The organism is Streptomyces sp. NBC_00726, from assembly GCF_045161735.1.
GTDB lineage: Bacteria > Actinomycetota > Actinomycetes > Streptomycetales > Streptomycetaceae > Streptomyces.
The window spans coordinates 1-57,671 of sequence record NZ_CP108983.1; the positions used below are offsets into that span (position 1 = coordinate 1).

At 72.2% G+C, this 57,671-nt stretch carries 46 protein-coding genes and 2 pseudogenes (1 of these 48 running past the window's edge); 21 read left to right on the forward strand and 27 right to left on the reverse strand.

The window, feature by feature from the left end; translation table 11 throughout:
- Positions 1 to 368: 368 nt before the first annotated feature.
- Entirely contained in the window at positions 369 to 701 is a 333-nt protein-coding gene (locus OG338_RS00005) for a DUF3732 domain-containing protein (protein WP_405940272.1), read from the forward strand.
- Between the two features lie 242 nt (positions 702 to 943).
- On the opposite strand, the gene OG338_RS00010 is transcribed toward OG338_RS00005, so the two are convergent.
- The 4 genes from OG338_RS00010 to OG338_RS00025 are packed head-to-tail and all read right to left on the reverse strand — an operon-like array spanning position 944 to position 6,331.
- A complete protein-coding gene (locus tag OG338_RS00010) occupies positions 944 to 2,206 on the reverse strand; it encodes an MFS transporter (RefSeq protein WP_405935309.1) in 1,263 nt (420 codons plus the stop codon).
- Entirely contained in the window at positions 2,203 to 3,972 is a 1,770-nt protein-coding gene (locus tag OG338_RS00015; RefSeq protein ID WP_405935310.1) for a condensation domain-containing protein, read from the reverse strand. Before OG338_RS00015 ends, OG338_RS00010 begins: the two co-directional genes overlap by 4 nt.
- Positions 3,969 to 5,279: a DUF6271 family protein gene (locus OG338_RS00020; protein ID WP_405935311.1), complete on the reverse strand. Its 1,311-nt coding sequence runs from the start codon at positions 5,277 to 5,279 to the stop codon at positions 3,969 to 3,971. Before OG338_RS00020 ends, OG338_RS00015 begins: the two co-directional genes overlap by 4 nt.
- Complete coding sequence (locus tag OG338_RS00025) at positions 5,261 to 6,331, reverse strand: phytanoyl-CoA dioxygenase family protein (protein WP_405935312.1); 1,071 nt, start codon at positions 6,329 to 6,331, stop codon at positions 5,261 to 5,263. The genes OG338_RS00020 and OG338_RS00025 overlap by 19 nt, the downstream gene beginning before the upstream one ends.
- Positions 6,332 to 6,697: 366 nt before the next feature.
- On the opposite strand from OG338_RS00025, the gene OG338_RS00030 reads away from it, so the two are divergent.
- The 3 genes from OG338_RS00030 to OG338_RS00040 all read left to right on the forward strand — a co-directional run bounded on the left by OG338_RS00030 (position 6,698) and on the right by OG338_RS00040 (position 8,547).
- Complete coding sequence (locus tag OG338_RS00030; protein ID WP_405935313.1) at positions 6,698 to 7,537, forward strand: hypothetical protein; 840 nt, start codon at positions 6,698 to 6,700, stop codon at positions 7,535 to 7,537.
- Positions 7,538 to 7,645: 108 nt separating this feature from the next.
- On the forward strand, positions 7,646 to 7,888 hold the full coding sequence (locus OG338_RS00035) for an acyl carrier protein (protein WP_405935314.1): 243 nt from the start codon (positions 7,646 to 7,648) through the stop codon (positions 7,886 to 7,888).
- Positions 7,885 to 8,547: a 4'-phosphopantetheinyl transferase family protein gene (locus tag OG338_RS00040; protein ID WP_405935315.1), complete on the forward strand. Its 663-nt coding sequence runs from the start codon at positions 7,885 to 7,887 to the stop codon at positions 8,545 to 8,547. Before OG338_RS00035 ends, OG338_RS00040 begins: the two co-directional genes overlap by 4 nt.
- Before the next feature lie 141 nt (positions 8,548 to 8,688).
- Here OG338_RS00040 and OG338_RS00045 read toward each other — a convergent pair whose 3' ends face one another.
- The 10 genes and pseudogenes from OG338_RS00045 to OG338_RS00090 all read right to left on the reverse strand — a co-directional run bounded on the left by OG338_RS00045 (position 8,689) and on the right by OG338_RS00090 (position 27,289).
- On the reverse strand, positions 8,689 to 10,521 hold the full coding sequence (locus tag OG338_RS00045) for a N,N-dimethylformamidase beta subunit family domain-containing protein (RefSeq protein ID WP_405940273.1): 1,833 nt from the start codon (positions 10,519 to 10,521) through the stop codon (positions 8,689 to 8,691).
- Positions 10,522 to 10,586: 65 nt separating this feature from the next.
- On the reverse strand, positions 10,587 to 12,014 hold the full coding sequence (locus OG338_RS00050) for a condensation domain-containing protein (protein ID WP_405935316.1): 1,428 nt from the start codon (positions 12,012 to 12,014) through the stop codon (positions 10,587 to 10,589).
- On the reverse strand, positions 12,011 to 12,277 hold the full coding sequence (locus OG338_RS00055; protein ID WP_405935317.1) for an acyl carrier protein: 267 nt from the start codon (positions 12,275 to 12,277) through the stop codon (positions 12,011 to 12,013). The genes OG338_RS00050 and OG338_RS00055 overlap by 4 nt, the downstream gene beginning before the upstream one ends.
- Positions 12,274 to 12,480, reverse strand: a complete 207-nt coding sequence (locus OG338_RS00060) for an MbtH family NRPS accessory protein (protein WP_018520704.1) — start codon at positions 12,478 to 12,480, stop codon at positions 12,274 to 12,276. Before OG338_RS00060 ends, OG338_RS00055 begins: the two co-directional genes overlap by 4 nt.
- A gap of 4 nt (positions 12,481 to 12,484) precedes the next feature.
- Complete coding sequence (locus tag OG338_RS00065; protein ID WP_405935318.1) at positions 12,485 to 15,502, reverse strand: non-ribosomal peptide synthetase; 3,018 nt, start codon at positions 15,500 to 15,502, stop codon at positions 12,485 to 12,487.
- Positions 15,499 to 17,001 (reverse strand): class I adenylate-forming enzyme family protein, encoded by a 1,503-nt coding sequence (locus OG338_RS00070; protein WP_405935319.1) that lies wholly within the window; start codon positions 16,999 to 17,001, stop codon positions 15,499 to 15,501. The genes OG338_RS00065 and OG338_RS00070 overlap by 4 nt, the downstream gene beginning before the upstream one ends.
- The gene (locus tag OG338_RS00075; protein WP_405935320.1) at positions 16,998 to 22,535 is read right to left on the reverse strand and encodes an amino acid adenylation domain-containing protein; all 5,538 of its coding nucleotides are present in this window, start codon (positions 22,533 to 22,535) and stop codon (positions 16,998 to 17,000) included. The genes OG338_RS00070 and OG338_RS00075 overlap by 4 nt, the downstream gene beginning before the upstream one ends.
- Entirely contained in the window at positions 22,532 to 25,810 is a 3,279-nt protein-coding gene (locus OG338_RS00080) for an amino acid adenylation domain-containing protein (RefSeq protein WP_405935321.1), read from the reverse strand. Before OG338_RS00080 ends, OG338_RS00075 begins: the two co-directional genes overlap by 4 nt.
- Before the next feature lie 263 nt (positions 25,811 to 26,073).
- Positions 26,074 to 26,552, reverse strand: a pseudogene (locus OG338_RS00085) (alpha-glucosidase); the annotation flags it as partial.
- Positions 26,553 to 26,692: 140 nt separating this feature from the next.
- Positions 26,693 to 27,289 (reverse strand): TetR/AcrR family transcriptional regulator, encoded by a 597-nt coding sequence (locus OG338_RS00090; RefSeq protein ID WP_405935322.1) that lies wholly within the window; start codon positions 27,287 to 27,289, stop codon positions 26,693 to 26,695.
- 63 nt (positions 27,290 to 27,352) lie between these two features.
- On the opposite strand from OG338_RS00090, the gene OG338_RS00095 reads away from it, so the two are divergent.
- Positions 27,353 to 28,228 carry an SDR family oxidoreductase gene (locus OG338_RS00095; RefSeq protein ID WP_405935323.1) on the forward strand — a complete coding sequence of 292 codons (876 nt, stop codon included), beginning with the start codon at positions 27,353 to 27,355 and terminating at the stop codon, positions 28,226 to 28,228.
- Between the two features lie 9 nt (positions 28,229 to 28,237).
- Here the strand turns inward: OG338_RS00095 and OG338_RS00100 are convergent, their stop codons facing one another.
- Together OG338_RS00100 and OG338_RS00105 are read right to left on the reverse strand one after the other, a co-directional pair.
- A complete protein-coding gene (locus OG338_RS00100) occupies positions 28,238 to 28,534 on the reverse strand; it encodes a hypothetical protein (RefSeq protein ID WP_405935324.1) in 297 nt (98 codons plus the stop codon).
- Positions 28,535 to 28,773: 239 nt separating this feature from the next.
- Positions 28,774 to 29,616, reverse strand: a complete 843-nt coding sequence (locus tag OG338_RS00105) for an endonuclease/exonuclease/phosphatase family protein (RefSeq protein WP_405935325.1) — start codon at positions 29,614 to 29,616, stop codon at positions 28,774 to 28,776.
- A 185-nt stretch (positions 29,617 to 29,801) separates the two neighbouring features.
- Here OG338_RS00105 and OG338_RS00110 point away from each other — a divergent pair, with 185 nt between their 5' ends.
- The 3 genes from OG338_RS00110 (at position 29,802) to OG338_RS00120 (ending at position 32,853) form a co-directional block, all read left to right on the forward strand.
- Positions 29,802 to 30,557, forward strand: a complete 756-nt coding sequence (locus tag OG338_RS00110; RefSeq protein WP_405935326.1) for an SDR family NAD(P)-dependent oxidoreductase — start codon at positions 29,802 to 29,804, stop codon at positions 30,555 to 30,557.
- An 83-nt stretch (positions 30,558 to 30,640) separates the two neighbouring features.
- Complete coding sequence (locus tag OG338_RS00115) at positions 30,641 to 31,486, forward strand: helix-turn-helix transcriptional regulator (protein WP_405935327.1); 846 nt, start codon at positions 30,641 to 30,643, stop codon at positions 31,484 to 31,486.
- A gap of 113 nt (positions 31,487 to 31,599) precedes the next feature.
- The gene (locus OG338_RS00120) at positions 31,600 to 32,853 is read left to right on the forward strand and encodes a haloacid dehalogenase-like hydrolase (RefSeq protein ID WP_405935328.1); all 1,254 of its coding nucleotides are present in this window, start codon (positions 31,600 to 31,602) and stop codon (positions 32,851 to 32,853) included.
- 63 nt (positions 32,854 to 32,916) lie between these two features.
- On the opposite strand, the gene OG338_RS00125 is transcribed toward OG338_RS00120, so the two are convergent.
- The 4 genes and pseudogenes from OG338_RS00125 to OG338_RS00140 all read right to left on the reverse strand — a co-directional run bounded on the left by OG338_RS00125 (position 32,917) and on the right by OG338_RS00140 (position 35,798).
- A complete protein-coding gene (locus OG338_RS00125; RefSeq protein WP_405935329.1) occupies positions 32,917 to 33,522 on the reverse strand; it encodes a lytic polysaccharide monooxygenase in 606 nt (201 codons plus the stop codon).
- 248 nt (positions 33,523 to 33,770) lie between these two features.
- Entirely contained in the window at positions 33,771 to 34,421 is a 651-nt protein-coding gene (locus OG338_RS00130; RefSeq protein WP_405935330.1) for a hypothetical protein, read from the reverse strand.
- Positions 34,422 to 34,499: 78 nt separating this feature from the next.
- Complete coding sequence (locus OG338_RS00135) at positions 34,500 to 35,144, reverse strand: hypothetical protein (RefSeq protein ID WP_405935331.1); 645 nt, start codon at positions 35,142 to 35,144, stop codon at positions 34,500 to 34,502.
- A gap of 248 nt (positions 35,145 to 35,392) precedes the next feature.
- Positions 35,393 to 35,798: pseudogene (locus OG338_RS00140) on the reverse strand (hypothetical protein).
- A gap of 380 nt (positions 35,799 to 36,178) precedes the next feature.
- On the opposite strand from OG338_RS00140, the gene OG338_RS00145 reads away from it, so the two are divergent.
- The 3 genes from OG338_RS00145 to OG338_RS00155 are packed head-to-tail and all read left to right on the forward strand — an operon-like array spanning position 36,179 to position 40,085.
- A complete protein-coding gene (locus OG338_RS00145) occupies positions 36,179 to 38,041 on the forward strand; it encodes an ABC transporter ATP-binding protein (protein WP_405935332.1) in 1,863 nt (620 codons plus the stop codon).
- A gap of 47 nt (positions 38,042 to 38,088) precedes the next feature.
- Positions 38,089 to 39,531: an NUDIX domain-containing protein gene (locus OG338_RS00150; protein ID WP_405935333.1), complete on the forward strand. Its 1,443-nt coding sequence runs from the start codon at positions 38,089 to 38,091 to the stop codon at positions 39,529 to 39,531.
- Complete coding sequence (locus OG338_RS00155) at positions 39,519 to 40,085, forward strand: NUDIX domain-containing protein (RefSeq protein ID WP_405935334.1); 567 nt, start codon at positions 39,519 to 39,521, stop codon at positions 40,083 to 40,085. Before OG338_RS00150 ends, OG338_RS00155 begins: the two co-directional genes overlap by 13 nt.
- Positions 40,086 to 40,276: 191 nt before the next feature.
- Here OG338_RS00155 and OG338_RS00160 read toward each other — a convergent pair whose 3' ends face one another.
- Complete coding sequence (locus tag OG338_RS00160; protein ID WP_405935335.1) at positions 40,277 to 40,828, reverse strand: hypothetical protein; 552 nt, start codon at positions 40,826 to 40,828, stop codon at positions 40,277 to 40,279.
- Between the two features lie 291 nt (positions 40,829 to 41,119).
- Here OG338_RS00160 and OG338_RS00165 point away from each other — a divergent pair, with 291 nt between their 5' ends.
- Positions 41,120 to 41,485, forward strand: coding sequence for a hypothetical protein (locus OG338_RS00165; protein WP_405935336.1), 366 nt, complete (start codon positions 41,120 to 41,122; stop codon positions 41,483 to 41,485).
- Here OG338_RS00165 and OG338_RS00170 read toward each other — a convergent pair.
- The 3 genes from OG338_RS00170 to OG338_RS00180 form a co-directional block, all read right to left on the reverse strand.
- Entirely contained in the window at positions 41,461 to 41,646 is a 186-nt protein-coding gene (locus OG338_RS00170) for a hypothetical protein (RefSeq protein WP_405935337.1), read from the reverse strand. The genes OG338_RS00165 and OG338_RS00170 overlap by 25 nt on opposite strands.
- Positions 41,647 to 41,760: 114 nt before the next feature.
- Positions 41,761 to 43,341 (reverse strand): amidase family protein, encoded by a 1,581-nt coding sequence (locus OG338_RS00175; protein ID WP_405935338.1) that lies wholly within the window; start codon positions 43,339 to 43,341, stop codon positions 41,761 to 41,763.
- A gap of 104 nt (positions 43,342 to 43,445) precedes the next feature.
- Complete coding sequence (locus OG338_RS00180) at positions 43,446 to 44,576, reverse strand: NADAR family protein (protein WP_405935339.1); 1,131 nt, start codon at positions 44,574 to 44,576, stop codon at positions 43,446 to 43,448.
- 260 nt (positions 44,577 to 44,836) lie between these two features.
- On the opposite strand from OG338_RS00180, the gene OG338_RS00185 reads away from it, so the two are divergent.
- A complete protein-coding gene (locus OG338_RS00185) occupies positions 44,837 to 46,006 on the forward strand; it encodes a Rieske 2Fe-2S domain-containing protein (protein ID WP_405935340.1) in 1,170 nt (389 codons plus the stop codon).
- A gap of 21 nt (positions 46,007 to 46,027) precedes the next feature.
- Here OG338_RS00185 and OG338_RS00190 read toward each other — a convergent pair whose 3' ends face one another.
- Positions 46,028 to 46,696, reverse strand: a complete 669-nt coding sequence (locus tag OG338_RS00190) for a TetR/AcrR family transcriptional regulator (RefSeq protein ID WP_405935341.1) — start codon at positions 46,694 to 46,696, stop codon at positions 46,028 to 46,030.
- Positions 46,697 to 46,754: 58 nt separating this feature from the next.
- Here OG338_RS00190 and OG338_RS00195 point away from each other — a divergent pair, with 58 nt between their 5' ends.
- Both OG338_RS00195 and OG338_RS00200 read left to right on the forward strand, forming a co-directional pair.
- Positions 46,755 to 48,245, forward strand: coding sequence for an MFS transporter (locus OG338_RS00195; RefSeq protein WP_405935342.1), 1,491 nt, complete (start codon positions 46,755 to 46,757; stop codon positions 48,243 to 48,245).
- 80 nt (positions 48,246 to 48,325) lie between these two features.
- Positions 48,326 to 48,643, forward strand: coding sequence for a hypothetical protein (locus OG338_RS00200; RefSeq protein WP_405935343.1), 318 nt, complete (start codon positions 48,326 to 48,328; stop codon positions 48,641 to 48,643).
- Positions 48,644 to 48,700: 57 nt separating this feature from the next.
- Here the strand turns inward: OG338_RS00200 and OG338_RS00205 are convergent, their stop codons facing one another.
- Together OG338_RS00205 and OG338_RS00210 are read right to left on the reverse strand one after the other, a co-directional pair.
- Positions 48,701 to 49,957 carry a hypothetical protein gene (locus OG338_RS00205; RefSeq protein ID WP_405935344.1) on the reverse strand — a complete coding sequence of 419 codons (1,257 nt, stop codon included), beginning with the start codon at positions 49,955 to 49,957 and terminating at the stop codon, positions 48,701 to 48,703.
- A gap of 249 nt (positions 49,958 to 50,206) precedes the next feature.
- Entirely contained in the window at positions 50,207 to 51,313 is a 1,107-nt protein-coding gene (locus OG338_RS00210) for an SMI1/KNR4 family protein (RefSeq protein WP_405935345.1), read from the reverse strand.
- Between the two features lie 190 nt (positions 51,314 to 51,503).
- On the opposite strand from OG338_RS00210, the gene OG338_RS00215 reads away from it, so the two are divergent.
- The 6 genes from OG338_RS00215 to OG338_RS00240 form a co-directional block, all read left to right on the forward strand.
- The gene (locus tag OG338_RS00215; RefSeq protein ID WP_405935346.1) at positions 51,504 to 51,857 is read left to right on the forward strand and encodes a hypothetical protein; all 354 of its coding nucleotides are present in this window, start codon (positions 51,504 to 51,506) and stop codon (positions 51,855 to 51,857) included.
- Between the two features lie 108 nt (positions 51,858 to 51,965).
- Entirely contained in the window at positions 51,966 to 53,078 is a 1,113-nt protein-coding gene (locus OG338_RS00220; RefSeq protein WP_405935347.1) for a PP2C family protein-serine/threonine phosphatase, read from the forward strand.
- A gap of 97 nt (positions 53,079 to 53,175) precedes the next feature.
- Complete coding sequence (locus OG338_RS00225) at positions 53,176 to 54,192, forward strand: right-handed parallel beta-helix repeat-containing protein (protein WP_405935348.1); 1,017 nt, start codon at positions 53,176 to 53,178, stop codon at positions 54,190 to 54,192.
- 248 nt (positions 54,193 to 54,440) lie between these two features.
- Complete coding sequence (gene crtI / locus OG338_RS00230) at positions 54,441 to 55,994, forward strand: phytoene desaturase family protein (protein WP_405935349.1); 1,554 nt, start codon at positions 54,441 to 54,443, stop codon at positions 55,992 to 55,994.
- Positions 55,981 to 56,967 (forward strand): phytoene/squalene synthase family protein, encoded by a 987-nt coding sequence (locus tag OG338_RS00235; RefSeq protein WP_405935350.1) that lies wholly within the window; start codon positions 55,981 to 55,983, stop codon positions 56,965 to 56,967. Before crtI ends, OG338_RS00235 begins: the two co-directional genes overlap by 14 nt.
- A protein-coding gene (locus tag OG338_RS00240) for a DUF5914 domain-containing protein (protein WP_405935351.1) crosses the window boundary here: on the forward strand, positions 56,964 to 57,671 show its 5' portion. It continues 300 nt past the right edge of the window; 708 of the gene's 1,008 nt are visible here — the first part of the coding sequence; the start codon lies at positions 56,964 to 56,966; its stop codon lies off the right edge, out of view. The genes OG338_RS00235 and OG338_RS00240 overlap by 4 nt, the downstream gene beginning before the upstream one ends.

The window sequence follows — 57,671 nt, forward strand, 5'->3', positions numbered from 1 at the left end:
GGTCCTCATCGCTACGCGATGAGCAAGCGAAGCGCCGCGCTCCGCTTGGCGCACCCCTTCCGCTTCGCTCCAGGGGCTAGGGACACCGGCTCGCTTCGCTCCCCGGCCCGCGCGAAGCGCGGGCGTTCCCTCCGCTTCGCTCCGTGAACGCAGTGAACGGACCTCGCTCCGCGCCGCCTGACAGACGGCCGCTTTATGGCAGTGTGTCAGGGGTTCCGCTTCGCTCCACCCCGGCCCGTCCGCTTCGCTCCCGGGCAAGAACCCGCTACGCGGGCGGCCGGCTGTGCTGTACGGAGTGAGCAGGTTCGAATCCTGCCGGCTTCGAGTCCCAGCCAAGGCTATGCTTCATTTCTTGGTATGGATCCGAACTGGACCAACGGTATTCCCCCGCTGTAGCCCAGTTCAACAGGCAGGTTCGTCAGCCAGCAAAGCTGCCCGGTTACCCCATGCTCGACCAGTCGACCAAACCCTACTACCCCTCCAACATGGCAAAAGCACGAGGCTGGCCCAAAAACCTTACCCAGGACGAAGACCGCGAGACAGTCAGCCGCCTCCTCCAGTTGATGCACCAAGTCGTCACCGAACCCGCCCCCGGCTTCCAGGTCATCGTCAGCAACCACGCCGACCTGCCCCACACCCGGTACCAGGCATCCCTCCGCCACAACTGGCACAACGACGAAAAACCCATCCCCACCACCTGACCCGACACCAACCCCACCCCGTAACCACCGCCATATACCAGGGATCACGGAACCTGCACAGTACTCAACCAACCCGCACAAACGCACCCCAAGCTACAAACACCCCAAGTCACACAGCTGCCGCACCCAGAAACTGCGCAAATTCAGCGAACCACCCAACCAAAAACCTGCTCACCCAGGGTCCGGCCAGCTCCCTCGCGCTAACGGAAATTGGCAAGGTGCAGCGCTACCCGTGCGTGTTGTCAGACAGAGGCCGTCGTCGCCTCCACGATCTCGGGCTCAGGACCCAACCGTCGTACCGCGGGCACGCACAGCATCGCTCCGAGGCATACAAGCGCCATAACGGAGGAGAAGACCAGGACTCTGTTTGCGCCGAAGGCTTCGGCTGCAGGGCCGGCCAGCGCACGGCCCAGGGGAATGACCATGATGGAGCCTGCGACGTCGTAGGCGGAGACCCTGCTGAGTACGGCGAGTGGAATATGAGTCTGGATGCTGGTCGCCCACATGACTCCCCAGAAGGCGAAGCCGACGCCACCCAGGACGTGTGCTGCCGCTGTGGCGGTGAAAGACCATTCGAGCGCGGGGGCCAGTGGGTTGAGGGCGAAGCACAGCATGGCGAGTGCTCCGGCAACGATGGGCCGTCCGGGGCGTACGCGCATGCCGATGAGGCCGCCGATGACTGTCCCCGCGCCATCGGCGGAAGCGATCCAGCCGAAGCCGTTGGCGCCATGTTGCTCGGTGATGAGGGAAGCGCCCAAGGGGAGCGCCGGACCGAAGACGAACAGGCCGAACAGCGCCCAGATGCCGATGACGCTCCACAACCAGTTCCGTGAGCGGAACTCCTGCCAGCCAGCGGCGAGACGTTGCAGTATCGGGGCGTCGCCCTCGGTGCGGCGGGTGGCGAGCCTGCGCAGGGGCAGCAGCCCGAGGGCGCTGAGCGCATACGCGGCGGCAATCACCGTATAGGACCCGGCCACGTCCCAGTATGCGACCAGCAGGCCGGCGAGGCCGGGACCGAGCAGGGCGCTCAGGGCCTCGGAGACACGCAGCAACGCGTTGGCCCGCTGGATGTCCTGGGCCACCTGCGGAATGATGCTGGCCAGGCCCGGCTGGAAGAGAGCGGTGGCGGCGCCGCTGAGCGCCATGAGCACCATGATCTGCCACAACCGGGTGTCGGCGAAAGCAAGCAGCGCCCCCATGGCGACCATGGCGACCATCCGCACCAGGTCCGCGGCGACCATCATGACCTGTGGACTGAACCGGTCGGCCAGCACGCCGCCGAAAAGGACGAGAAGCACGATCGGAGTCATCCACGCGGCGAGCGCGTAACCAACCCCTGAGGCCCCGTACCCCGTGCCGAGGACTGCGGAGGTCAACGAGACCATGAGCATGCCGTCTGCGAGGAGAGAGGCGCTGCGCGCGGTGAAGAACAGGCGGAAGGGCGCCGACCGCCACGGACTCGGTGGGGCCGAGGGGAGGGCTTCAGGCATCTCGTCGGTGGTCATGTGGCATCGGCCGTGTTCCGGCCGTTCCCTTCAATGAGGACCGGCAGGCGACGCCAGGCGTCAGTGTCACCGGGAGTGGACGGCGGAGTTGGGACGATGACGTACCAGTGGGGAGCGAGGACTTCCGGACGGGCGGGCCGGGCATCCATCAGCGCGGCGTGGACGCGTTCGGGCGTGAGCATGGGGTCGCCCCCCGAGGCGACAAAGGCGATGATCTCGCCCTTCGAACCGGGGACGCCCTCCGGCCCCGCAGGTTCCACGGCCACGTGCACTGTGTCCGCGACGGCCCGAAGCACTGCGGCAATTGCCTCCGGCGAGACCCAGCACCCGTCGATGTGAAGCCAGTTCGCGTCGCGCGGTACGGGCCGTACTCCGGTGACGTCGGTCAAGGATTTCAGCGGTACGTCATCGACCGCCACAGCCTCCAGCAACAGGACGAGCCCCACGAGGAACTCCTCCGCCTCATGACGCTCAAACAAGTGCGGGTCGGCCCACAGGGCCAGTCGCAGCGCCGGCTCCATGGCATGGACGAAGGTCAGCATGCGAGTGGGAAGTTTCTGTTCCGGCCCCCAGACCAGTTCCATGTCGGGTTCCTCCGCGTGCGTCGGCGGGTCGTCCAGCCGGGTGCCGAGGACGCTGCTGACGTCGTTGAACACCACGTCACGGCTGAAGTGGCTGCCGCGGTCGCGCGTGGTGCGTTCGATCATGTCCCACAGCCGCACCGAGTCGAACCTGCTGTGCCGGTATGCGTCGAGGGCTGCCCCCCAGGCCCTGCGGAGCACCGTGTCGAACGTCGGCCCCGAGACGTCGAGCCGGAGCAGCGCGTCCTGGGAGAGGGCGGTCACCGCGCGGGCGAGGGCCGGGCGGTGCCGGTTGGAGGTCGGGGCCGCGATGACGCAGGTGCTCTGCCCCGCCCGGTGACCGACGAGGGTGCACCAGGCGGCCAGCAGTACGGTCGGCGCCGGGCTGCCGGTGCGCGAGGCAGCTGCGGCGAGCGCTCTGCCGGCCTGTCGCGAGCGGAGGGTGAGCTGCGCCTGAGGGTGGTCGCCGGGTCTGACGCGGGGTTCCGCGAACATGGCCTGCGGCCCGGTGCGGATGACCTGCTCCCAGTACCGCAGCGACGCAACGGACTTGCGCCGACCCGCGGGCGACAGCTCGTCGAGCGCGAGATCGAGCGGCGCCAGGGCCTTCACGACGGGCAGGTCGCCACCGCTGACCAGTGTGAGCCACTCCTCGCGCAGAATGGTCAGCGCACCACCGTCCGCGGCCGCATGGTTCGCGACCAGGCAGACGTACGCGGGGACACCCCGTACGGTGAGCAGTGTGATACGCAGGGGAAAGTCCCGGTCGAGGTGGAACCGGTCGACACGTGCATCGCGGGCAACCGCCTCCGCATATGCGGAGGGCTGAGGCGGCAAAATGTCGTGGTCACGGACTATGAGGACGAACTCCCCTTCGGCGGCCACCGCTTGACAACCGAGGTCCGTCAGCGAGTCGGCGCCGGGAAACGTGGTGCGAAGGGACTCGTGGCGTTCCACGAGCACCCGCAGCGCATCGATCGCGCTGTCCACCGTCACGCCCGCCGGGACCGGCCAGACGTCGTGGATGTTGATCTGGACCGGCTCGTCGCGAAGAACGCACCGCACCATGTTCGCCTGGCCCATCGCCAACGGGCCCAGGCGCTCAGTGCCTCCGCCGAAGCGAACGGTCAGAGTGCGTTCGGTGGTAGGCGGGTTGTCGCCCACGAGGGTCGAGTGGGGGGTCATCGGCTGATCACCGGTCCTTGTTCCCTGCTGGATCTGGTCAGCGCGGGCCAGGCTTCGAGGAGCTGTACGAACTCCTCCATGTCGGCCCGCGCCTCCGCGAGGAGGCCGGCCCGGCGCTCTGCGAGGAAGTCCGCAGCCTCGGTCCACCGGCTCTTGAGCGATCGGAAAGCTGCGTCGAGGGTGTCCAGCCGGCGGATGTCCGCCGCGCGATCCCCGTGCGCGTTCGCCCGTACGAGCTCCGTGACAGCCTCGGTGCGGGGTGCGCCTGTGCTGTCGAGCAGGGCCGGGCCCGCGGCGGCCATGGCCGCGTAGACACGGTGCAGGCGGGGGACGGCCAAGAAGAACTTGGCCAGCCGCACCTGGTAGGCGAGGAAGCCGGCGTCGGTGCGGCGCTCCGGAGTGTGGTGGTTCACGATGTGCCGGTTGTGGAGTACGCCCGGGAGCCGGGCGCCGTACACCGCGTGCAGCAGGAAGTAGTCACTGCCGATGGTGTCACGGGCGGGCGGAAGCGGCAGCCGCTCATATACCTCACGGCTGAGAGCAACGTTGCACATGTCGACATGCGCGGGAGACACACGCCCGAGAGTCGTGCGGTCGCCGGCGAAGGGTGTGTTCCCCCCGCCGCGGAACGCGTTTGCCACCAACTGCGGTCGCCACAGCGGAGGCGCGTCGTCCGGTACGGACAGCGTGACGATCTTCTCGTACACGGCGGGATCAACGGAACGTATCTCATCGAGGTCCACCGACATCGGTCCGATGAAGGATCCGCCCACCAGGGCCACCGGACGGTCCGCCTGGGCCGGATCGAGCCTGCTGGTCAAGACGCGGTTGCGTACGACGCCCGCCCGCTCACCGAGATGCGCGAGTTCGTGCGCCAGGGGGTGGACCGGTGTGCCGTCGTACTGCTGGTAGCTGCTGTCGGAGTCCCTGCGGTGGACCGAAACGCAGCCCAGTGACTCGGCGATGAGGAACGCGCGGTTGGTGCAGGCACCGTAGGAGATGCCCTCCGGCAGCAGGAGAGCGACCAGGCGGTCCGTATCGTCGGCTCCCGAGTGCGCGACGGTCTTCGCCAGAAACGTGTGCTGCGCCGCCTCGTCCAGGTGGTGGATGACGACACCCGGGCTCTCCGGCAGTGCCGCGAGAGTCTCGCGATGGGTCTCGCGGGCCGAGGGGTCGGCGGAGTCCAGGACGAGCAGATGCACCTCGGCTCCGAACTCCCTTGCCCCGTGGGCAGCTTCTGCTGCCACCGCCCTCAGGGTGCCCGAGCACGGGCGGTGGGTGGGCAGGCTCAGGCAGACGCGGCGCACGCGGACTCCTCGGACGAGGACCGGTCATGCCAGGAGGAAAGTCCGAGAAGACGGCGGCCGAGGCCGTTGAGCTCCGCTGTGGGGTACCGCTTGGCCTCTGCCAGGACCGGATCGCCGACCAGGGTGCGGTTCCAGCGCGGGGTGCGCAACTGCTCCCATGACCGGACACGAGACGTCCGTAGCCGCTCGTGCTCCTCCAGGGCGGGCATCATCGACAGGTACTGCACCGCGCGCACACCGCTCTCGGAAACGTTGCGGGCGACGCCGTGGGCGAGAAGTCCGTTCCAGATCAGCAGATCGCCGGGGTGCAGGTCGGGCCGCACCACAGGGAACTCGGCGCGGTCCATCTCGGGGCGCAGCGGATCGCGGTCCTCGGGCTGGAGGGGGCGCCAGGCGTCGAAGCGCCGGAAGAGCTGCGGGCAGCACTGGAAGCCGCCGGTCTCGGGACAGGTGTCGTTGAGCGCGATGATGCCCTGGACGCGCTGGGGGGGAACACCGAGCGTGGTGTCGATGTCCCAGTGCAGCTCGATGTCGAAGCCGCGGTCGGTGGGGTCGATGAGGGCTCGGTCGCGGTTACCGCGGTTGGGCGGGTTGAGGTTGAGCCGGTCCAGGGTGACCCACAGTTCTTCGGCGTCCCACACGTCCACGAACGCGTCGTAGACCCGGTTGTTCTGGCGGTTGTCCCACAACAGCTGGTGGTGGTATGCCTCGACAAATCCGTAGATATGCAGCTGTTGGTCGAGCTGAGAGCGCCAGGGGCGGTCCTGGAACCAGGTGTCGGGACGCGCCGGGTCCAGCCCCTGGAAGTCCCAGGTGAAGTCCAGCAAACGACGTGCGTCGTCAGCGGATACGGCTTCGCGGACGACGACGTAGCCGTACGTCTGCCAGTGGGCGAAGTCCTCGTCGGACAGGACACGCAGGGGGCGCGACTTCTTGAGCTCGCGCAGCGTGGTCCGGGCGAGGTAGGACTCCCCGTCGTCGCTGAAGTAGGGCCGGTCGGTGGCGGCCCGGTGGAGTCGGGGTGTCCGGGAGCGCGGTGTGGCGGTGCGCATGCTGCTCCTTTGGCCGTGCGGAACCGCGGCCGCGGGGAGTGCCGGGCCTTGGGTGTCGTCTCGTCGGATGCTCGCGGGACGACGGGGCGGGGTGGAGAGAAGAGGCTGAGCCCGCACGATGGTCTAGACCTCAGAATCTGTCAAGTAGGCTGCATTAACCTGAACCTGACGGAGCGACACACGGGTTTCTCTGGTCTAGACAATATGCGGCGTGCCGTTCTAGTGTCGCCAGTCCTGGGCCGGGCGGCGGCGGGCGGTGCGCTCACCGCGGCCGATGCCTGCGGGGTGCTCGCAGACGGCAAGCTCGTAGGTGTGCGGGCTGGTAGACGGCCTGGAGCCCGCCAGATCCTTCAGGGAGCGAACCACATGACCATTACCCCGTCAGCAGCCTTGCTCAGCAGCCTGGGACCGGGGCTTGCCGTTCTCGACCCCACGCACACGGCGCTGTTCCGCGGACTCGACCGCCTGCTGTCGGGCCTAGCCGAGCGACTTGCCGCGCAAGAGGTGCTCGGCCCGCCCCTGCTCCCCGCCGAAGGGCTCGCGCGCCTCGACTACTTCCGTAACTTTCCGCATCTCGGCGTACCCGTCGGCCGGCTGTCGACCGATGCGTACGAGGCGCTGGCGAACGGAGGCACCCCCGACGGGCTGCCCTTGAACACGACGGGCTACTTCCTGCCCTCAGCCACCTGCTACAGCCTTCTGCTCGCACTGACGGGCCGGGACGTCGGTGACAGTGGACTCCGGCTGTCCGGCACCGGGCGCTGCTTCCGCAACGAGACCCATTACGACGGCCTGCGCCGCCTGTGGGGCTTTCACATGCGTGAGGTGATTTACCTGGGCACCAAGGACGGTGCGATCGAACACCTCGAGCGAGGCGGGGAGTTCGTGGAACAACTGGCCGGCCGTCTCGGTCTTGTCCTCACCCGCGCGACAGCCGACGACCCGTTCTACGACCGCGGTGCGTCGCGGGCGAAGCTCATGGCACTTGACCCCGTCAAGCACGAGTACAGCGCCCCCGACGGAACGGCCATCGCCTCGGTCAACCGGCACCGCAACTTCTTCGGTGAACGCCTCGGCATCCGAGCCGGTACCTCCGGCCCTGCCCACAGCTCGTGCGTCGCGTTCGGCGTCGAGCGCTGGGTGCATGCCATGGTGCTCACCCATGGAAGCGCGGACGCGGCCCTCGCGGTTCTGGCCGACGTCTGAGAAGTCCCGCTGCGGAAACCGCCCACCACAAGAGGCCGGCCCGGACCGGCCGGCTCCCCGACTCCCGGGGCAACCCCACCCTGCTCATCCCGTAAGGACACGTCAAGCATGGACCTGGTCACCGAGTGGATCCACGAGAAGAACCCCGACATCGAGGGGGTTGTGGACCCCGACGAGGACCTCATAGAAGCCCGGCTCATCGATTCCATGGACTTCCTGGAGTTCATCGACCTGCTGGAGTCGATCACGGGCGAAGACATCGACCTCCAGAGTGCCACCATCGACGACTTCCGTACCCTCAACCGGATTCAGGAACGGTTCCTCCGCGCCGCGGACGCCTCCTCGGCGTGAGCGCGGTCGCTCCAGGACCGGCGACGGGGCCGTCCCGTCTTCCCGCGCGCCAGGTCCGGGCAGCACTCGCCCGCACCACCGAAGTCCTGGCCCAGCAGGGCCTGACCGAGGAGCTCCTGAAGCCTTGGGAGCGAGAGCGCCTGAACCGCATCCGCATTCCGGCCCGCCGCGACGACGTCATGGCGGCCCGCCTGCTGGTGCGCCACCTGACGGCGCGATACGTCGGCTGTTCGCGCCGGGAGGTCGAGATCCGGCAGTGGTGCCCCGACTGCGGCGGGACCGGCCACGGACGCCCCTTCCTTCCGGCCCACCCGGAAACAGGGATCAGCCTCAGCCATGCCGACGGGCTGGTGGCGGCCGTCGTGGGCCCGGGCCCGCTGGGAATCGACGTCGAACAGGCGCACCGCAGGCCCCCTCCGCCTGCACGCATCGCGCGACGGTTCCCCGAACAGGACAGCGCCTTGAGGGCGGCGGCAGCAGCCGACGACCCGGACACGGCAGTGCTGCGCCTGTGGGTGCAGGCGGAGGCCCGGTTCAAGGCGGGAGGCGGCCGACTGAGCGTCGAGACGTGGACCGATCGCGGGGCGGTGGCAGCGGTGGCGACGACGGGAGCGGCCGTCGTGCGGCATGTCGGGTGGGGCGCCGAGGACTGCCGTTGAGCCCGAGCCTGCGAGCTCTGCGACCGGGGTTCCGTCACGCGGATCCGAAACCAGGTCGTCCTCGCCTGGTGGCGGTGGACCTCGGCCTCACACCGGACCAGCGGGCGAAACTGGGCGCCGCGCATTAGACCCTGTCCGGCGTCATGAGCGGAGCGAAGGTCCGTGGCTGACGAGGAGGCCGTCCCGCGTCGCTGCCAGCAGTCGTCCCGCGTACGAGGCGAGCGCCCTGCTGGCCGGGAAGGGGCCCGCCGGTTCGAAGGGGGTTTTGGTGACGGCCGGCGGGCGGGTCAGCAGCCCGTCCGGGCCGGTGGCGTAGAGGCGCGCGTCGAGCACGGTCAGCGAGACCGCCCCGCCCGCGGGGCCCAGCACCGTCCACGGCGCGTCCGGGTGCGGCGCGGGCCGCCCGTACAGGGTGTCGTCGTGCGGGGTCACCGCGAACAGCGTGTTGTCGCACATCGCCAGCGCCGTCGTGCCGGCGGGGACCTCGCCCACCGGGGTCCAGGGCGCCGGCCCGGACACCGGGTCGCGTACGAGCAGCCGGTCGTCGGTGTCCACAGCCAGGAGGGCCAGCGGCATGGGGTGGCATGCTTCGCGCGGGGCGGCCAGGCACCGGATCCGCGGTGCGGGCCCCGGGGCCGGAGGGCAGGCGGCCCACGGCAGGTTCTGGTCGGACGGCTCACGGTGGAGCAGGGTCTCGCCGTCCTCGGCGACGGCGAAGAGCCGCCCTTCGCAGGCGGCGAGCGCCCGCAGCCCCGGTGCGTGCCCCACGGCGTGCCAGGCGGGCTGCGGAGCCGTACCGCCGAGACGGTCCAGCACGTTGCGGGTGATCCGGTCCACCACCGGATCGGCCAGCGCCCGGCCCCAGTTGATGGTGGCGGCGTTGAAGACCGTACCGGCGCCCAGCCGGAAGACGCCCATGGTGGCCCAGCCGCCCTGCCCGTACGTACGCCAGTGCCGCAGGTCGGCGGTGGCGAGCACGGCGAACGAGCGCGGGGTGCCGTCCCGGCCCGTGGCGCGGGGCACCCCGGCCGACCAGTCGAGTTCGGCGGCGTCCGTCTCGTACCCGAGGGCGCCCCGGGCGAAGGTGTCCCCGTCGCGGAGGCCGGTTCCTTCGAAGACCCAGTGGCCGGCGAACCGGACCGTGTAGGACTCGCGGCCGATGAGGCCCATGCCCGCGCCCCAGGAGCCGGCGCCGTTGCGGAAGCTGACGCCGGTCATCACGTTCTCGGGACGGTCGACGGGCGAGCTGGACCACTCGACGGTCGTGAGGCGGGGGTCGGGGACGGGGTCGGACGCGGCGTCGCGATGGCAGACCATCGTGCGGCCGCCGTCCTCCAGGCGCATCTGCCACCAAGCCGTGTTGCCGGCGAAGAAGGCCAGGTTGCCGCCCTTGCGGGCGAAGGTCTCGACGCTGTCGCGCATCCCGGCCGACCAGTACTCGTCGTGCCCGTTGACGATCAACAGCCGGTACGGGGCGAGGAGTTCGCCGCCGTCGTCCAGATCGAGACCGGAACAGAACTCGACCGGATAGCCGGCCTCGGACAGCCAGCGCAGCAACGGCTCCTCCCAGCGCTCGGGCGGCGGGCCCCCTCCCGGGTCGGTGAAGGACACCCGGGCGGCGCGGCCCGGTTCCTCGGCGTAGTAGAGGCTCCGGCCGGGCTGCCCCGCGCGGTGGTAGGCGCGCCAGGTGGCGAAGGGGATGGAGACGAGCACGGACGAGGTGGTCGCGGGCCGGGCCGCGCGCACGACGAACCACACCTCGTGTTCGGCGTCCCGCTCCGGCTCCGGCGTCTGCGGACGGGCGTCGTGGAACCGGGCCACGTACAGCGAACTGGGCCAGTCGTGCGGGATGTCGAGGGTCCACTCGGTGCCGTGCACGGACGCGCGGGCCACCGGGCGCCCGGTCACGGCGTCGGAGACGACGACGTGACCGGTGAGCGGGGTGCCCTCGCCGGAGGTCACCGCGAAGCGCATGGACCCGCCCTGCACGCAGGACGTCGTCCCGGCACGGGCGAGGGGTCTCGGGGCCTGTTCGGCGCTCACCGGGCGGCCTCCTCGGTCTTCGTGAGGAGTGCGGGCAGCTCCGTCAGAAGGGGCGGTTTTCCGGCCGACGCGGTCACGACGACCTCCTCGATGGCGCGCAGATGGGCATGGATGGTGTGCGGCGGCAGATACGCGGTGTCGGCGGTCAGGGTGACGGTGAGCGCGCTGTCGTCCCCGCTCACGTGCAGGCAGTACCGGCAGGCCACCCGGTCCTGGGTCGCGGGGAAGTCCAGGACACCGCGGCGCCGGAGCGCGGCGGACTCGTCCGGGCACGGCGCGGGCCGAGGCGCCGCCGGGCGCTCCACCAGGCGCATGTCGTTGAAGCAGCAGTACGGATGGACCTCGGTGCCGCGCTCCGCGGACATCCGGTCCAGCAGGGCGTCGAAGTCGGCGGGGTCGTAGGAGGCGGCGCGGTATCCGGCGAGCGCGGCCGGCCAGGCACCCGCCAGCAGATCCGTGAAGTCGGCGTCCGGGCCCGCCTCGTCCATGCGCAGGATGAACAACGCGTCCTGGGACAGTGTGCTGACCAGGGTGCGGTGGCCCTCGGCCGCGCGGTTGCCCGCGATCGGCATGACCGCTGCGACCGGGTGGCCCTGACCGGCGGCGACCAGGGCGGCCGAGGCGGTCAGCAGCACCGTCGAGCCGCTGACGCGGTGCGCGGCGGCCAGTGCCTCGACGGCCCGGGGCAGCGCGGCGGAGACCAGCCGGCCCGTCCAGAAGCGGGGCGTGCTCGGCTCGGCGACCGGCGCGGGGAACATCGTCGGGGACGCCGCCCGCAGCCCCCTCTCCCAGTGCGCGAGCGCGGCCCGGCCCGCGCGGCGGCCGGCCGGGGACGCCTGATGGCGCGCCAGGTCGAGAGGGTTCGCGGCGCAGACCGGACCGGCCGACCCGCGGCGGGCGAGCAGCCGCAGATCGCGGACCAGGACCTCGGCGGCGTGCCCGTCGGCTGCCAGATGGCACAGCGCCAGCACGGCGTGCGTGATCCGCCCCGCGTGCCGGACGGCGCCGAACCGTACGGGCCACTCGCCCGCGTAGTCGAAGCGGTGGGCGGTCAGCGACGACAACAGGGCCTCGGCGGCCGTCGCGGCTTCCTGCGGATCGTCCGCCTCGACGACACGGACCTCCGCCCGCCCTTCGCCGTGCAGGCGTTGGCGCGGCTCCCCGCCCTCGTCCGCGATCCGGGTGCGCAGTGCTTCGTGGCGGACGAGGAGCGCCGTGAGCGCGTCCGTCAGCCGGGGCAGGTCCACCGGCGCGCCCCGGTCGGCGAGCGGCAGGACGCGGCCGATGTTGAAGTAGTGGTCGTTGGGCCGGGTGCGCCCGATCGCGTGCCAGATCGCGCGCTGGCCCCAGGTCAGCGGGGCATCGCCACTCCGGCCGCCCGCGAAGGCGAAGGACTCGGTGGCGTGCGCCGTCGCCGCCGTCACTCGGTGCCCTCCGTGGCCAGAGCCCGCACCCGGGCGGTCAGGCCCGCGAGACCTTCGGTGTACAGCGCCCGGTCTCCGAGGTCGATGAGGACGCCGTACTCCGACTCCAGGCTGTCGGCGAGCCGCAGCAGGGACAGCGAGCTGACGCCGAGCGCGGCCAGGGGTTCGGTGGAGTCCATGAGTTCCGCGGCGGCGAGCCGGCCGTCGGTGGCCCGTTCGACGAGCCGGGCGACACTCTCCGGGGTGGGGGCGGGCGCGGTCACCGGGCGGCCTCGTCGGCCAGGCGGCGGCGCAGGCTCAGGGGGCGGATGTCCGGCCACACCCGGTCGACGTGCGCGACGCATTCCTCCTCGGTGCCGGTGAAGCCCTCCGCCCGCCAGCCCGCGGGCAGTTCGGCGCCCTCCGGCCAGAGGGCGTGCTGCTCCTCGTCGTTGACGGCCACGAGGTAGCGGCTGGGTTCGGTCATGGTGCTACTCCTTGCGCAGTGCGGTGACGGCGGCGGCGATGCCGCGCACGGTGGGGGCGTCGAAGAAGACGTCGAACGGGAGGTCCACGCCCAGGGTGCGGTGGATGCGGGCGGCGATGGCCGTGATGGTCAGGGAGTGGCCGCCGAGGTCGAACAGGTCCTCGTCGCAGCCGAGATCGTCCAGCTCCAGGACCTCGCGCCAGATCGCGAGCACCGCTTCGGTGGTGGGGTCGGACCCGGTTGCCGCGCCGCCGCCCGCCGCGGGTCCGCGCGCCGGGACCGGCTCCGGAAGCGCGGCCCGGTCCAGCTTGCCGTTGGGGGTGAGCGGGAACGCCTCCAGCACCGTGTACGTGGCGGGGACGGCGGCGGCGGGGAGTGCGGCGGCGAGGTGGGCGTGCAGGTCCTGTGCCGTGGGCGCCGGGCCGGCCGGGACGACATAGGCGCTCAGCCTGCGCTCGCCGTCCGCACCGTGCACCGCGGCGGCGGCCTGCGCGACCGAGGGGTGCGAGGCCAGCCGGGCCTCGATCTCGCCCAGTTCGATCCGGTGGCCGCGCACCTTGACCTGGTTGTCCGAGCGGCCGATGCAGACGAGGCCGCCGTCGGGCAGGCGCCGCACGAGGTCCCCGGTGCGGTAGAGGCGCGCGCCCGCAGGCCCGTACGGGTCGGGGACGAAACGCGTGGCCGTCAGACCCGGACGGTGCCGGTAGCCGTGCGCCAGACCGGCGCCGCCGAGGTAAAGCTCGCCGGGCAGTCCGTACGGGACCGGGCGCAGCCGGCCGTCCAGCACGTAGGCGCGGGTGTTGGCGAGCGGTTCGCCGATGAGGACCTGGCCGTCGTCGCCCACGGCGGGCTCCGCCAGGGTGGACCAGATGGTGGTCTCGGTCGGGCCGTAGACGTTCACCAGTCGTTTGCTGACGGTGCCCAGCTCCGCGGCCAGCGCGGGTGGCAGCGCCTCGCCGCCGGACAGTGCGGTGAGGCCGGCCGCGTCGTCGCCGAGCCCCGCGTCGAGCAGCAGCCGCCACCCGCTGGGCGTGGCCTGGACGTGTGTGACCCGGTGGCGATCGATGAGCCCGAGCAGCGCGGGCCCGTCGCGGTGGCCGCCTTCCGGCACCAGGACGACGCGCCCGCCGCTGATGAGGGGCAGCAGCAGTTCGACCGCCGAGATGTCGAAGGACAGCGAGGTGAGCCCGAGCCAGCGGTCGTCGGGGCCGGAGCCCAGGTGGTCGCACAGCGCGCCCAGGACGTTGGCGAGCGCCGAGTGCGGCACCTCCACACCCTTGGGGCGTCCGGTCGAGCCGGAGGTGTAGAGCACGTACGCGGGGTGGGCGGGCGTCGGGCCCGGGGGCAGCGCCGGGGTGTCCGGGCCGACGGGTGCCAGGGCCTCCGGGGTGAGGTCGCCGGGGCCCTCGGGGCGTGTGGTGACGCGCAGCGCGAGGCGGGAGTCGGCCCTGAGGAACGCCAGCCGCTCGGCCGGGTGATCGGGGTCGAGCGGCAGGTGGACGGAGCCGAGGACCAGCGAGGCGAGGAGGACCACCAGCTGGTCGCGCCCGCGCGGCAGCTCGATGCCGACGAGGGTGCCGGGGCCCGCGCCGTGCCTGCCCAGCGCGGCGGCCGCGTGTGCGACCAGGGCGGACAGCTCCCGGTAGGTCAGGGTCTCGTCGCCGCAGACGACGGCGGTCGCGTCGGGGCGGGCGGCCACCGTCTCGGCGAACAGCGAGGGCACCGTGCGCCGGGCGAGTTCGGGCCGCGGACTCGGCGCTGCCAGTTGCGCGGACCGTTCACCGGGTGTCAGCAGCGGCAGATCGCCGACCGGGGTGTCGGGGCCGGCCAGTACGCCGTCGAGGAGGGCCGTCCAGTGGTCCGCGATCAGTCGCGCGCCGCCGGCGGTGAGCGCCGCCGCGCGGAACTGGAGGCTCGCCTCCACCTCCGTACCCGAGTCGACGAGCTGGAGGTGCGCCAGGTTGCGCGCGGTGCCGCAGAAGCCGAGCCAGCGGACCTGGGCGCGGACCTCGGCACCGAAGTCGGGGCGCGGTCGCTCCGGGCGCCGCCGGTAGCTGAGGGAGAGCGGGGTCAGCGCGGTGCGCGGGGTCAGTCCGCGTACGGAACGGCCGAGCGGGACGGCCCGGTGCCGGTACAGGGCGCGCAGTTCGGCCCGCACCGTCCGGGACCAGGTCGCGAAGGGCGCGTCGAGGTCGGCGGTGGTGAAGAGGGGCAGCTCGTTGACGGCCAGCCCCACTCCCGTGGCCGTGCCCGGCGTACGGAGCGACAGCTCGATGGCCGTGACGGGAACGGCCTCGCCGTAGCGGGCGAGCAGGGCGTGCCAGGACGCGGTGAGCAGTTCGAAGCGGGTGAGCCCGAGCCGTTCGGCCGTGGCGCCCAGCAGCGCGGCCCGCTCGGGGCCGAGGCTCCACGTGATCTCCTCACCCGGCGCGGGAGCGGTCCCGGCCACCTGGGAGACCGTGAGCCCCGGGAGCGCGGGGGCGGCCGGATCGCGCCAGCGGGTGGCCCAGTACGCTTCGGCGTCCGCGAGGGCGTCGGGGGACGGTGCGGCGGCCGGTTGCGGGGCGGCCGGAGCCGGTGGCCCGCCCCGGTAGGCGGTGGCCAGGTCGTCGACCAGCCGGTCCTTGGACTCGCCGTCGAAGACGAGGTGATGGGCGGTCAGGACCAGGACGTGCCGGACCGGGGACAGCCGCAGGAGTACGAAGCGGTGCAGCGGGCCGTGGGCGAGGTCGAAGGGCAGGGCTCGTTCCCGGGCGAGCAGAGCGTCGAGTGTGCCGGCGGTGCACTCGACCGTGCGCGGGTGCCCGGGTCCGGGACCGGGCCGGGGGGTGCCGTCCGCGGCGAACACCGTGGTGAGGGCCGGGTGCTGGGCGGCGACGGCGGCGCAGGCCCGGTTCAGGCGGCTGGTGTCGAGCGGGCCGTCGAGACGCACGGCCAGGGTCAGGTGATAGGCGGAAGCGGTGTCCAGGGTGCGCTCGGTGAGCCAGACGCCGTGCTGGGCGGGGCTGAGGGTCGCGTTCACAGGATGGCCTCGGGGTGGTCTTGGGCGAGGATGCGGCGCAGTTCGCGTTTGAGGACCTTGCCGGCCTCGTTGCGCGGCAGGGTGTCGTGGAACAGCACGGTGGCCGGCAGTTCGTGGACGGCCAGCAGGTCGAGCAGGAAGGCCCGCAGTGCGGTGGTGGTCAGACCGTCGTCGGCGACGACCACGGCGGCGACGACGCTTCCCAGGACCGGGTGCGGCACTCCGAGGGCGGCGGCGTCCCGGACCAGCGGATGGGCGTGCAGGGCGTTCTCGACCTGGAGGGTGGAAACCTTGTGGGCGCCCGACTTGACGACGTCCCGCTCCCGGTCGAGCAGATGGAGGAAGCCCTCGTCGTCCACGCGGCCCAGGTCGCCCATGCGTATCCAGCGTCCCTGGAAGACCTCGTCGTCCGCCTCACCCACGTACGCCCGCGGAGCCGCCGCCGATCGCAGCCACAGCTCTCCCGGCCGCCCCGCGGGCAGCGGCTCTCCCCCGGGTGTCGTCACCCGCAGATCGGCCAGGGAGGCGGGGCGGCCGGGCGAGTCCGGGCGGGCCGGGTCGAAGAGCAGGGTGACCTGGGCGGGGGCGGCTTCGGTGGAGGTGTAGTAGTTGACGATCTGCGCCTTCGGGAAGGCCCGGACGAGTCCGAGCGCGACCGGCTGAGGAAGGGCGGCGGCCGTGGAACCCACCAGGCGCACGGCGTCGCGCGCACCCGACGACCCCGCGTCGGCGAGCGCGGCGGACGCCAGCAGTTCGATCGCCATGGCCGGTACGAGGAACACGCTGCCGATGTCGTGCTCCGAGAGCAGGCGCAGGAAGCGGGCCGGGGTGAACTGCGGGGCCGTGACACAGGTGGCGTACGCGTTCAGCGCGTTGACCAGCATGGTCTGCCCGGCGTTCGTGCCGACCGGGAAGGCGTGCAGGAAGGCGGACGAGTGACGCAGCGGCCGCCTGCGCTCGTCCAGGGTGCAGCCGTACGCCAGGTTGGCGTGCCGGGCTCCGACCGCCTTCGGGGTGCCGGTGGTGCCGGAGGTGTAGAGGATCTGGGCGAGGTCACCGGGCGCGGGCTCGGGCAGGTCGGACCGGGTGGGGTGGTCGTCGGCGTCGGCCTCCGTCAGCACGGTGGTGCCCTCCGGCAGCGCGGGCGGGATGTCCCCCGTCCCGTGCAGCAGGAAGCGGGCCCGCGTGTCCGCGAGCACATGGGCGGTGGTGGCGGGCGCCGTCCGGTCGGACAGCGGGACGGCCACCCCGCCCGCCCGCAGCACCGCGAGGAAGGCGACGGCGTATTCGGTCCACCGGGCCGTGCCGTGGTGGAGCACCACGCGGTCCCCGGGCCGCACCCCGGCGGAGCGCAGCGCGCGGGCGTACGCCCCCGACCGGGCGTGCCAGGACGCGAAGTCGAGCCGTTCGCGGCCGGTGACCAGGGCGGTGCGCTCACCGTGGGCGGCGGCCCGGTGGGCAAGCAGGGCGGGCAGTGTGGTGGCCGCTGTCGGTGTCATGTCCGGCTCTCCTTCGCGCGGCGGGCGGCGGCGATACGGGCACGCTCGCGCAGACCGACCAGATCGTCCGGCTCGGCCTCGGGCACGTCCCGGTCGAAGCGCGCCAGCACCGGAAGGCGCAGGCCGAGCGCGACCAGGCCGAGCATGGCGCACCCGAACAGCACGTACATCAGGGCGATGCCGCGCCCGGGTCCGGTGCCGATCAAGGGGCCGAAGACGGGGGCGAGCGCCCCGCCGGGCTCCATCAGGGGCCCCAGCACCGAGGAGCCGAGCGGGGCGATGATCCCGTGGCCCAGCGGCAGGGTGGACCAGGCGACGAGGGTGTTCAGGGCGAAGACGCGGCCGTGGAAGCGCTGCGGGACCTTGACCTGGACGATCGTGGAGTAGACGCCGTTGACGAGGGAGAGCGCGAACGACATGCCGAACGCTCCGGCGGCGATCACCCAGAGACCGGCGTGCAGCCCGGTGAGGGCCCCGGCCAGGGCGAGCAGTGCGGCGAGGCCGAGCATGCCGCGCAGCCGGTGGCGCCGGGGGCCGCCCCAGAACCCCATGACGACCCCGCCCAGGATCGCGCCCGCACCGCCCGCCATCGCGACCCGCGCCGCGCCCTGGAGGTCGTCGAAGGCGAGGACCAGCGGGGTGATGAGCAGGAAGAGCGGGGAGAGGAAGAGGTTCAGCCCGGCGAACCACAGCAGCATCGCCCGGAAGCCCCGGTTGCGCCAGGAATGGGCGAAGCCGTGCCGGATCTCGGAGACGAGGGACTCGCGCCGGGTCCACGGCAGCGTCCGGGGGAACTTGACCGCGAGCAGGACGCCGATGGCCAGGACGTAGCTGGCCACGTCGATGACGAGGATGCCGCCCAGACCGATTGCGGCCATCAGTGCGACGGCCACCAGTGGTACGACGAACTGGGCTGTGCCGAAGGCGAGTTGGACGATTCCGTTGGCGTGGCCGAGGTACTGCTTGGGTACCAGCTGCGGGACCGCCGAGGCGTAGGCGAGCCGTTGGAAGGTCAGGGCGAGGGAGAGCACGCCCAGCAGGACGTACACCTCCCAGGAGTGCAGGTTCCCGGTGAGGAGCAGGGCGAGGAGGCCGGCCTGGGTGGTGCAGGCGGTGAGGTCGCCCGCGAGGAGTACGGTGCGCCGGTCCAGCCGGTCGACGAGGGCGCCCGCCAGCGGGCCGACGAGGATGCCGGGGACCATGGCGATCACCGCGTAGAGCGCGTACCGGGTGAGGGATCCGGTGTTCAGCAGGATCCAGAGCGGCAGCGCGAACTCGGTCAGCGCCGAACCGGTGATGGAGACCAGCTGCCCGCTCGCGACCGCGAGGAACCGTCGCATGCTGGGTTCCGGCCCGGCGTCGGACTCCGCGTCCTGGGCGGGGGTTTCCGTGCCGGACTCCTCGGCCGCCGTCACCGGCCCGGTGTCCCCGTGGAACCACCACGAGTGCTGCGGATCGCGGGCGGGCAGTTCGTCGGTCACGCCGTCGCGCACCGCGAGGTGCACGGTGGTCACCGCCTCGGCGACCTCGGTGGCCCGGTACTTGAGGAAGAAGTGACCGCCCTGGTCGAGCACGGCGACTGCGGAGCGCTCGGCCAGCAACAGCCACTCGCGGTAGCGCTCCTGGTAGAAGTCGGCCGCCGGGTCCTGGTCGCCGATCAGGCAGATGAGCGGGGCGCGCAGCCGGGGCGCGCCGGCGGCCACGTCGGCGATGGCGCGGGTGAAGTAGTCCTCGGCGGCCTGGGTGTCCCGGCGCATGTTGCCGATGATGAAGGCCGCCTGCTCCTTGTCGAGGTCGGAGGTGTTCACTCCGAGCCCGATGAGCCAGTTCGCGTAGACCCGGTCGCCGAGCAGCGGTTCGAGTGAGGCGACGCGGCTCAGCGCGTTGAGCACCCGGCTGCGTGGCCGGGCGAAGGGGAACTGGGCTCCGGCGTAGACCGCCTCCAGCGGGTGCCCGGCGGCTTCCAGCAGCCGGGAGACGGAGATCGCCAGGGCCGTGCCGACCGCGCAGTGCCCGTAGACCACGACGGGCCCCTCGGTCCGCTCCCGTACCTCCGCCGCGATGCGCTCGGCGAGTTCGTCGAACGGCACGGACTCCTCGGTGACACCGACGTCGTGGCCGGGTACGGCGACCGCCCACAGCTCGGTGTCGGCGGGCAGTGCGTCGGCGACGGGCTGGTAGACGACGGGGCTCCCGCCGCCGTACGGAACGCAGACGAAGGTACGGGTGCGGTGGGCGGCGGACACGGGCGGGGTGAGCCGGTGCAGCAGCGGCCTCGGGGAGTCGTCGCTCTCGTCCCGGGAGGCGACGGCGGCCAGGTCGCGGACGGTGCGGTGGGTGAAGAGGTCCATGACGCTGACGGGCCGGGCGCCCGCCTCGGTCAGCCGGGCGCGGGCCCGCGCGACGACCTGGGTGGCCAGGAGCGAGTGGCCGCCGATGTCGAAGAAGTCCTCGTCCGCGCCGACCTCCGTCAGCCCGAGCACCTCGCCCCAGATCCCGGCCAGCAGGCGTTCCACCTCGGTGGCGGGCCGGGTCGCGCCGGACGACCGCCGCAGCTGCGGCGCGGGCAGGGCTCGGCGGTCGAGCTTCCCGTTGGGGGTGAGCGGCAGGGCGGGAACGACGGCGACCACCGAGGGCACCTGGTGTTCGGGGAGCACTCGCTTGAGGGCCGTACGCAGCCGGGCCGGATCGGGCTCGTCCGGGCCGTCGGCCACCACGTATCCGACGAGGCGCTGGTCGCCGGGCCGGTCCTCGCGCAGGACGACCGCCGCGTCGGCGACGTGGGGCTGGGCGCGCAGCGCGGCCTCGGTCTCGCCGGGCTCGATCCGCAGCCCGCGCAGCTTGATCTGCGCGTCGACGCGGCCGAGGTGCTGGAGGGTGCCGTCCGGGAGGCGGCGGGCCAGGTCCCCGGTGCGGTAGAGGCGGGAGCCGGGCGGACCGTACGGGTCGGGGACGAACCGGGCCGCGGTCTGGCCGGGCCTGCGGTGGTAGCCGATGGCCACGGCGGTGCCGCCGATGTGCAGTTCGCCGGGGGCCCCGGGCGGCACTGGGCGCAGGGCGGCGTCCAGCACGTACAGCCGGGTGTTGTCGATGGGCCGTCCGATCGGCACCGTGTCCAGGGGGCCGGCGCACTCCCACGAGGAGACGTCGACCGCCGCCTCCGTCGGTCCGTACAGGTTGGCGAGGGCGCAGTGCGGCAGACGGCCGGTCAGTTCGCGGGCCGTGTCGGGCGGCAGGGCCTCGCCGCTGCTGATCACGCGGCGCAGCGTCGTGCACCGTTCGACCCCGTCCTCGGCGAGGAAGACGGTCAGCATGGCGGGCACGAAGTGCGCGACGGTGACTCCGGCGGTGGCGATGAGGTCGAGCAGATAGCCGGCGTCCTTCTGTCCGCCGGGCTTGGCGAGGACGATGCGCGCACCGGTGGTCAGGGGCCAGAAGAACTCCCACACCGATACGTCGAAGCCGACGGGGGTCTTCTGCAGGACGGCGTCGTCGGGGCCCAGCCGGTAGGTGTCCTGCATCCACTGAAGGCGGTTGGCGATGGCCCGGTGGGTGTTGGGCACGCCTTTCGGGCGGCCGGTGGAGCCGGAGGTGTAGATGAGGTAGGCGGGGTCGTCGGGGGTGGGTCCGGCCGGTCCGCGGCGCGAGCGGGGCGGTTCCTCGGGGTCGTCCAGCAGCATGATCTGCGCGGTGCAGCCGTGCGGGGTGGGCAGTCCGCGCTGCGTGAGCAGGACGGGCGCGCCGCTGTCGGCGAGGAGGAAGGCGAGGCGTTCGGCGGGGTAGCCGGGTTCCAGCGGGGCGTAGGCCGCGCCCGTGCGCAGGATGCCGAGCAGGCCGGCGACGAGTTCGGGTGAGCGCTCCGAGCAGATGGCGACGAGGCTGCCCGGACCGACGCCCTCGGCGGCCAGCCGGGCGGCGATCCGGTCGGCCCGCTCGTCGAGCTGCCGGTAGGTGAGGGCGGTCCGGCCCTCGACGGCGACGGCGACCGCGTCGGGGGTCCGGGCGATCTGCTCGGCCACCAGGGCAGTGAGGGTGGTGGGCGGACGGTCCACAGCGGTGTCGTTGTACCGCTCGGTCTCGGTCTCGCGCTCCTCCGGGGTGGGCCCGGCGAGGCCGGAGAGCGGGGTCTCGGGGGCGGCCGCCACGGAGCGCAGGATCCTGCCGAGGTGATCGGCGAGGCGTCCGATGTCGGCGGGGTCGAAGAGGTCGGTGTTGAAGTTGAAGGAGCCGTGCAGCCCGTCGGGCCACTCCTGGAGGAAGAGTTCGAGATCGAAGCGGGTGCCGCTGGCCCGTACGCCGAAGGGCTCGGCGGTCAGGCCGCCCGCCGACGCGGCATCGCGCTGGGTGGCGTAGTTCTGTACGGCGAGCACGGCCTGGAAGACGGGCGGGCGCGAGACGTCGCGTGCCACCTTCAGCTCGCTGACCAGCTGGGCGAACGGCAGTTCCTGGTGCGCGTAGGCGTCCAGGCAGGTTTCGCGGGTGCGGCGCAGGAGCTCGGCGAATGAAGGATCGCCCTCCAGCCGGGCCGGCAGCGCGATGACGTTGACGAACATGCCGACCAGATCTTCGAGTTCCGGCTCGGTGCGTCCGGCGACAGGGGAACCGACGGCGAAGTCGCGCTGGCCGCTGAAGCGGGCGAGGAGGATCTGGAAGGCGGCCAGGAGCACCATGTGGACGGTCGCGTCGTGGAGCCGGCCGAGCGCCGTGAGCCGGTCGAGCAGGGCGCGGTCGACGAAGAACGCGTACCCGGCGCCCTCGAAGGTCTGGCGGGGCGGGCGGGGGCGGGAGAAGGCGAGCTCCAGCGGTTCGGTCCCGGCGAGTTCGCCGGACCAGTGCGCGACCTCGGCCGCGAGCCGTTCACCGCTCAGCTGTTCGCGCTGCCACAGCGCGAAGTCCCCGTACTGTACGGCTAGTTCGGGCAGCGGATCGGGTTCGCCCGCGACACCGGCGGCGTAGTGGCGCAGCACTTCGCCGAGCAGGACCTCGCTGGACCAGCCGTCGCTGACGCTGTGGTGGACGACCAGGAGCAGGACGTGGTCGTCGGCGGCCAGCCGGATCAGCAGGGCCCTCAGCAGCGGGCCCCGCTCCAGGTCGAAGGGGACGGCGGACGCCTCGTCCACCAGGCGTTCGGCCTCGGCCGGTGACCCGGCCACGGCCTCGGTGAGGGCCGCCGGGCCGGGCGGGTCGATGACGAGCAGCGGGCGGCCGTCGTCGGTGGCCGGGTAGCGCGAGCGCAGCGTCTCGTGCCGGGCGACCGCCGCGTCCAGTGCGGCACGCAGCAGGCCGGCGTCCAGCGGGCCGCGCAGCCGCCGGACCACCGGGATGTTGTACGCGGCGGTGCCCGGGGCGAACTGCTCCATGAACCAAAGGCGTTCCTGTGCGAACGAGAGCGGCACGGGCGTGTCCGGGTCCCGGCGCGGGATGGTGGCCCGGGCGGCGGGGCGCGCCGACAGGCGGCGGCGCAGCAGTTCCCGCTTCGCGGCCGAGAGGCGGGCGGCGGCTGGTTCCGCCGGGTGGGCGGTGTCGGCGCTCATGAGCGGGGCCGGCTTCCTTCCAGTGCGTCCTGCGCGGCCAGCAGTTCTTCGGCGTCCGTGTCCGACAGGGCGTCGATCTCGGCGGCCAGAGCGGCCTCCACGGCTTCGGCGAAGGCGGCGCAGGTGCGGTGGGTGAACAGGGTGCGCAGGGGGACGGCGAGGTCGACGGAGGCGCGGAGGCGGGCGATGACCCGCGTCGCGAGGAGGGAGTGGCCGCCCAGGTCGAAGAAGTCGTCGTCCGCGCCGACCGGCCCCGAGCCCAGCACCTGGCGCCAGATATCGGCGACCAGTTCCTCCGCCTCGGTCCTGGGCTCCACGAAGGCGGCCCTTACGAGGGACGCGCCGTCGGGGTCCGGCAGGGCCGCCCGGTCCACCTTGCCGTTGGGGGTGAGCGGCAGGCGGTCGAGCACGGCCCAGGCGCCGGGGACCAGATGCGGGGGCAGCACGGCGGCCAGTTCCGCGCGCAGCCGGGCCGGGTCCGGCGCGGGCGCGTCCGGGGCCGGTACGACGTGGGCGACGAGCCGGTCGCCGCGGGCGTGGACCACGGCATCGGCCACGCCGGGCAGGGCGGTGAGCGCGGCCTCGACCTCGCCGGGCTCGACCCGGAAGCCGCGCACCTTCACCTGGCCGTCGAGCCGGCCCAGGAATTCCAGCTGCCCGTCGGCCCGGCGCCGGACCCGGTCGCCGGTCCGGTAGCAACGGGCCCCCGGCGGTCCGTCTGGATCGGGCACGAAGGCGCGGGCGGTGGCCCCGGGGCGGCCCAGGTAGCCGTCGGTGACCCCGGGCCCGCCGATGACCAGTTCGCCGGGGGTGCCGGGCGGGACGGGCGTGCCGTGGCGGTCCAGCACGGCCAGGGTGGTCGCGCCGATCGGGCGGCCGATGGGCGGCCTGCGCAGCCCGTCCGCCGCGCCGAGCTCGGCCGTGGTGGCGATGACCGTGGTCTCCGTCGGGCCGTAGGAGTTCACCAGCCGCACGGTGCCGCCGAACCGGGCCCGCCACGCGGCGACCGCTTCGGCGCGCGCCTGGTCGGCGCCCAGGATGACCAGGCGCAGCGTGTCCGGCCACGGGGTCTCTGCGAGGTCGGCGACGAGGTGGTGCCAGTAGGGGGTGGGCAGGTCCAGGACGGTGACCCCCGCCGCGTACGGCTCGGCCAGCTGGTCGCCGAGGGCCGCTCCGGGGCGGGCGGTGACGAGGACCGCGCCGGACGCCAGGGCCGGGAAGATCTCTTCGGCGCTGGTGTCGAAGGAGAGCGAGGCGCTGTGCAGGACCCGGTCGCTCTCGCCGAGGCCGTAGCCCTGACGCATCCAGGCGACCCGGGCGGCGAGCGCGCGGTGCGGGACGAGGACTCCCTTGGGCGTGCCGGTGGAGCCCGAGGTGTAGATGACGTACGCGGGGTCGTCCGGGCCGGCCTCGGTGCCGGGGCCGAGAGCCGGGCCGGCCTCGGGGGCGGGAGGCGGGCCGGACGGGTGGCCGGGGGCGGCGGACAGGACGGGGACATCGGCGGTGAGGCCCGGGACGGGCGCGCCGTCCGCGGTCAGCAGGACCGCCGCCCCGCTGTCCCGGAGCATGAAGTCGAGCCGTCCGGCGGGGTATTCCGGGTCCAGCGCGAGGAAGCCCGCGCCGACGCGCCAGGCGGCGAGCATCACCACGACCGGCCGCGGCCCCCGGGGCAGACAGAACGCGACGAGGTCGCCGCGGCGGACCCCGGCTGCCAGGAGCCGGGCGGCCAGGGCGCGGGAGGCGTCGGCGAGTTGTCCGCGCGTGAGGGATTCCCCGGGGCCGGCGAGGGCCGGGGCATCGGCGGCCCGGGCCATCCGGTCGATCGCGGCGAGGACTGTCGGGGGGTGCTCCGGCAGCGCGGGCCCCGCCGCCTCGTCCCGCAGCAGCGCCGGCTCCCCCTCGTCCAGCAGGGGCAGCAGGTGCACGGGCGTGTCGGGCGCCTCCAGGGCGGCGCGCAGCAGGATCTCGAAGCGGGCGGCGAACCGGGCCACCTCCGGCGCGTCCAGGAGATCGGTACGGTAGCCGAAGACCGCGTGCAGGTCGTCACCGTCCGGGCGGACGTCCAGGCTCAGTTCGAACTTGGCGGCGGTGTGGCCGCCGTCCCCCTCGGCGCAGAGGAGGTCCGCGAAGCGGTGCTCGCCCAGGTCGCCGCCGCTCTGGGTGTGCACGGTCAGCAGCGTCTGGAAGACGGGCGTACGTCCGGTGTCCCGGTCCTGCCGCAATTCCTCGGTGAGCCGTTCGAACGGGACGCGGCCGTGCGTCAGGGCACGGAGCCAGTCGCCCCGGATCTGCCGCAGCAGGCCGTCGAAGGAACGGGTGCCGGAGAAGTCGGCGCGCAGGACCAGGGTCGAGGAGAAGTAGCCGACGGTCCGCTCGCTGTCGACCGTCGTGCGCGCGGCGGTGGGCACACCCACACAGAAGTCGTCCTGGCCCGTGCAGCGGTGGAGGAGAAGTTGGTAGGCCGCGGCGATCACCATGAAGGGGGTGAGCCGGCGGGCGCGGGCGAAGCTCTCCACCGTCCCGACCAGACCGCGCAGGACTTGGGTGCGATAGGCGCCCCGGCTGGTCGGAACGGAAGGCCGGGGGCGCTCGGCGGGGAGCGCCAGGGGCTGGGCACCGTCGAGCAGCCGGCGCCAGTGGTCGAGGGCGGCGGCGGCCTCCGGGCCGTCCAGCCAGGCGCGCTCCGCCGCGGCGTGCGCAAGGTAGGAGGGCGGATCCTCCAGTGCGGCCCCGTCGCCTGCGCGGAACGCCGAGTAGAGCGCGGCGAGTTCGGAGCGCAGCAGGCCGAGCGACCAGCCGTCGGCGACGATGTGGTGCACGACCAGACAGAAGGTGTACGTGTCCTCCCCGGTGCGCAGCAGCGCGGCACGCAGCAGTGGCCCTTCCGCCAGGTCGAACGGCCGGTTGGTGAACTCCCCGATCCTGGCGACGGCCTCGGCCTCCGCGCACCCCCGCAGATCATGGCTGTCCCATGGAACCGGGGCCGGTGGGTCCACCACGACGTACGGACGGCCGTCGACGGCGGGGAAGCGGCTGCGCAGCGCCTCGTGCCGGCCCGCCACCGCGTCCAGCGCCGCGCCGAGGGCGTCCGCCGAGAGAGCGCCGGTAAACCGGAGCACGAGCGGAATGTTGTACGCCGGGTCCCCCGGCTCGAACTGGTCCAGGAACCAGAGGCGTTCCTGCCCGACGGAGAGGACGGCCGCTGCGGGGGCCTGGGCCTCCGGCCCGGCTGCTCCGGGCGTCGCGGAGTGGGGCCGCTGGCTGGAATCGGGCATGACGCTCCTGGGGGCCGGGTCGTGGCGGTCCGGCCGTCTGGCTGAAACCGCATGCATGCACGGCCCGTGCGGGTGACGCGTAAGGAGGGAGGGACAGCTGCCCCGGGAGGGTGCCGTGATGCTGCAAATGCTAGAGAGCGACCAAACGGCGGGTCAATGGTCTGGACCAAATTGCTGTGGGTCCCGCTCAAACACCACAGGGCCAGGACCAGGGGAAAACGGCCGAAACCTGCCCTCCGCGCCGCACCGCAGACGCGACCGGGCTGCATGGGCCCGTCCCCCAGGGCGGGCTCGGCCGCGCGGCGGGCGAGGGCCTGGTGGTAGAGGGTGAGCATGGAGTGGGGGTCGGCGTCCTGAGCGGCAGCGGTCAGCCGCGCCCAGGCTGCGGGCTGCGGGAGCCAGGGAGATGCAGCGCGCTGCCGGGGCTGAAGCCGTAGGGCTCGGTGGTGCCGTTCCAGGGCAGCGGGACGCGGCAGCCGTCACGGCCGGGATCCTCTCCGTTCGTACGGTGGCGGATGGGGTCGTCGCGGCGGTGGGCGGGGATGTCCTCGCCCTCGGGCAGGCCGAGTTCCTCGCCCTGGTAGATGCAGACGGCGCCGGGCAGGGCCATGGTGAGCAGTGCTGCGGCGCGGGCGCGGCGGCGGCCGAGGTCTTCGTCGACGACGAGGTTGTACTGGCGGATGCCGGCGGCGGTGCTGGTGTCGGGGCGGCCGTAGCGGGTGACATGGCGGGTGACGTCGTGGCGGCGTACTTCGCGCTGTCGGGCCTCGCACTCGTGCCGACAGGAGCTCCGCGCCCAACCGAGCGCCATCAGTGTCGACCACTTCCGCACCGTACACAGCATCGCAACTTTTTCGAGCCTCGATATGTGGGCCATCCGTCCTACAGCAGTTGGCTGAATGCCTGGTCGGCGTCGGCTGCGGCTTCAGGGTGGACGTCGTGAGCGGTGCGGCCGTCAGCGATCTTCTGCCAGTTGGTCCGGGCGAGCACGCGTTGGATCGCGAGTACCTGGGCTGCCAGTAGGTGCGCCTGGATGCCTTCGCCGAGGGCTTCCGCCAGTGCCTGCTCGTCCTCAAGCCGGTACCGCGTGAGTCGTCCTGCCAGGCTCGGCGTGGTGAATACGAGCCGGTGGAACGCCACCACCTCGGGGTGATCATTGAGGCCGGTGACGGGGTCGTAGCGGTCGAGGCCGGCCCGGAAGTGCTGGTGCAGCGCCGTCACCGGCCTGACGCCGGACTTGCGGTCACGTACGACGCGGGCGGCCTCGCCCTGGTGGTCCGCGAATCGGTGCAGCACCAGGTCTTCCTTGGTGGGGAAGTACCGGAAGAGAGTCGGCTTGGAGACCTCGGCCGCCGCGGCGATGTCGTTGACCGAGACGCGGTCGAAGCCTCGCTCCAGGAACAGCCTGACGGCCGCGTCTCCGATGGCGTCGCGCGTCCGCTCCTTCTTGCGTGCCCGCAGTCCCGTCAACTCGCTCATCTGACCACTGTAACATTAGTAACCGAGTTGCTTTTTTAACTGAGTAACGTTTTTATGGGTGGCATGAATCAGAGAGACATTCACCCAGTGCTCGTCACCGGGGCGACGGGCCGAGTCGGCCGCCTCCTCATCGACCAGCTCATCGGCGCGGGCGTGCCCGTCCGTGCCCTCACCCGGCGCCCGGAGGCGGCAGCGTTGCCGGCGGAGGTCGAGGTATTCGCCGGTGACCTCGCTGTGCCCGAGTCACTGGACCCGGCATTGAAGGGCGCCGGTGCCGTCTTCCTTGTCTGGACCGCACCGCCTCAGACCGCGGAGGCAGTCATCAAGCGGTTGGCAGCCCGCGTGCGGCGGGTCGTCTTCCTCTCCTCCCCTCATCAGACGCCACACCCCTTCTTCCAGCAGCCCAATCCCATGGCAGCGCTGCACGCCGGCATCGAGCGGCTGATCGCGGCCACCGGAGTCGAGTCGACAATCATCCGGCCGGGGATGTTCGCGTCGAACTCGCTGGCCTGGTGGGCGCCCGCGATCCGGGCCGGCCAGGTCGTCCGGTGGCCTTACGGCGCTGCGGAGTCGGCACCCGTCGACGACCGCGACATCGCGGCCGTCGCGGCGCGGACGCTCTGCCAGAGCGGATACGTCGGAGGCGATTACGTCCTTACGGGTCCCGAACCGCTGACCCAAGCTGCTCAGGTGGATGCCATCGGTGACGCCCTGGGCCGTCGGATCGCGTTCGAGGAGATGACGCCGGACGAATTCCGAAGCCTGTGCGAGGGTACGGTGCCCGACTCGGCCGTCGACATGCTGCTCGCCGCGTGGAGCGCGGCGGTCGGGCAGCCCCCGTACATCACCACTGCGGTGGCCGACATCCTCGGGACGGCGCCGCGAACGTTTCGCCAGTGGGCCGTTGATCACGCCGTCGCGTTCACTGAGGGTTCGTAACCCCGTCGCTCATCCGGCGCCCAGGGAACGCCACTTGTCCGGGTGCATCACCGGTGTCACCACGATGGCGTGGAAGCGCTCTGCCGTGCGGAAGGTAATCACCACTTCGCCTGGTTCGTGCCCGTCCCGGGCGCCTTCGATCTCGGACCGCTCGATATACCAGCCGCATGCCCTGGCCTTGAGGTCCTCGTTCGATTTGAAGTGCAGGTGGCTGTCGCAGACCTCAACGACACCCACGGTCTCCTTGCCGGCTCCGGATGCTTCGCGCGCGGTCCCGTCAGCGATCAGCACCTGACCGGAGTTCACGGAGTCCACGATCCGGTCGATCTGCGCGTGCGCTCGGCGACGGCCCAACCAACTGCGAAGTCCCATTTTGATCCTCATCCCCGTGGCAACTGGACACGCCCAGCAGTGTGCATGTCCGGGGTGGTCAGCCCACACTCGGGGCCCGTTACGGCGGCCCGGACCGGCTTGCCTCGACCGGGGACTTCACGATCTCCTGGAGGTACCACTGTGCGGGCGCCGAGGCCGAAGAGCATGGCTCGTTACGTCCGTGTCAGATCGGCCTGTACGAGGTCGTGATCCGACCATCCCGTGAGGTGCACCCGTTGCTCCGGCGCGGCAAAGCCACGAAGGAAGATGTAGTCGAACTTGCTGCGCCAATCCGTGGTCGGCGTGCATGTGCCCGTCCCGGCGGGGCCGCACTCGGGGTCCGCGTCCCGGGCCATGGCCCACATCACGGTGAGTTCGGGTGCGTCCGGCACCGCGTTGAAGTCACCGAGAACGACCGTGCGGTCGTACCGGGCGACCGCCTTCGCCAGCACGCGGGTCTGCTTCGCGCGGACCGGTGCCTGTCGCCGCTCGGCCAGGTGAGTGTTGAAGACCCGGGCGGGCAGGCCGTCCACGAGGGTCGTGACGGCCAGGTACCCGCGGTCCTCGGAACCGCCGTCGGGGTATTCCACGTTCACCCGGTCCGTCATCGGGGCGGCCGAGAGGATCGCCTGACCAAAGCCTCCCGGGCTCCATGGCAGTCCGCCGCATCGGCTCCAACTCGGCAGCACCGATCCGTACGCGACGTGGTAGACGAGCCCGTACCGGTACCGCAGATAGTCCCGGATCCTCTCGACATCGCCGACGCACGCTTCTTGCAGGCCGATGACCTGAGGCGCGTACGTGGCGATCTCCGCCGCTCTGCCGCCGTTCCGCCCGCCTCCCTTGCAGGGGTTGCAGATGTTCCAGGTCATGACCCGGTTCGGCACGGCCTCCCCGGGCGCGCCGGCCGGCAGCAGCTGGGCCGTGTAGACGTTGTTCGAGGCGCTAGGGCCGGCGAGCAGCAGACAGGCCGTGACCAGGGCCCCCGCAAGCCACCGCACACCGGTTCCGGTCACCTTCGGCTCCTCGAAGTCGATCACACACCCCCATGCGAGGTCTTTCGCCCGCCCGAGCTTATGGGGGGATCCGCGATCCCTGGACAACCGCGGCCTTCATCCGGCTTCCGGGCCGCGCGATCGTTGAAAAGCAGGCGGGGCGGACCGACCGGTCCGCCCGCACCACGATCCGAACGGAGCCCGCCATGACCCGCATCGCCCTGATCACCGGCGCCAACCGCGGCCTCGGCCGCAGCACCGCCCTGCACCTCGCCGAGGCCGGTACCGACCTGATCCTCACCTACCGCTCGCACGCCGACGAGGCCGAGGCCGTCGTGGCGGCGGCGCGGAAGCTGGGCCGCACGGCCATCGCCCTGCGGCTGGACACCGGGGACATCGCCGGGTTCCCCGCCTTCACCGCACAGGTGCGTGAGGCCCTGGACCGGGAGTGGGGCCGCGAGCGCCTGGACGTCCTCGTGAACAACGCCGGACACGGCGTGTACGCGCCGTTCGCGGAGACCACCGAAGAGCAGTTCGACGGGCTGATGGACGTCCACGTCAAGGGCGTCTTCTTCCTCACCCAGTCCCTGCTGCCGCTGATCGAGGACGGCGGCCGCATTCTCAACGTCTCCACCGGCCTGACCCGCTTCATCGCCGCGCCGACCGCCGCATATGCCGCGGCCAAGGGTGCGGTGGAGATCCTCACCCGGTACCTCGCCAAGGAGCTGGGGCCGCGCGGTATCGCGGTCAACGCCCTGGCGCCGGGTGCCACCGGTACCGACTTCGGCGGCGGCGGGGTCCGCGACGACGAGGGCATGCGCACCATGCTGAACGGTGTCACCGCGATGGGCCGCCCCGGCGAGCCCGACGACATCGGTGCCGCCGCTGCCGCGCTGCTGGCCGAGGGCACTTCCTGGGTCACCGGGCAGCGCATCGAGGCGTCGGGCGGCATGCTGCTCTGAGGGACCCGGCCCGGCCGGGCCCGTACACCTTCATCACCGCGCCCCGGATGTCAGGCACCGGGGCCACGAGGGAGACTGGGACCGTGGACCGAGCACAACTCGCGGACTTCCTCCGCACCCGACGCGAAGCCCTGCAACCGGAGGACGTGGGGCTGCCCCGCGGGCCGCGGCGGCGCACCCGGGGGCTGCGCCGGGAGGAGGCGGCGGCGCTGAGCGGCATGTCGACCGACTACTACGGCCGGCTGGAGCAGCAGCGCGGGCCGCAGCCGTCGGAGCCGATGCTCGCCGCCATCGCCCGTGGTCTGCGCCTCTCGCTCGCCGAGCGCGACCACCTGTTCCGTATCGCCGGGCACAACACCCCCTCCCGCCCCGGCAACCTGCGCTCCGACCACATCACGCCCGGCCTGATGCGCATCCTCGGGCGGCTGGACGACACCCCGGCGCAGGTCATCAGCGATGTGGCGGAGACCCTGGCCCAGACGCCGGCGGCGACCGCGCTCCTCGGCGACCAGACGCGGTTCACCGGGCCCGAACGCAGCCTCACCTACCGCTGGTTCACCGATCCGGCCGCCCGGCTGCTGTATCCGGAGGAGGACCACCCGCTGCACAGCCGCTTCTTCACCTCCGGGCTGCGCGCCGCGTACTCGCGGCAGGGTGCGGGCGGCCGCGCCGAGCATCTGCGCGACCTCCTGCTGGAACGCAGCGAGGAGTTCGCGGGCCTGTGGAGCGCCCATGAGATCGACGTACCGCGGGTGGACCCCAAGCTGGTACGTCATCCCGAGCTGGGCGTCCTCACCCTTCAGTGCCAGGTCCTGCTGGACCCGGAGCAGAACCAGACTCTGCTGGTGTACACCGCCACGCCGGGTTCGGCGGACGACGAGAAGCTGCGGCTGCTGCCGGTGCTGGGGGCGCGGACGGTGGGTACCTGACCGGGCCGGGCGGAGGGGTGACGGTGAGGCGCGTGCCCTCTGCACATCGCCGAAAGACTGATGTACCGTCCACTCGCATGCGTACCCGTCTTGTTCTCGCATGGACCTCAGCTGTGACGGCCGCACTCGCGGTCGTCACCGCAACCGGCCCCGTGGCCGCCGCACCGGCCGGTCGCGGGGCGGCTGCGCCGGCGGCCCGCTGCCCGCAGCTTTCCGACGATCTTCCCTGGTACGGCGGCAACCGGGCCCAGCTCCAGCGCGTGATCGATGAGCGCGGCACCTGCCGTGGCAGAGGTGGGCCGCGACCGGTCGCGGCGTTCGACTGGGACAACACCATCACCAAGAACGACGTCACCGATGCCACCATCAGCTGGTCCCTGCGACATGACAAGATCCTCCGGCCCGCCAGCTGGAAGGACACCAGCAAATGGCTGACCGGCACTGCGGACAAGGCGCTCACCGATGCCTGCGGAACGGAGGTGAAGGTGGGGGCGCCCCTTCCCACCTCCACCAACGCCCGTTGCGCCGACGAGATCCTCCAGATCCGTGAGGACGGCACGACGATGAGCGGCGAGGCCGCCTTCGCGGGGAAGTGGAACCACCGGCGTACGGTGCCGCAGTACGCATGGGTGCCACAGCTGTTCGCCGGGCACACCGTCCCCGAACTGCGTGCGTACACCGAGGCCGCCCGCGCGGAGGCGCTTGCCGCGCCGGTCGGCGCGACCCGCGTCGTCGGCACCCACGTCCTGCCCGCCTATGTGCGCTATTACGAACAACAGCGCGACCTCGTCCGGACGCTCCAGAAGGCCGGATTCGACGTGTGGATCGTCTCGGCGGGCTCCGAGCCGGTCACCGAGGTGTGGTCGCGCGGCATCGGGATCGACCGTGCGCACACCGTCGCCATCCGGTCCGTGCTCGACCGCAGGGGCCGCATCACGACGAGCAACGAGGGCTGCGGCGGCGTGGGTGTCACCAAGGGCGAGGCCATCCCGTACATCGACGGCAAGCGTTGCTGGATCAACCAGGAGATCTACGGGATCAAGGGCCGGGCCGCCTGGCACCGGCAGGCCCCCCACCGGCGGATCGCGCTCGGCGGCGGTGACGCCGACACCGACGTGACGTTCGTCGGCGATGCCACGGGCGCGCACCTGGTGCTCAACCGCAACAAGAACGAGTTGATGTGCCGTGCCTACGACAACGCCGACGGCCGCTGGGTCGTGAACCCCATGTTCATCGAGCCGCTGCCCCGCCGGACCACGGCCTATCCCTGCTCGACCGCCGCCTACACCGAGCCCGACGGCACGCGGGCCCCGGTGCGGCGCGGGGACGGCAGCGTCGTTCCGGACCAGCGGGACACGGTGTACTGAGCGGGAGGCCCCGCCGGGCAGGGCGTCCCCTGCCCGGCGGGGCCCGGTGCGGTGTTCCCCGGCTCAGCCGAAGTTCACGTCGCTGCACCACATGTACGCCTGGTCCAGGTGCGATGCCTGCCAGATCACGAACATGACGTGGTGCCCGCTGTAGCCGGAGGTCTGGACGGGGAACGTGATGTCCTGCGCCGGCGCGTACGAGCCGCTCTGCGTGATGAAGTCGAGGTTGCCCCAGCCCAGGGTCTGGGTCGTGGGGTCGAAGCCCTGCTTGCTCACATAGACCTTGAGGTAGTCGGCGCCGTGGGACGCCTGGTCGTGCAGGTGCACCGAGAAGTTGTCGCCGACCGTGGTGGTCTTCCAGGCCCCGGGCTCGTCCAGGCCGGCGTTCCGGGACAGGTTGTTGCTGCACAGCGTCCCGTCGGGGGTCTTCGCCTCGAACTGGCCGCCGAGGCCGTCCCGTAGAGCGCTCATCCAGTTCCACATGGTGTCGCTGTTGGCCTGCCACGCCTGCCAGCACATGGGGTCCTGCGTCTGCATGGCCGGGTCCGTGTGGTTGCTGCCCCACGTCTCCCAGCACTTGTACGCGCGGCTCGCGGGGTCGACGATCGTGCCGTGGGCCTGGGCGGGGGCCGACCAGGCCAGCGTGCCGATGACGACGGCGAACAGCATGACGAGTGACTGGAGGGGGCGGCGGAGGTACGGCCTCGAACGCCCGGCTAACGGATTCCTGTTGCGCATGTGGGGGGAACTCCTTCCAGTGGCAAAGCTGTCGTGGGAGCGCTCCCAACGGTACGGCTTTCACTGAACATGTCAATAACTGGGAGGCCGCGTTCCTCGCCCGGGGCGGCTGCTGCCCGGGAGCCTCACGCGCGCAGCAGCCGCCCCACCGGAATGCCGCCGCCCCGGAAGGCCGTCGATCAGGTGAGCTTGAAGAAGAGGGTGTCCTGGGTGTACCAGTCGACGTTCCTGGTGGCGGACTCCCACTCGTCGTGTTCGAACTCAAGCTTTTCGGTCAGCTCCTGCACGTCGTACCGGAAGTCGGCAGGCAGGTCTTCCAGGATCGCGCGATACGCCTCGGCGGCGGGCTTGGCCTTGGCGAGCGGCAGATGGCCGATGGCGGGGTAGCCGTCGACCGCGTGCGGTATCAACGGAAAGTCTGCGGGCAGCCCGCCGTAGAGGAAGCCGTGGGGCAACAGGTCGGCGGGGACGCCGAGGCGTCGCATCCGGTCGTCGACCAGGCCGAAGAAGGTGGCGGGCTTCGAGTAGGTGGCCAGCTGCATCGAGTCGGACGCGTTGTGGTCGATGATGTGCTGCAACGCACTGATGTAGGCGCTGCCCGCGTACTCGGCGTCCGAGTCCATGCGGCCGGCGATGAGGTGGTCGAGGGCGTCGACGACGGAAAGGCCCCAGTCGACGTCTTGGTCGTCGAGGTCGTCCTGGTGGACCTGCGCCGCCTTCCGCATCCCGTCGAGGCGACGTCGTTGGTCCGCGTCCAGATCGTCGCCGGCGCCCAGAAAGGCGAGAACGTGCGCCTTGTCCGCTGTGGAGTATGCGATGTTGTGACTCATGACCGCCATGATGCCAACCGGCACTGACAGCGCCCGGCGTGCGGGTCGCAGGCCGGACGCTGTCGCGGGAGCGGGTGGTCAGCTGGTCCAGAGGACCGGGCTGTCGCTGTACGCGTCACCCTCCTCGAACGACGCGACCGCGATCGGGTCGGTCTTCGTGGCGCTGAGCGAGCAGGTCTCGTACGAGGCGCCCTTCGTGGTGAAGTCGCGGGGTGCCGTCTCGCTGTCGCACTTGCCCGGGAGGTCGCCGATCAGGATGACGCCCGTGGGAGCGCCGCCCGCCAGCTTGCCGCGCAGCCTCAGCGACGAGTAGGAGAGGTCCGTGCCGCCGACGTTCTCCACCTTCATGCGGATGTAGTAGGGCGTCATGCCCTTCGCCTTGTCGCCGAAGGGGGCCATGTCGGCCTCGGTGCCCTTCTCGATCGCCGTGACCGTGATGGCGACCGTGCCCTCCTTTGACGTCCCGTACTTGAACGGCACGACCGCCCGGTCACCGACCTTGAACTTGGTGCCCGGTGCGGCGACGTCACCGCTGGGCTTGGAGCCCGCGTCGTCGCTGGGGTCCGCCGACGGGCTCTCGCTGCTCGGGGCGGGCGAGACCGGGGCGGAGGCCGAGGGCGATTCCTGCACCGCTGCCGAGTCCTCGTCGTCGTTGCAGGCCGTGAGCCCGAGGCCCAGGGTGGTAAGAGCGACTGCGAAGACGATGCGTCCCTTGCGTATCATTTTGACCTAACTTGCGGTAAGGGCTGCGCTGTACGACAGCCAGAGAGTGTTCCGGGCAACACGGCGACGACAGTGCGTCAATGAGGCGCGCCGCGACGCCCTACTCACCCTGGGCCAGGAATGACACAGACTCGTCCCAGAGACGGCACAGCCGCGCGACGGCTGTGCACCGCCTGTGAGCTGGCCGAAGCCGCGTCGCCCGCGCCATGCGCCCCACGGCGCACGAACGGCTGGTCGGGCCCGGCCCGTCACTCGTACCGGCACTTCAGGGAATCCGCTTCCGCCTGCTCGATGTCGGCGATCGTGAGTTCCGGCATGCGCGGCTGGGCGAGCGTCACCTCGGCCGAGGTCGGCCGGCCGCCCGCCGACGGCCGTTGCTCCGGCTTCCAGGCCCCGCTGCGCAGAAGGGACTTGGGGCAGTGCGGGTAGACCTCCTCGATGCCCACGCCCGGCCGTTCACCTCGCGTTTGGAATCGCCACCGTCCGCGAGTCCAGGACGGTCACGAACCCGGCGGGCCCGCCGCGCGAGGAGACGTCGCAGCGCCCTTCCGGGTCCGCGCCGGCGACCAGGACCAGTGACGAGCAGGCGATCAGCTTCTTCGTCCATTCGTTGAGTTCGTACGTCCGGCGCAGCTTCTCGTGATCGCGTACCACATCGGCTCGGAGCGTGTCGAAACGCTCTTCCGGTAAGGAATGTGGTCATACGGCGACCTTACGGGTGTGGACCGGGCGGCCGCGCGGGGCCGCAATCCCCCGCAGGGGTGACCCGCCCTGATCGAACGAGTTTCAGCGGCGACTCCCCAGAGCCCCCACGGCCTGACCCTTCGATTGGAACTTGCGTTCACAAAATGCCCTCCGCCAAGGCCGTTACGGGACCTGATCCACCGCGTTTTTAGAGCATCAGTGCCACATCGACGCCCAGACGGAGGAACGCCATGCACCCCACCCCTCCCCCTCCCAACAGCCTCCCAAAATCGAACGCCGGCGTTCCGGGACCGCGCACCGCCTCCCCGGCGCCCGCGCCCGAGCCGCAGATGCGTTACGTCGATCTCACCGGCAGCCGCGAGGCGGCCGGCAGGTCGATCCGGATGCGCGACATGGCCCGCCGGCTGCCGCAGCTGGTGCGCCGCTCGCTGGCCCTGGCCTGGCGGGTCGACCGGCGCGCGACCGTCGGCCTGCTGCTGTGCCAGCTGGTCACCGGGGTGATGCAGGCCCTGGGCCTGGTCGCCATCGCGGGCACCCTGACGGCCCTGTTGCGCGACGGGGACGTCTACCACCGGCTCCTCGACGCATGGCCGTCCGTCGCCCTGCTCGCCGGGGCGGCCGGGGTGCGCGCGCTCCTCGGGATCACCGTCAACTGGCTCTCCTCCAGGCTGGGTCCGCTGATGTCCCGCGAGGCCGAGCAGATGCTGCTCACCGGCTGCGCCGAGGTCGAGTTGTGCGCGTACGACGACCCCGACTTCAACCGTGACCGCGAGGCCGCCGACCGCGGCGCCCAGGTCACCGGCGACCTGATCAACGAGGGGCAGGATCTGATCGCCTCGGCCGCCGCGTTCCTCGCCGGGGCCGTCGTGCTCGCCGGTGTGCACTGGGTGCTGCTCCCGCTCCTCGTCGCCGCCAGCCTGCCGCAGGCCGTGGCCCAGGTCAGCGCGGCGCGCGTCCGCTATCTGGCCAATCTCCGCAGCAACGGCGACAACCGGATGCTGTCCGTGCTGCGCTGGCACATCTACACCAAGGACGCCGCCGACCAGATCCGCGCCGGGACCATGGCCGGCTTCCTGTCCGGCCGGTACCGGCACACCGTCGCCCGGATCAACCGCGAGGACCGGGCCGCGGCCGACCAGGGCGCGCGGATGTCTCTGGTGGGCGCGGTGTGCGGGGGACTGGGGTCGGCGGTGGTGTGGGCGGCGGTCGTGTGGCTGCTCGCGAACGGCCGGATCAGCGTCGGCCACGCCGGTACGGCCGTCTTCGCGCTCCAGACGGTCGGCATGGCGGTCCGCGGTCTGGTGGCGGTCGGCGCCCGCGCCGTGCGGACGGGGCTGTACATGGACGACTGGACCGGCTTCCTCGACAAGGCGGGCGGCTTCCGGATGCGCCGGGGTCCGCACCGCCCCGCGTCGCCGGAGACGATCGAGGTCAAGTCGGTCACCCACCGCTACGCGGGCAAGGAGCACGATGCCCTGTCCGAGGTGTCCCTCACCCTGCGCCGGGGCGAGGTGACCGCGCTGGTGGGCTTCAACGGCTCCGGGAAGTCGACGCTGTCGAAGCTGGTCAGCGGCCTCTACCTGCCCACGGACGGGCAGGTGCTGTGGGACGGCGTCCCCACCGCGGAGGCCGACCCGCAGGCGCTGTGGCGTCAAGTCGCCCTCGTACCACAGGATTACGCGCACTGGCCGCTGACCGTGCGCGAGAACGTCACCCAGGGGCAGCCCACCGCGCGCGGCGACGCGGCGGTCCGTGAGGCGTGCGAGGCTGCCGACGCCGACGAGGTGGTCGACAAGCTGGGTGCGGGGCTGGACACCCTCCTGGCCCGCGAGTGGCTCAACGGTGAGGAGCTCAGCGGCGGCCAGTGGCAGCGCATCGCCCTGGCCAGGGCGTTCTTCCGCCCGGCCGGGCTGCTGGTGCTGGACGAGCCGACGGCCAACCTGGACCCGCGTGCCGAGTTCCGCATCTTTCAGCGGCTGCGGTCCCTGGCCCGGGACCGGGCGGTGCTCCTGGTGACGCACCGCATCGCGAACGTGGCCGTCGCCGACCGCATCGTCGTGCTCGACGCGGGCCGCGTCGTCCAGGAGGGCACGTACGCCGAGCTGGCCGAACGGCCCGGGCTCTTCCGGCAGTTGCTGTCCTACCAGATCACGTCCGAACCGGACGACGACAAGCACGAGGCCCCCACGTGAGCCGCCCCCACCCGCCCGTACCCCTTCCGCCGTCCCGAGGAGACGACATGCCGCTCACCCGCGACCACATCCGCGCCACCACCGAGGCGTACCTGGCGCGCCATCCGCACGAGCGGGAATCCCTCGCCGGGCTGCTGTCGCTCCTGGACGGCGCCGCCGATCCGGCCGGCCGTGCGACGCTCCCCGCCCATGTCACGTGCAGCGCTGTCGTCATCGACCGCCGGTGCCGGGTCCTGCACATCCGGCACCGGGCCTCCGGCGGGCTGGTGCTCACGCCCGGCGGCCACACCGAGCCCGGTGACCGCGGCCTGCTCGTCGCCGCGTTGCGCGAGCTCTCGGAGGAGACCGGTATCGCTCCGGGCGCCGTGTGCCTGACCCGGCAGTGGCTCGGCTCCCCCGTCGACATCGACGTGCACGACATCGACGCGCGCCCCGCGAAGGGCGAACGGGCCCACCGGCACTACGACTTCCGTTACGTGTTCTACCTGGCCGACGACGAGCCGCCGGCGATCACCCTTCGGGAAGAGGAGGTGTCCGGCGCGCAGTGGCTGCCCCTGGCGGAGGTCGGGTCATCGACCCTGCGTACGAAGCTTCTTCGGGCGGGCCTGGACGGGCGGCCCGAGCCGGTGAACGCCTCGGCGGTCATCCACGACGGCCACGGCCGGTATCTGCTGCACCTCCGGGACGCCAACAAGCCGTGGATCTGGGAGCCGGGGTGCTGGTCGCTGCTCGGTGGCGGCTGGGAGCCGCAGGACCGCACACTGCTCGACACGGTCCGCCGCGAGTTGCGCGAGGAGGCCGGTCTGACGGTTGCCGGTCTGGTGCCGTACGCGGTCGAGTACGTCACCGGCACGGACGGGACCCGGGTGCCGGTCCAGGTGTTCACCGGCCGCTGGAACGGTGACCCGGCCCGTCTGCCGCTCACCGAGGGCGTGATGGTCGCCTGGGTGGGGCCCGAGAAGTTCCCGTACATGACGATGCCGGATTCGACCCGGGCGCTCCTGGAACGGCACGCCGCCGAGCACGACGCGCCCGCCGGCCGGGCATCGGAGACGGTCCTGAACGTCGTCGGCGTCCACCTCTACCTGGAGCGGGACGGGCAGGTCCTGCTGGGCCTGCGGCACCCCGATTCGGCGTACGCGGGCAACGTCTGGCATGTGCTCGCGGGCCACTGCGAGGCGGAGTCCGCGACGGCCTGCCTGGTCAGGGAGGCGTACGAGGAGGCGGGGCTGGTGGTCGACCCGGCCGATGTCGAACTCGTCCACACCGTGCACATGGTCGACCGGCCGGGCGACAGGCCCAGGATCGGCCTGTTCTTCCGCGCTCGGCGCTGGGAGGGCACGCCCGAGCTGAGGGAGCCGGACAAATGCGTCGCCTGGCAGTGGTGGAACGCCAAGGATCTGCCCGAGCCGCTGGTCCCCTACACCCGCGCCGCGATCGAGGGCATCCTGGCCGGACGCGTCTACACGGAGCTGGGGTGGACGCGTTGACCCGCGCCGACGCGCCGGTGGACGCGCATCTGCTGGCCGTGCGCGACGGAGGCCGGGGGCCGGAGGTGCTGCTGTCCCGGCGAGCCGGTGACGTGTACGCGAGCGGCCTGTGGCACGCGCCGTCCGGCCATGTGGAGGCCGAGACCGTGGTCGACGCGCTCGTGCGCGAGACGCTGGAGGAGACCGGTCTCGCCGTGGACCCGGCGGACGTGCGCGCGGCCGTCACGGTGCACCACCGGCCACCGGTCGGCCGGGCGAGGATCGGGGTGTTCTTCGAGGTGCGCCGGTGGAGCGGCACGCCGTGCGTCATGGAGCCGGACAAGTGCGACGCGATGGGCTGGTTCCCGCTGGACGAACTGCCGGAGCCGATGGTCGCGTACTGCCGGGCCGGGCTGGACGCGTATCGGGCCGGTGCACACCTGGGCGTGCACTTCCAGGAGCCGGGCGACGCTATTGCGTACGACGCCTCCGCAGACCGGTTGGTGGTGGTTCCCGGCGGCCGTGGTGTCGCTCCGGACGGGGCCCGGCCGACGGCGCCGGTCCCGTGCTCCTGAAGGGCGGCCTGCCGATCGCCCCCACCGTCCTCGACCGGGGTCGATCCATCCCCGGGGCCGTTCACCCCCAGCCCGTCACCGAATCCGTCGCCAACGACTCCGACACGGTCATGGTCACCGGTTATCGACCGCCACGTCCGCACGCGACGGACGCCCCGCCCCGGCTTTCGGGGCGGGGGAAGGTGTGGGGCTCAGCAGGGGCGGATGTGGAAGACCGGGGTCCAGGAGGCGGTACCGGTGCCCTTGGCGACGTGGGACCAGCGTTCGCTGCCGTCACTGTTGTAGAAGCGGGCGCGGGTGCCCGAGGTCTGGTTGTTGTTGAAGGTGCCGTCTCCGATGCCGTTGAAGTCGTAGTAACCACAGCGGTAGTAGTCGTAGTTGACCCCGCGCCCGTCCGTGATGCACAGGTGCCCGTTGCCGCAGGCCAGGGCCGTTGCGGGCGATGCCAGGCTGCGGGTTTCGGACTGTCCGGGGGCGGGGAGCGTGACGGTTCCGCCGGGGATGTCGAGGGTGTTCGCGGAGGTCTGGCGGGCCCGGGGCTCCTGGGCGCGCACCGCGTCGACCTGTTGCTGAAGCTTCCCGGCCTGCGCGTCGGTGAGGCCGGCGGCCCGCGTCTGCGCGGCGTAGGTCTGCTGTGCGCTCGGGGCGGGGGTCATGGCGTGGGCGGACAGGGTGGGACCGGCGATCAGGGCCGCGGTCGCGGCGATCAGTCCGGCGGAACGGCGGATCGAGACACGCTTCAAGGTCTTCTCCTCGGGTTGGCCGTGCGCCTCTTTGAGGTGCACGGCCAGCCTTTCCAACTGGGCCCTGTCTCAAGGGACATAGCGGAGATGTTCACCGTTAAGTGGTGCAGATGCCTTTTTTCGCACGCTCAAAAATCCACCGCGCGTACGTGTGCCGACCCCGCCCATGCCCTGCGCCGGCCCTGGTGCTTCGCAGACGCGATGGCTGGAAAGGGATCTTCCGTATCTGGTTGAAGGCGCAATAATCGAGTGCCTGCCCGAACCCCGTCTAACGTAAAGGTGGCACACACGATGAGCCGTAACCACCGCAGGTACACCGGCGCCGCTGCCGCCGTCTGTGGAGCGGTCCTCGCGGTCGGCGGGGGCCTCGCCCAGCCCGCCGTCGCACAGTCTCCGGGCGTCGTCTTCTACGCCGGAGCGCACCAGACGGGCACGGCCACGTCCGTGGACCTCACCAGCGGTGAGTGCCACAACCTGGCCGCGCCCGCGGCCTCCGCGCTCAACTACGCGGCCGTGGACGTCGACGTGTTCTTCAACGCCGACTGCCGTACCGGCGCCCCCGGAGCCGACGGCGACCTGAGCTTCGCCCTGGGCAGCCTGCACACGGCGGACTTCCCGTACCAGGCGGTGAGTTACCGGGTCCGTCCCATCCGCTGACCGGTCAGCCGGCGCCGGTCCGGTGCCATGCGGCGCACCGGCGGTGTGAAGGCGAGTGCGCCCAGCGGGGCGGTGGCCAGGGCAACTCCGGGCCGTGCGGCGGAGGCCGACGGGGCGGGCGGCCACGCGACGGGGAGCTTGGCTTGAGTCCGAGTGCTCATGAGGCGATGGTCTCCCGCTGCCGCCGGGCGCCTCATGAGCCTCGCTGCCCACCCGAACGCATCAACGTACTCAGGCTCGTCCCGCCCCGCGCGCACCGCACCGCACCGCTCCGTTCAGTCGGTCGGCAGCGTCGGCAGGTACCGGGGCGCGCGCCGGCCGTCCAGCCGGTGTTCCACCGCCGCGCCCAGGGACAGCAGTTCGGCGTCCTGGTGGTCGCCGGCCATGAGGAGCAGCCCGACCGGCAGTTCGCCCACGAAGCCGGCGGGCACCGACAGCGAGGGGTAGCCAGCGACGGCGGCGGGGGTTGACGACGGGATCACGTCGTTGTCGCCCCGGGCGCAGTCGGTGGTCCATGCGGGCGGGTTCGCCGGGGAGGCGATCGCGTCCAGGTGGTGCTCGGTCATGACCTCGTCGATGGAGCGGCGGGACAGGTCCGCCAACTCGGCGCGCATCGCCAGGTATTCGGGGTCGGTGGTGGGCGGTGCGACGAGGGCCTGCTCGAAGAGCTCCTGTCCGGCGAAGCAGGTCTGCTCCTCCGGGTGGTCCCGGTTGAACTCGATGAGCTCGGCCAGGTCGCGCGGCCCGTTCCTGGTCGCGAGGTATGCGTCGATGTCCCGGTGGAACTCACTGAGCAGGGCCGGGAATTCGAGTTCGCCCAGGCGGTCCTGGTACGGGAGGTCCACCTCCACGATCTCGGCACCGGCCGCCCGCAGCCGCTCGGCGGTGCGCGTCATGAGGGCGTCCACCTCGGTGCCGAGCACCGGCAGCCGCCACAGGCCGATCCGCTTGCCGCGCAGTGCGTCGGGGCGGGCGGCCGCTTCCCCGAGACCGAGGCCGGGGTCGTCGCCGCTGAGGACCGACAGGGTGAGCGCGGTGTCGATCACGTTCCGGGCCATGGGGCCGGCGGTGTCCTGTTCGGCGGTGATCGGGACGACGCCAGACTGGCTGACCACGCCGAGGCTCGGCTTGAGGCCGACGACGGCGTTCATCCCGGCGGGGCAGACGATGGAGCCGTCCGTCTCGGTGCCGATCGCCACCTGTGCCAGCGACGCGGCGAGCGCGGCGGCCGATCCGGCGGACGAGCCGCAGGGGTTGCGGTCCAGGACGTACGGGTTGTGGGTCTGGCCGCCCACCGCCGACCAGCCCGATGTCGGCGCGGCCGCGCGGAAGTTGGCCCACTCGGACAGATTGGCCTTGCCGAGTATCACCGCGCCGCCCGCCCGCAGCTTCGCGACCAGCTCCGCGTCGGTCGCCGGCGGTTTCCCGGCGAGGGCGAGGGAGCCGGCGGTCGTCGGCATGTCACGGGTGTTCACGTTGTCCTTGAGCAGGACGGGGATGCCGTCGAGCGGACCGCGTGTCCGGCCGAGCCGGTGCCTGATGTCACTGGCCGCCGCCTGGGCCAGGGCGGTGGGGCTGGTGTGCAGGACCGCGTTGATCCTCGGGTCGACGGCCTTGATCCGCCGCAGGTAGGCGAGGGTCAGCCGGACCGAGGACAGCGATCCGCGGGCCATGCGGGCCTGGAGCTCGGGGATGGTGACCGTGTCGAGGTCGATGCCGCCGACCAGCGTGGATTCGGCGGATCGCGCCGAGCCGCCGGGGCGGGACTGGGCGGCCGCCTGCGGTCCTGGCGTCACCGCCATTAACGGGGCCGCTACCAGGATCGCGGTCAGGGCCGCCATGCTTCGCATCTTCATGGCGGCCACCCCACTACACGTGGGCGGTACAGCACAAGAGGCCCTCGCCTCGCGCACCGGCGACGCCCCACCCGGCTGGAGCCAGAATCCCGACGCGGGGCGGATCAGGTCCGGGGCAGCCGCTGGGCGAGCAGTTCGGAGCGGGTCAGCTCCAGCAGCCGGCCCATCCAGTTCCGGCCCCGGTCGTCGGGGACGTCTCTCCAGAAGGGTGAGTCCTCGAAGCCGGTGTAGCTGATCGTGGCGTCCCCGGTGGCGAGGAGGACCTGGGCGGGTCCGGGGTGCTGGGTGAACTTCGCGCGAAGGAGTCCGGCCATGACCGCGAGCCGGATGTCGGGCCAGTCGCTCCGGCGCGCTGCCCGCCCGCCCAGCTCGTGCGCCTCCCTGCCGGAGGCCGCGTCCCGGATCCTGCTTCCGTCGGAGGCGTCGGCCGCCGACAGGGCCCAGTACCCGTGCTGTACGGAGGCGTAGGTGTCGCCCGCGAACTCGACGGACGCGGGGTAGTCGTTGCGGAGCATGAACAGCCCCGGCTCGTCCGGCCATCCCCCCGGGTAGACGGTTTGGCGGGAGACGAGGGCCGGCCGGCCGCGTTCGGCGGGGTCGTCGGCGTACTGGACGGCCTGCCGTTCCCGCTGGTCCTGGGCAGCCTTGTACGTACGGGCGAAGTAGTCCAGGATGCCCTGACGCATCTCCGCCGTGACCACCGGGCCGTCGCCGTCGACTGCTTCGCCGATGTCCGTGAGCAGGATCCGCAAGGGGCGGTCCTGGCGGTCCATGTCGCCGAGGACGTAGACCCGGAGGTGCGCGGGAACCGCCAGGTAGGCCGCGCGGAGCAGTTCCCGGTTCGGCTCGGTCGGCTGCTGCTCGTACCGCTCGATCGCATCCCGGCAGCGCTGCCCGGCAGTCGGCCGCCCGCTGAGTGCTTCGATGCGGTCGGCGACGTCCAGAAGGAAGCCCTCCGGTGTCAGCGGTTCGCTGTAGCGGGCCTCCCACTTCGACGGCGGGGCGGGCAGCGGCGGAGTCCCCGGGTCGGTCACCGCCCAACGGCCCGCCGCCAGCTTCTCCGCGAGGCCGGCCAGGTCCGTGTGCTCTCCGCAGGTGATCCTTCCGTCCGCGAAGACGACCAGGTCGTCGACGTAATACCCACCGCCCATCCGGTCACGCCGCCAGATGTGGCACCAGGCCCCGTCGATCCTCTCCCCGCCCACCATCCGATATGTCGGTCCCCGCCATGTCATGGGCGCACGCTATCGCCTTCGGCGCGATCATGGAGCCGGCGACGGCAGCGCGGCACTGGTCGTGCGGAGGCTCCTCGTTGTGCGGCCGATGGCGACACTCCGGAGGCCGGGGCGGCGTCGGACCGTGGGTGAAGTGCTCCTCCCCCGGCCGGGGGGATCGACGCCGTCCCCGTCACTGGTCCGGACGCGCTTGACGGGGCAGCCGGGGCCGGCGCGGCCATCATGAGGTGGGCGGTGTGTCCCATCTGTGAGGGAGAGGCATGAAGGAGACCGACGCGGGCGTGGTGCGGGCCGAGCTCTCCGGAGCGGTGGATCTGCGGCGGGTCGGTGCTGATCCGGACTACTGGTATCCGGTGGCGCTGACCCGGGACGTGCGCGTCGGGAAGGTGGTCGCGGCCGTGTTCGCGGGTGAGCGGCTGGCGCTGTACCGGGGGAAGAGCGGGGCCGTTCACGCGCTTGAGGACCGGTGTGCGCATCGGCAGGTTCCGTTGAGCATGGGTGTAGTGGAGGGGGATGTGCTGCGGTGCCGGTATCACGCGTGGGCCTATCGCGGGGACGGGCGGATCTCGCAGATTCCGTATCTGACGAAGGAGGACCGCAGGCCGCCCCGGGGTGTGCGCGGTTATCCCGTGCGCGAGGCGTACGGGCTGGTGTTCGTCTTCCCCGGGGACCCGGACAAGGCACAGACGACCGCGCTGCCGGAGTTGCCCGCGTTCAGTTCGTCGCAGTACAAGACGCTGACGTACTCGCGGATCGTGCGCTGCCACTACTCGTTCATGCACGAGAACCTGCTGGACATGAACCACCAGTTCCTGCACCAGGGGGTCGTCGGCCGGCTCCGTCCCGAGCTCATCGGTCAGTGCGGCGACGCCCGGTCGGTGGAGGCCAGGTATCTGTTCACCCACGCCGGCGGCAAGCGGAACGCCGGCGCGAGTGTGCTGGCGGGCGAGGGCATCGCGGGCGGTTCGCGCGATGTGATGACCATTCGCACGGAGTACCCGTACCAGACGCTCGACCTGGTGCCTGAGGGCGCTGACGAGCCGGTGTTCAGCCTCTGGGCGGCGTACGTGCCCGTGGGCGCCGACCAGCGCGCCTGCCATGTCTACGGGCTGCTCATGATCAAAAAGCCCCGCGTGCCCGCCGTGCTCACCGTGGCCGCGCCCCTGATCAGGCGGTTCACCGAGCGCATCTTCGCGCAGGACCGCATGGCGGTGCAGGCGGAGCAGCGGGCCTGGGACGAGCAGGGCGAGGATCGTAATCACGAGGTGTTCTCGCTGATCCTGGACGTACGCGAAGTGCTGCGGGCCAGCGGGGTCCCGCTGTCCGTCTCCGCGGGGCCGCGCGGTGCGGAGCCCTGCGCGGGTGCGGCGGGCCTCTGCGGGGGCGGGGATCCGGAACTTCGGCAGCCGGATGCGGCGCCTGTACGTTGAGGGCGGCTCGCGGGTACGGCTTCAGCGCCCGGCCAACAGCCCCTCCACCAGGGCCTTGAGGCCGTCCCGGTAGGTGTCCTCGGCCGTCAGCGGGGCCCAGCTGTCCGCGGCCTGCGCGAGGCGGGGCAGTTCGTCCGGGTCGAGACCGGAGAAGACTTCCTCGCGGTACGTCGCGCGGTCGTCCTCCGCACGCCGTCGGGCCGCCGTCCCGCGCACCACGATCTCCCCGGCGGTGTAGTACCAGATCGCGCGGTAGCCGTGCACGGCCCGGTCGAGCGGAAGGCCGCCCTCGACCAGGCCGCTGACGATCTGTTCCACGAACCACAGCGCGCTCTTCGACATCAGGTCGTCTGCGGTCAGCACCTCCACGATCCAGGGGCAGGCGGCCAGCGCCTCGTGGATGGCGGTGGCGGCCGCGACGACCCGTTCGCGAGGGTCGGCGGGCAGTTCCGGGCGGTGCAGGGCGCGGGCGGCGTAGTCGTCGAGGAGCAGGACGAGCAGTTCCTCCTTGTCCCGGACGTGGTGGTAGAGCGCCATGGGCGTGCTGCCGACCTCCGTGGCCAGCCGCCGCATGGTCAGCCGGTGCACGCCCTCCTCCTCCACGATCCTGCGGGCCGTCCCGATGATCGCCTCGCGCGAGATACGGGGAGGCCGGCCCGGGGTTCTGCGTGATGCGGATGGCTGCGGCATGCACCCCATCATTCCTCAGCCATCGACAACGGCGAACCCTGCCGCTACATTTTCTTACATGTATAGAAACTCTCACGGGCGGCCCGGCCTGGTGCTGGCGGCAGCCGTCGTCGCCCAGTTCGTCGTCGCCCTGGACATGTCCGTGGTCAATGTCGCCTTACCCGCGATCCGCTCGGCGCTGGGATTCGCGCCGCTCGACCTGTCATGGGTCGTGCACGTGTACGCGCTCACCTTCGGCGGGTTCCTGCTGCTGGGGGGCCGCGCCGCCGATCTGTACGGCCGGCGCCGGATGTTCGTACTGGGGCTGACCGTCTTCGGCGTGTGCTCGCTGGCCGGCGGACTGGCGCAGGCACCCTGGCAGTTGATCGCCGCGCGCGCCGGTCAGGGCCTGGGTGCCGCCGCGGCCGCACCGGCCGCGCTGGCGATGCTCACCACCACCTTCGCCGAAGGCCCGCAGCGGGTGCGGGCGCTGGGGGTGTGGAGCGCGGTGACCGCCGCGGGCGGTGCGCTGGGCGTGCTGGCCGGCGGGCTGCTGACCGAGTACGCGGGCTGGCGCTGGATCATGCTGATCAACCTGCCCATCGTCGCGGCGGCTCTCGCGCTCGTCCCTGCGGGCGTCCCGGCCGATGCCCCGGCCGCCCGGGGCGAGCGGCTGGACACGCTGGGCGCCGTGCTGGCGACGGGTGGCATCGGGCTGCTGGTGCTGGGGGTCGTCCGCACCGACACGCTGGGCTGGGCCGCCCCGGCCACCTGGGCGACCCTCGCGGCCGCCGCGCTGCTGCTGGGTGCCTTCGTCTTCGCCGAGGCGAGGGTGGCCGCGCCGCTGCTGCGGCTCGGTCTGCTGCGCAGCCGCTGGGTGTCCGGCGCGAACGTACTGGTGTTCCTGGCGGCGGCCGGGCAGTTCGCCGCGTTCTACTTCGTGTCCCTGTACATGCAGCAGGTCCTCGGGATGGGGGCCGCGGCGACCGGTGCCGCGTTCCTGCCCTTCTCGCTGGGCCTGGTCGCGGGGACCGTCGTCGCCACCCGTCTGACCTCGTCCCGTACCCCCCGGGTGGCTCTGGTGCCCGGCGCGCTGCTGGCCGCGGCGGGGCTGGCCTGGTTCGCGTTCATCAGCCCCGGAGGCGGTTTCCTGGCGGACGTGCTCGGCCCGTCCCTCGTCACCGGCGTCGGAGCCGGGCTGGTGCTGGCCCCGGTCGCCGCCGCCGCGACCACGGGTGTCGCGCCGCACGAGGCGGGCATGGCGTCCGGCCTGATGAACAGCTCACGCCAGCTCGGCGGCTGCATCGGCCTGGCCGCGCTGGCCACCGTGGCCGCGCACCGCACCGGCCCGGACACCGGCCCCGCCGCGCTCAACGAGGGCTACGCCCTGGGCCTGTCCGTCGCCGCCGCCGTCTTCGCACTCGCGGCAACGGTGGCCATCGGTGTACTTCCACGCGGTCGGGCCGTCGCCCCGGGCCGGCGGTCCGGCGACAGCGCGGAGAACCGGCCGGAAGGAGCCCCCCTTCCTCAAAAGGCGCGTCGAGGCCCACTCGCCGGACGGCGGTCCTGAGTAGCCGTACTCATGTGCGGTGTGCAGGTGTACGGGCACGCTGGACCGGGGCCCCGAGGGGTGCGGTGGGAGGGGAAGTGGTGCGTATGCGGTACGGCGAGCCGTCAAAGGGCTTTCAGGCCGCGGCCGGATGCGTATGGCTCCTCGTGGACGTGGTCCTGACCGGCTGGCTGCTGTTCCGCTACGGAATGACGGGGTGGGCGGACGCGTACGACGACCCCGTCAACGCTCCGGCCGCCCCTGCGGAGGCGCGACGTGCGGCGTGGATCCTCCTGGGCACCGCGGTCACGAGCGGCGGGCTCCTCCTCTTTCGCCGCTACTGGGTGCCCGGCGTCCTGCAACTCCTCCTGGCCGGGGGCGCGGCGGGGATGTTCGCCTTCCTCGCCGCGCGCGGATAGGCACGACCACTCGGGCCGGATCAGGTGAGCGGACGGACCCCGAGCTGGCCGGGGGGTTCAGACTCCGGTCAGGTCGTACGTACCGCTTCCGTCCTGCCTGCCGCTGGAGAACTGGCGGATGAACTCGCCGTCCGCGTAGCGGTCGTGGCCCATCATGGAGCCGGTGTACTTGTTCTGCACGCCGATCGCGGAGCTGCCGGGCACATCGCGGTAGATGTAGAACCGCTGGAGGTCGTCCTCCGCGCAGGAGGCCGTCGTCAGGATCGCGCGTTCGGTGGCGGCGTCCGGTTCGGCGATGGTCGCGCAGCCGCCGTTGCCCCAGTTCCACAGGGTCGCTTCGAGAACTCCGTCGCTCTCCGTCACGTTGCACAGGCGCCAGTTGTCCAGATGGGCGCTGAAGATGGAGGAGGGCCGCAGCCGGACACCGTCGTCCGCGAGGAGCGGCGCGCCCCAGGACAGCGGCTTTCCGGGTACTTCGATCTTGTATACGGCGGACTGGCAGTCCAGAGCGGCGGCCTGCGCGGCGGCTGTGGGCCGTTCGGCGGGAGCCGCGGGCCGGTCCTGGTGCCGCTTCGCCGTCGGTGCGACCGCGCCCGCCGGGTGCGCGGCCTTCGCGGCGGGCGAGCCGCAGTCGAGGAGGCTCCGCGCCTTGGCCATGATGCTTCCCGCGGGGACCTGGTCCTGGCAGCGCACGGCGCCCTCTTCGAGGGTGGTGTACGTGGTGAAGGCGCCGCTGCCGGGGCCCTCGGCCCACCGCAGCGCCCAGCTGCCGTCGGACTGCTGGGCCCGGTTGCAGTTGAGGCTTCCGTAGGTGCCGGTGACCTTCTTGGTGCCCTTGTAGACACCGTAGTAGCCGGGCTGGTTGAAGTTCCAGGTCACCGCGTTCGACTCGGTGCTCGTGGTGGAGGACTCCATCTTCACGCTCAGGCCCACGCTCACCCCGGCCTTGCTGAGGGCGTCGGCGGCGAAGCTCGCCTCGATCTTGTCGTCGAGGCCGACGGAGACCGTGATGGTGGTCGCCGTGGTGGTGGTGACGGATTGTTCGCCGGTGGTGCCCTCGGTGACGAACCAGCCCTTGAAGTGGGTGATCGCCGGGGACACTTCGGTGGTCTTGATGTACGGGTGGCGGGTGCCGAGGTCCGCCGTCGTACAGGCGTCACCGGGCTGGGGCGAGGTCGCATCGGCGGGTGCGGCGGCGGCAGGTGCGGCCGCGGCGGGGCCGGTCGCGGTGACCGCCAGGGCCGTCGCCGCGGCGGTCACCGCGATGAGCACACCGGCGGTGCGGCTGCCGGAGCGTAAACGTATGGCTCGCATCGTGACGTGTTCCCCCTCAGGTGTACGGGTCGGGTCCGGGTGAATGTATCGGCCACAGGAGTCGTGGCGTGAGGGCGTAACTGGCCAGAGGTGCGTCCCGATGCCGGCCGGGACATCAGGCCGGAGGCGTCCGCCCGCTCAGGTCGAGCGCGATGTCGGTGACCATGTCCTCCTGGCCGGGGCAGTGGCGGGGACGGCGTGTTCGGCCTCTCCCGGGTTGTGCGCGGTATGAGGGCGGCACTCGACCGCTCATGAGGACCGCCGGCGCTTCCCGGCGTCGTGGCGGCCGGCCACGACCGCGCGGACGGCCCGGTCGCCGCGGGGGTCGGCCATCAGGCGGGCGATGTCCCACCAGCGCAGCAGCAGTGCCGGGAAATGCGGCGGGATCGCGTTCAGGCGGTCCTGGTCGAACCGTGCGCGGACGCTCTCGTGGCGCAGAGCGGTCCTGATGTCGGCGAAGGACGGGGGCCGGTGGCGTATCGCGGTCGGCAACGCGGCCTCGTGCTCCGGCGCCAGCCTGCTGCCCGGCTGGGCCAGGATGTTGCCGCGCAGCGCGGCGGCGATGTCGTCCTCCAGCTCCTCCTGGGCCCGCACCGCGCGCCCCCACCAGTGGTCCAGGAAGGCGGCGACGGCCTCCGGGTCGGCCAGGTCGAGGACGTCGCGCCGGCCGTCGAACGCGTCGCGCTCGTCGTGGGGCAGGGCCTCCCGGATCGCGCCGAGGGTCTTCGCGGGGTGGCGGGGCGCGGCCTGGCCGAGGTGGCGCACCCACGCACCGCTGTGCTCGCCGTCGGGGGGTCCCCAGACGAGGGTGCCGTGCAGCATGCCGGGCTTCTCCGGGCCCGCCGCCGTCAAGGGCGCTTCCAGGCTGATCGCCATGAGTTCGAGGTAGGCGGCCAGCGACGCGTACTCCCGGTCGCGGTCCCCGTACCTGGTCCAGCGGTGTACCGCCCCGGTCCGGCCGTCGAGGTAGAGGCCGTAGCCGGTGTCGTCGGAGCCGTGGGAGCAGAACGGAATCCACGAGGACTCCCAGAACGCCGGGCCCTCCTCGCCGAGCTCGTCCTCGGTCTCCGTCTGCCGCCGGTGGACCTCGGCCACGGCGTCGAGCGGCATCAGGGTCCAGGCGCCCAGCATGAGGCCCGAGCCGTTCACCCCGTCCTCACCGGCGGACAGCCGCCACAACGCCTTCAGCTCCTCCGGGACCTCCGCGCCCAAGAGCGCTTCCAGCCGGGCCAGTTCGTCGTCGGATGCGCCGGGCCGGAGGGCCGCGTACGACGGCGGGGTGTATGCGGCAAGCCATTCCAGGATCTGGGCCCAGGCCCGGGTGACCCGTTCGGCTGCCGGTGCGTCAGTGGTCATGGCCCTACGCTCGCACTACGCGCCGGCCCGTCACGCGGCGGGGCCGGGTGTCTCCCGGGGCCGTATAGGCCATTCGCCCTTGGAGAATCGATTCGACGTTCCCCGATCGGGGGAAGCCGTGTTGGCTCCCCGGCGGCGTGGGCATTCCTGGCAACGACCCGAAGGACAACAAGAAAGAGGACGATCCCCGGTGTCTCTTCGCTCTCTCACCCAGGCTGTCGGCGCGGCGGCCGGCGCGGCCGTGCTTCTCGTGGCCGTACCCGGCTCGGCGTCGGCCGCGACCGGCCAGTTCCGCTACTCCTACACCACCGCGGACGGGTACGAGGCCGTCGGCTTCCTCAACAATCCCGAGAGCGGCCGGTGCGTCGATCTGGACGCTCCCGCGTCGGTGCCCGGGGCTCCCTCCCGGGCACCGAAGAACCTCACGGACGCGACCGCCATCGTCTTCCTGGAGGCCGGCTGCGAGGGCGGCACCTACTACGTGCTGCCGCCCGGCAAGGGCGCATCGGACCGCCTGCTGCTGAGGTCCGTCGTCTTCTCCTGAGCCACCTGACCGAGGGGCTGTGTCCGATGCGCCACGGGCACAGCCCCTCAGCCGTGTCCGGAACGTCCCGCCCGTGCGGGCCGGGCGGGTGCGGTGTAGAGAGGAGTCATGGCGCGGCACGCCGAAAGACGCCGCCGGTCGCTGCGAGCGGGCCGGGCACTGCTCGCTGTCCCCGTCGGCTGGATCATCGCGGTCTCCCTGGTGGACGTCCTCGCACCGCCCGACATCCATCTGGGCCCGCTGCTCGTGGCGGCGCCCGCGATCACTCCCTCGATCGGCGGGCCCCGGGCGGTCGGGTTCGTGGCCGCGCTGGCGGTGATCGCGCAGACGGTGATCGGGGTGCTGCGCGATCCGGACGAACTGCTCTCGGCCAACCACCAGGCGCAGATCCTCGCCCTTGCCCTGGTCGGGGTGTGCCTGGTGGTCTTCTGCGTGCTGCGGGAGCGGCGGGCCCGGGAGCTGGAGCAGGTGCGGTACGTCTCCGAGGCGGTCCAGCGGGTGGTCCTGCCCCCGCTGCCCCGGCGCCTCGGGCCGTTGCGCGCGGCCTCGCTCTATCTCGCGGCGGAGGCGGAGGCGCAGATCGGCGGTGACCTGTACGCGGCGGCGCGCACCGGTACGGGGACGCGGCTGATCATCGGTGATGTACGGGGCAAGGGGGTGAGCGCGGTCAGTGACGCGGCACTGCTGCTCGGCGCGTTCCACGCCGCGGCCCGGCACCGGGCGAGCCTGGACGAGCTGGTCGCCCATCTGGACGAGAGCGTGTCCCGGGGGCTGCCGGAGTCGGACGGGAACGGCCCCGGGGAATCGTTCATCACCGCCACGGTGCTGGACATCCCCGACCGGCACGACCGCGTGCACATGGTGTCCTGCGGGCATCCGCCACCGGTCGTGCTGCGCGACGGGCGGCCGCTGACGATGGACGCCGCCTCGCCCGCTCCCCCGCTGGGGCTGGGCGGTCTGTCGCACCCGAGCTATCACATCGACAGCTTCCGCTTCGTGCCCGGCGACCTTCTGCTGCTGTACACGGACGGTGTCACCGAGGCCCGTGACGCCTCCCGCGCCTTCTATCCGCTCGCGGACCGGGTCACCGGCTGGGCCGAGGGCGACCCCGACTCCTTCATCGACCGCTTCCGCGACGATCTGCTGGGGTACGTCGGCGGGCGGCTGGACGACGACGCGGCGATGATCGCGATCGGGTACGGCGGTGCCGCCGGGGACTGACCTCGCGGCCCGGCCCCCTTGACGGCTTCGTTGGTCCAGTCCAATCTGGAGCACCCCACGATTTGTCGTGCTCCTGCCAGGACGGTGAGGTCCCGCCATGCTCCGTACCCCTTCCGTTTCCGGCCGGTCCGGGCGAGCCGTGGGGCGCGCCGCGGTCGCCGCCGCGCTCGCCGGCGCCGGTCTGCTCGCCACGCCGGGTACCGCCTCGGCCGCGCCCGGGACCGACGACGCGGCGGTGGTGCGGGTGACGAACGGCAAGGAGCTCAAGACCGCGCTCGCGGCCGCCGTACCGGGGCAGACGATCGAGCTGGCGGACGGCTCCTACTCGGGCAACTTCAAAATCACCCGGGGTGGCACCGCGAGCGCCCCGATCACCCTGACCGGTTCACGGGCCGCGGTCTTCACCACCCCCTCGGGCGGCGGGAACGGCATCCAGCTCACGAGCGCGCCGTACTGGGTGATCCGGGGCATCACCGTCACCGGTGGCCAGAAGGGCATCATGATCGACTCGTCCGACCATGTCACGGCCGACTCGGTGGAGATCCACCACACGACCATGGAGGGCATCCACTTCCGGACGTCGAGCAGCTACGGAGTGGTCCGGAACTCGGCCATCCACGACACGGGTCTGTCGGGCAACGGCATGGGCGAGGGGGTGTACGTGGGCACGGCGAACACCCTCACGGACGCCAGCGACCACGTCCGCATCCTCGACAACGTCATCGGCCCCCGCGTCGGCGGCGAGAACATCGACATCAAGGAAGGCACCACGGGCGGCCTGATCTCCGGGAACACCTTCGACGGCGACGGCCTCACCGGGGCCAACTACGACGACTCGTGGGCCGACATCAAGGGCAACGGCTACACGGTCGAGAACAACCGGGGCACCGGCACCACCAACGACGGCTTCCAGACCCACACCCAGGCCCCGGGCTGGGGCTGCGGCACGGTCTTCCGCGACAACACCGCCGACCTGACCGGCGCCACCGGCCCCACCCGCTTCGCCATCGACGTCACCAACTACTCCGCGTCGGACTGCCCGGCCACGGTGACCGCGGACAACCGGGTCATCGGCGGCGCCGGGCTCGTCAACCCGGGCGTCCCCGTCACCTGACCGTCCGCCTGACCGTCTGCGGCGAGGACGCGATGCGCGCCGTGGCCGGGCGGTCCGGCGTCGATGAGGGTGATGCCCTCGTCGGTGTCGACCAGGTGGCGGGACACTACGGCCTGCCGGGGCGCGTGCAGGGCGTACGCCGACCGGAGGAATCGCGGAGCGACACGCCGTCCCGCTCCCCGTATTCCGCGACGGCCGGGGTGAGATCGCCCGATGCGCGCGTTCCGGGCGAGCGGAAAGGGGGCCGGGTGAAGGGCGTGCCGGGGCCCACGGGCCATGTCGTCGTGGTGGGTGCGGGGTTGTCCGGGCTGGCCTGTGCCCTGCATCTGCTGGGGGCGGGCCGCCGGGTCACGGTGGTCGAACGGGACGCGGGTCCCGGTGGCCGGGCGGGGCGGATGCGGCTGGGCGGCTTCGAGATCGACACCGGCCCCACGGTCCTGACGATGCCGCATCTGGCGGACGAGGCGTTCGCCGCCGTGGGCGACAGCCTGTACCGCCGCGTCGAGCTGACGGCCCTGCATCCGGCGTACCGGGCCTGCTTCGCGGACGGGTCCTCGCTGGACGTGCACACCGGAGGCGAGGCGATGGAGGCCGAGGTCCGGCGGTTCGCCGGTCCGGTGGAGGCGACGGGCTACCGCGAGCTGCGGCGGTGGCTGGAGCGGCTGTACCGGGCGCAGATGAGCCGCTTCATCGACACGAACTTCGACTCTCCGTTCGCTCTGCTGCACCCGGATCTGGCCCGGCTCGCGGCGCTGGGCGGGTTCGGCCGCCTCGATGCCCGGATCGGCCGCTTCCTCTCCGACGAACGGCTGCGGCGGGTCTTCTCGTTCCAGTCGCTGTACGCCGGTGTGGCCCCGGCCAAGGCGCTCGCGGCGTACGCCGTGATCGCCTACATGGACACCGTGGCCGGCGTCTGGTTCCCGAAGGGCGGGATGCACGCGCTCCCCCGGGCCATGGCCGACGCGGCGGCGGACGCGGGCGCCGATCTGCGGTGGGCGGCCGAGGTGAGCACGCTGGAGCGTTCGGCGGGGCGGGTACGGGCCGTGCGCCTGGCCTCCGGTGAGCGCATCGCCTGCGACGCGGTGGTGCTGAGCTGCGAACTGCCCACCGCGTACGAGCTGCTGGGGCACCGCCCCCGGCGCCCGGTCCGGCCGCGCCACGCGCCGTCCGCCGTGGTCCTGCACGCCGGCACCGACCGCACCTGGCCGCGGCTCGCGCACCACACCCTCTCGTTCGGCGCCGCCTGGGAGCGGACGTTCGAGGAGCTGACCCGTACGGGCGCGCTGATGAGCGACCCCTCGCTGCTGATCACGCGCCCCACGGCGCACGACCCTTCGCTGGCGCCCCCGGGCCGCCATCTGCACTACGTGCTCGCCCCCTGCCCCAACACCACGACCGGTCCCCCGGCCACCGCGTGGGCGGAGCTCGGCCCGCGCTACCGCGACACGCTGGTCCGCGAACTCGAACGCCGGGGCCTGGACGGCTTCGCGGACAGCGTCGAGGAGGAGCTTCTGGTGACCCCGCTCGACTGGACGGCCCGGGGCCACGCCGCCGGCAGCCCGTTCTCGCTGTCCCACACCTTCGCCCAGACCGGCCCCTTCCGGCCGCGCAACCTCGTGCGGGGCGTGGAGAACGCTGTCCTGGCCGGGTGCGGCACCACCCCGGGCGTCGGCGTGCCGACCGTGCTCATCAGCGGCAAGCTGGCCGCCGCCCGGATTACCGGCGCCACCGGACTCCGCCCCCGCCGGGTGCGCACCGCCGCCTCTTCCCCGGTCCGGGCAGGTGCCGATGACCCGGCGTGAACTGGACGCGGCCGGCATCACCGATCCCGGGCTGCGCACCGCGTACGCGCGGTGCCGGGCGCTCAACGCCCGCCACGGGCGCACCTACTTCCTGGCCACCCGGCTGCTGCCGCCCGAGCGGCGGTCCGCCGTGCACGCCCTGTACGGCTTCGCGCGCTGGGCCGACGACATCGTGGACGACCTGGACCGGCACCGGACGCCCACCGAGCGCGACCGGCTGCTGCTGTGCCTCGAACGCGATCTGGCGCACGGGCTGAGGACCGGCACCGGCGACGAACCGGTGGTCCGGGCGGTCGCCGACACCGCCGCCCGGTACGGCATCGGCCACGGCCTGTTCGCCGACTTCCTGGCCTCGATACGGGCCGACCTGACCGTCACCCACTACCCCACCTACGCCGACTTGCAGACCTATGTGCACGGTTCGGCCGCCGTGATCGGCCTCCAGATGCTGCCGGTGCTCGGCACGGTCGTGCCCCGCCAGGAGGCCGAGCCGCACGCGGCCGCGCTGGGGGTGGCGTTCCAGCTCACCAACTTCGTACGGGACGTGGGCGAGGATCTCGACCGGGGCCGCGTCTACCTGCCCGGCGATCTGCTGTCCGCCCACGGGGTGGACCGGGCGCTGCTGGAGTGGAGCCGGCGCACCGGGCGCGGGGACGCGCGCATCCGGGCCGCGCTGGTGGCCGCGACGGAGCTGACGCGCGGGGTGTACCGGACGGCGGAGCCGGGCATCGGCATGCTCGATCCACGGGTACGCCCCTGTATCCGCGCGGCGTTCACCCTGTACGGCGGCATCCTCGACGCGGTCGCCGAGCAGGACTACCGCGTCCTGCACCGCCGTGCGGTCGTCTCCCGGCGACGCCGCGCCGCCACGGCCGCCGCCGGGGTGCTGCGCGTGGCCGGGGCCCGGTGGCGGACACGCGGCCGGGCGGTGGCGGACGGCCCGGAGACCGGGCGGAAGGTGCCGGTGCGGTGAGCCGGCGGAACGGGAGGCGGTGGTCACCGCCGCTGCGGCTGCGGGGCTCCGGCCCCGGCTGGGCGGCGCAGAGGCCCACCTGGCGCGAGGCGCGCCCCGCGCTCATCGCCGAGGCGCTGGAGCGGGCCACGGCACGCCCGTCCGGGAACTGGTACGTGGTGGGCGCCTCGCGCGAAGTCCGGGTCGGTGACCGCCCGTACGGCCGGACGGTCGGCGGCACGGAGGTCGTGCTGTGGCGTACGGAAGACGGTGCGCTGCGCGCCGGGCCGGGTGTCTGCCCGCACCTGGGCGCACCGCTGCGGGACAGCCGGGTGGTGTGCGGCACGCTGGTGTGCCACTGGCACGGACTCGCCCTGGACGGTGCCCCGTTCGCGGGCTGGCGGCCCTTCCCGGTGTACGACGACGGCGTACTCGTGTGGGTACGCCTTGACGAGGTGGGCGGCGAGGAGCCCGCCGAACGGCCCCCGGTGCCCGAACGGCCCGCGCTCGGCGGGGCGTTGGACGCGGTGTTCACGGCGGTCGGGCGGTGTGAACCGCAGGATGTGGTGGCCAACCGGCTCGACCCGTGGCACGGTGCGTGGTTCCACCCGTACTCGTTCATCGATCTGTCGGTGGTACGTGAACCTCGGGGTGACGAGGACGACGTCTTCGTGGTCGATGTGTCCTTCCGGGTGGCCGGGCGCCTGGTGGTCCCGGTGCGGGCC

Coding starts and splice junctions, on each gene's coding strand:
- OG338_RS00170 (WP_405935337.1), bottom strand. CDS start 41,646: ATGAGCACTCGGACTCAAGCCAAGCTCCCCGTCGCGTGGCCGCCCGCC.
- OG338_RS00030 (WP_405935313.1), top strand. CDS start 6,698: ATGACCATTACCCCGTCAGCAGCCTTGCTCAGCAGCCTGGGACCGGGG.
- OG338_RS00035 (WP_405935314.1), top strand. CDS start 7,646: ATGGACCTGGTCACCGAGTGGATCCACGAGAAGAACCCCGACATCGAG.
- OG338_RS00225 (WP_405935348.1), top strand. CDS start 53,176: ATGCTCCGTACCCCTTCCGTTTCCGGCCGGTCCGGGCGAGCCGTGGGG.
- OG338_RS00235 (WP_405935350.1), top strand. CDS start 55,981: ATGACCCGGCGTGAACTGGACGCGGCCGGCATCACCGATCCCGGGCTG.
- OG338_RS00025 (WP_405935312.1), bottom strand. CDS start 6,331: ATGCGCACCGCCACACCGCGCTCCCGGACACCCCGACTCCACCGGGCC.
- OG338_RS00010 (WP_405935309.1), bottom strand. CDS start 2,206: ATGACCACCGACGAGATGCCTGAAGCCCTCCCCTCGGCCCCACCGAGT.
- OG338_RS00135 (WP_405935331.1), bottom strand. CDS start 35,144: ATGATACGCAAGGGACGCATCGTCTTCGCAGTCGCTCTTACCACCCTG.
- OG338_RS00075 (WP_405935320.1), bottom strand. CDS start 22,535: ATGAGCGCCGACACCGCCCACCCGGCGGAACCAGCCGCCGCCCGCCTC.
- OG338_RS00180 (WP_405935339.1), bottom strand. CDS start 44,576: ATGACATGGCGGGGACCGACATATCGGATGGTGGGCGGGGAGAGGATC.
- OG338_RS00125 (WP_405935329.1), bottom strand. CDS start 33,522: ATGCTGTTCGCCGTCGTCATCGGCACGCTGGCCTGGTCGGCCCCCGCC.
- OG338_RS00205 (WP_405935344.1), bottom strand. CDS start 49,957: ATGCGAGCCATACGTTTACGCTCCGGCAGCCGCACCGCCGGTGTGCTC.
- OG338_RS00080 (WP_405935321.1), bottom strand. CDS start 25,810: ATGCCCGATTCCAGCCAGCGGCCCCACTCCGCGACGCCCGGAGCAGCC.
- OG338_RS00175 (WP_405935338.1), bottom strand. CDS start 43,341: ATGAAGATGCGAAGCATGGCGGCCCTGACCGCGATCCTGGTAGCGGCC.
- OG338_RS00015 (WP_405935310.1), bottom strand. CDS start 3,972: ATGACCCCCCACTCGACCCTCGTGGGCGACAACCCGCCTACCACCGAA.
- OG338_RS00190 (WP_405935341.1), bottom strand. CDS start 46,696: ATGCCGCAGCCATCCGCATCACGCAGAACCCCGGGCCGGCCTCCCCGT.
- OG338_RS00130 (WP_405935330.1), bottom strand. CDS start 34,421: ATGAGTCACAACATCGCATACTCCACAGCGGACAAGGCGCACGTTCTC.
- OG338_RS00070 (WP_405935319.1), bottom strand. CDS start 17,001: ATGACACCGACAGCGGCCACCACACTGCCCGCCCTGCTTGCCCACCGG.
- OG338_RS00185 (WP_405935340.1), top strand. CDS start 44,837: ATGAAGGAGACCGACGCGGGCGTGGTGCGGGCCGAGCTCTCCGGAGCG.
- OG338_RS00090 (WP_405935322.1), bottom strand. CDS start 27,289: ATGAGCGAGTTGACGGGACTGCGGGCACGCAAGAAGGAGCGGACGCGC.
- OG338_RS00060 (WP_018520704.1), bottom strand. CDS start 12,480: ATGACCGAACCCAGCCGCTACCTCGTGGCCGTCAACGACGAGGAGCAG.
- OG338_RS00165 (WP_405935336.1), top strand. CDS start 41,120: ATGAGCCGTAACCACCGCAGGTACACCGGCGCCGCTGCCGCCGTCTGT.
- OG338_RS00210 (WP_405935345.1), bottom strand. CDS start 51,313: ATGACCACTGACGCACCGGCAGCCGAACGGGTCACCCGGGCCTGGGCC.
- OG338_RS00095 (WP_405935323.1), top strand. CDS start 27,353: ATGAATCAGAGAGACATTCACCCAGTGCTCGTCACCGGGGCGACGGGC.
- OG338_RS00145 (WP_405935332.1), top strand. CDS start 36,179: ATGCGTTACGTCGATCTCACCGGCAGCCGCGAGGCGGCCGGCAGGTCG.
- OG338_RS00150 (WP_405935333.1), top strand. CDS start 38,089: ATGCCGCTCACCCGCGACCACATCCGCGCCACCACCGAGGCGTACCTG.
- OG338_RS00195 (WP_405935342.1), top strand. CDS start 46,755: ATGTATAGAAACTCTCACGGGCGGCCCGGCCTGGTGCTGGCGGCAGCC.
- OG338_RS00220 (WP_405935347.1), top strand. CDS start 51,966: ATGGCGCGGCACGCCGAAAGACGCCGCCGGTCGCTGCGAGCGGGCCGG.
- OG338_RS00045 (WP_405940273.1), bottom strand. CDS start 10,521: ATGCGCTTCGCGGTGACCTCCGGCGAGGGCACCCCGCTCACCGGTCAC.
- OG338_RS00110 (WP_405935326.1), top strand. CDS start 29,802: ATGACCCGCATCGCCCTGATCACCGGCGCCAACCGCGGCCTCGGCCGC.